Source organism: Nocardia suismassiliense (assembly GCF_900269665.1).
In the GTDB taxonomy this organism is placed as follows: Bacteria; Actinomycetota; Actinomycetes; order Mycobacteriales; family Mycobacteriaceae; genus Nocardia; species Nocardia suismassiliense.
The window spans coordinates 5,344,539-5,401,871 of the sequence record NZ_LT985361.1; the positions used below are offsets into that span (position 1 = coordinate 5,344,539).

Annotated in this window: 53 protein-coding genes (2 of these 53 running past the window's edge); 26 read left to right on the top strand and 27 right to left on the bottom strand. The window is 67.4% G+C overall.

The annotated features are described in order from the left end of the window. Positions 1–986, top strand: partial view of a catalase gene (locus DBO33_RS23740; protein WP_107657024.1) — the end only. Its footprint begins 1,189 nt before the window's first position; the window shows 986 of its 2,175 coding nt (coding positions 1,190–2,175); the start codon falls outside the window, past its left edge; its stop codon occupies positions 984–986. A 52-nt stretch (positions 987–1,038) separates the two neighbouring features. Here DBO33_RS23740 and DBO33_RS23745 read toward each other — a convergent pair whose 3' ends face one another. Together DBO33_RS23745 and DBO33_RS23750 are read right to left on the bottom strand one after the other, a co-directional pair. After that, on the bottom strand, positions 1,039–2,115 hold the full coding sequence (locus tag DBO33_RS23745) for a cytochrome d ubiquinol oxidase subunit II (protein ID WP_107657025.1): 1,077 nt from the start codon (positions 2,113–2,115) through the stop codon (positions 1,039–1,041). A 4-nt stretch (positions 2,116–2,119) separates the two neighbouring features. Next, positions 2,120–3,529 carry a cytochrome ubiquinol oxidase subunit I gene (locus DBO33_RS23750; RefSeq protein ID WP_107657026.1) on the bottom strand — a complete coding sequence of 470 codons (1,410 nt, stop codon included), beginning with the start codon at positions 3,527–3,529 and terminating at the stop codon, positions 2,120–2,122. 127 nt (positions 3,530–3,656) lie between these two features. Here DBO33_RS23750 and DBO33_RS23755 point away from each other — a divergent pair, with 127 nt between their 5' ends. After that, complete coding sequence (locus DBO33_RS23755) at positions 3,657–5,777, top strand: amylo-alpha-1,6-glucosidase (protein WP_107657027.1); 2,121 nt, start codon at positions 3,657–3,659, stop codon at positions 5,775–5,777. Positions 5,778–5,878: 101 nt separating this feature from the next. Here the strand turns inward: DBO33_RS23755 and DBO33_RS23760 are convergent, their stop codons facing one another. Then, on the bottom strand, positions 5,879–6,790 hold the full coding sequence (locus DBO33_RS23760) for a manganese catalase family protein (RefSeq protein ID WP_107657028.1): 912 nt from the start codon (positions 6,788–6,790) through the stop codon (positions 5,879–5,881). Between the two features lie 176 nt (positions 6,791–6,966). On the opposite strand from DBO33_RS23760, the gene DBO33_RS23765 reads away from it, so the two are divergent. Continuing rightward, positions 6,967–7,584 carry a hypothetical protein gene (locus tag DBO33_RS23765; protein ID WP_107657029.1) on the top strand — a complete coding sequence of 206 codons (618 nt, stop codon included), beginning with the start codon at positions 6,967–6,969 and terminating at the stop codon, positions 7,582–7,584. Beyond that, entirely contained in the window at positions 7,581–8,633 is a 1,053-nt protein-coding gene (locus DBO33_RS23770; RefSeq protein ID WP_107657030.1) for an NAD-dependent epimerase/dehydratase family protein, read from the top strand. The genes DBO33_RS23765 and DBO33_RS23770 overlap by 4 nt, the downstream gene beginning before the upstream one ends. Here the strand turns inward: DBO33_RS23770 and DBO33_RS23775 are convergent. From DBO33_RS23775 to DBO33_RS23790, 4 genes are read right to left on the bottom strand one after another with little or no spacing between them, the layout of a single operon-like run. Beyond that, positions 8,630–9,103, bottom strand: a complete 474-nt coding sequence (locus tag DBO33_RS23775; protein ID WP_107657031.1) for a DUF1360 domain-containing protein — start codon at positions 9,101–9,103, stop codon at positions 8,630–8,632. The two genes, DBO33_RS23770 and DBO33_RS23775, sit on opposite strands and share 4 nt — an antisense overlap. Beyond that, positions 9,100–10,269, bottom strand: coding sequence for a zinc-dependent alcohol dehydrogenase (locus DBO33_RS23780; protein WP_107657032.1), 1,170 nt, complete (start codon positions 10,267–10,269; stop codon positions 9,100–9,102). The genes DBO33_RS23775 and DBO33_RS23780 overlap by 4 nt, the downstream gene beginning before the upstream one ends. 15 nt (positions 10,270–10,284) lie before the next feature. Beyond that, positions 10,285–10,803, bottom strand: coding sequence for an SRPBCC family protein (locus DBO33_RS23785; RefSeq protein ID WP_107657033.1), 519 nt, complete (start codon positions 10,801–10,803; stop codon positions 10,285–10,287). Between the two features lie 28 nt (positions 10,804–10,831). Beyond that, on the bottom strand, positions 10,832–11,539 hold the full coding sequence (locus DBO33_RS23790) for a hemerythrin domain-containing protein (RefSeq protein ID WP_107657034.1): 708 nt from the start codon (positions 11,537–11,539) through the stop codon (positions 10,832–10,834). Positions 11,540–11,762: 223 nt separating this feature from the next. Between DBO33_RS23790 and DBO33_RS23795 the strand changes: the two genes are divergently transcribed. Further along, a complete protein-coding gene (locus DBO33_RS23795) occupies positions 11,763–12,317 on the top strand; it encodes a DUF4142 domain-containing protein (RefSeq protein WP_159080449.1) in 555 nt (184 codons plus the stop codon). 63 nt (positions 12,318–12,380) lie between these two features. Here the strand turns inward: DBO33_RS23795 and DBO33_RS23800 are convergent, their stop codons facing one another. Both DBO33_RS23800 and DBO33_RS23805 read right to left on the bottom strand, forming a co-directional pair. Further along, entirely contained in the window at positions 12,381–12,722 is a 342-nt protein-coding gene (locus tag DBO33_RS23800; RefSeq protein ID WP_107657036.1) for a hypothetical protein, read from the bottom strand. Further along, entirely contained in the window at positions 12,709–13,458 is a 750-nt protein-coding gene (locus DBO33_RS23805) for a GAF and ANTAR domain-containing protein (protein WP_107660535.1), read from the bottom strand. The genes DBO33_RS23800 and DBO33_RS23805 overlap by 14 nt, the downstream gene beginning before the upstream one ends. 267 nt (positions 13,459–13,725) lie before the next feature. Here DBO33_RS23805 and DBO33_RS23810 point away from each other — a divergent pair, with 267 nt between their 5' ends. From DBO33_RS23810 to DBO33_RS23820, 3 genes are read left to right on the top strand one after another with little or no spacing between them, the layout of a single operon-like run. Then, entirely contained in the window at positions 13,726–14,727 is a 1,002-nt protein-coding gene (locus DBO33_RS23810) for an iron-containing redox enzyme family protein (RefSeq protein WP_107660536.1), read from the top strand. Positions 14,728–14,758: 31 nt separating this feature from the next. Next, positions 14,759–15,412, top strand: a complete 654-nt coding sequence (locus DBO33_RS23815; RefSeq protein ID WP_107660537.1) for a HemK2/MTQ2 family protein methyltransferase — start codon at positions 14,759–14,761, stop codon at positions 15,410–15,412. Then, entirely contained in the window at positions 15,390–15,599 is a 210-nt protein-coding gene (locus DBO33_RS23820) for a CDGSH iron-sulfur domain-containing protein (RefSeq protein ID WP_107657037.1), read from the top strand. Before DBO33_RS23815 ends, DBO33_RS23820 begins: the two co-directional genes overlap by 23 nt. Before the next feature lie 81 nt (positions 15,600–15,680). Here DBO33_RS23820 and DBO33_RS23825 read toward each other — a convergent pair whose 3' ends face one another. After that, positions 15,681–16,994 (bottom strand): APC family permease, encoded by a 1,314-nt coding sequence (locus tag DBO33_RS23825; protein WP_107657038.1) that lies wholly within the window; start codon positions 16,992–16,994, stop codon positions 15,681–15,683. A 296-nt stretch (positions 16,995–17,290) separates the two neighbouring features. Continuing rightward, entirely contained in the window at positions 17,291–18,151 is an 861-nt protein-coding gene (locus DBO33_RS23830; RefSeq protein ID WP_199856731.1) for a helix-turn-helix transcriptional regulator, read from the bottom strand. Between the two features lie 103 nt (positions 18,152–18,254). On the opposite strand from DBO33_RS23830, the gene DBO33_RS23835 reads away from it, so the two are divergent. The 6 genes from DBO33_RS23835 to DBO33_RS23860 all read left to right on the top strand — a co-directional run bounded on the left by DBO33_RS23835 (position 18,255) and on the right by DBO33_RS23860 (position 25,303). After that, positions 18,255–20,096, top strand: a complete 1,842-nt coding sequence (locus DBO33_RS23835; RefSeq protein ID WP_107657039.1) for an AMP-dependent synthetase/ligase — start codon at positions 18,255–18,257, stop codon at positions 20,094–20,096. Positions 20,097–20,139: 43 nt separating this feature from the next. Beyond that, complete coding sequence (locus DBO33_RS23840; RefSeq protein ID WP_107657040.1) at positions 20,140–20,568, top strand: acyl-CoA thioesterase; 429 nt, start codon at positions 20,140–20,142, stop codon at positions 20,566–20,568. Positions 20,569–20,725: 157 nt separating this feature from the next. Further along, positions 20,726–21,520 carry a tryptophan 2,3-dioxygenase family protein gene (locus tag DBO33_RS23845; RefSeq protein ID WP_107660539.1) on the top strand — a complete coding sequence of 265 codons (795 nt, stop codon included), beginning with the start codon at positions 20,726–20,728 and terminating at the stop codon, positions 21,518–21,520. After that, the gene (locus DBO33_RS23850; RefSeq protein ID WP_107657041.1) at positions 21,517–22,647 is read left to right on the top strand and encodes an aminotransferase class V-fold PLP-dependent enzyme; all 1,131 of its coding nucleotides are present in this window, start codon (positions 21,517–21,519) and stop codon (positions 22,645–22,647) included. The genes DBO33_RS23845 and DBO33_RS23850 overlap by 4 nt, the downstream gene beginning before the upstream one ends. Beyond that, the gene (locus tag DBO33_RS23855; protein WP_107657042.1) at positions 22,644–23,693 is read left to right on the top strand and encodes a methyltransferase; all 1,050 of its coding nucleotides are present in this window, start codon (positions 22,644–22,646) and stop codon (positions 23,691–23,693) included. Before DBO33_RS23850 ends, DBO33_RS23855 begins: the two co-directional genes overlap by 4 nt. Positions 23,694–23,737: 44 nt before the next feature. Continuing rightward, complete coding sequence (locus tag DBO33_RS23860) at positions 23,738–25,303, top strand: phytoene desaturase family protein (protein ID WP_107657043.1); 1,566 nt, start codon at positions 23,738–23,740, stop codon at positions 25,301–25,303. 7 nt (positions 25,304–25,310) lie between these two features. Here DBO33_RS23860 and DBO33_RS23865 read toward each other — a convergent pair whose 3' ends face one another. The 4 genes from DBO33_RS23865 to DBO33_RS23880 all read right to left on the bottom strand — a co-directional run bounded on the left by DBO33_RS23865 (position 25,311) and on the right by DBO33_RS23880 (position 29,166). Beyond that, positions 25,311–26,528, bottom strand: coding sequence for a metallophosphoesterase (locus DBO33_RS23865; protein ID WP_107657044.1), 1,218 nt, complete (start codon positions 26,526–26,528; stop codon positions 25,311–25,313). 123 nt (positions 26,529–26,651) lie between these two features. Continuing rightward, positions 26,652–27,281: a LysE family translocator gene (locus DBO33_RS23870; RefSeq protein ID WP_107657045.1), complete on the bottom strand. Its 630-nt coding sequence runs from the start codon at positions 27,279–27,281 to the stop codon at positions 26,652–26,654. 70 nt (positions 27,282–27,351) lie between these two features. Then, positions 27,352–28,254 (bottom strand): serine hydrolase, encoded by a 903-nt coding sequence (locus tag DBO33_RS23875; protein WP_107657046.1) that lies wholly within the window; start codon positions 28,252–28,254, stop codon positions 27,352–27,354. A 30-nt stretch (positions 28,255–28,284) separates the two neighbouring features. After that, entirely contained in the window at positions 28,285–29,166 is an 882-nt protein-coding gene (locus DBO33_RS23880) for a LysR family transcriptional regulator (protein WP_107657047.1), read from the bottom strand. Positions 29,167–29,290: 124 nt separating this feature from the next. Between DBO33_RS23880 and bla the strand changes: the two genes are divergently transcribed. Beyond that, positions 29,291–30,211 (top strand): class A beta-lactamase, encoded by a 921-nt coding sequence (bla, locus tag DBO33_RS23885; RefSeq protein WP_107657048.1) that lies wholly within the window; start codon positions 29,291–29,293, stop codon positions 30,209–30,211. Between the two features lie 23 nt (positions 30,212–30,234). Continuing rightward, complete coding sequence (locus DBO33_RS23890) at positions 30,235–30,711, top strand: DUF2599 domain-containing protein (protein ID WP_234391002.1); 477 nt, start codon at positions 30,235–30,237, stop codon at positions 30,709–30,711. 157 nt (positions 30,712–30,868) lie between these two features. Here DBO33_RS23890 and DBO33_RS42965 read toward each other — a convergent pair whose 3' ends face one another. The 3 genes from DBO33_RS42965 to DBO33_RS23905 form a co-directional block, all read right to left on the bottom strand. Beyond that, on the bottom strand, positions 30,869–31,087 hold the full coding sequence (locus DBO33_RS42965) for a hypothetical protein (protein WP_159080450.1): 219 nt from the start codon (positions 31,085–31,087) through the stop codon (positions 30,869–30,871). 135 nt (positions 31,088–31,222) lie between these two features. Then, a complete protein-coding gene (locus DBO33_RS23900; protein WP_107657051.1) occupies positions 31,223–33,568 on the bottom strand; it encodes a glycoside hydrolase family 65 protein in 2,346 nt (781 codons plus the stop codon). A gap of 4 nt (positions 33,569–33,572) precedes the next feature. Then, positions 33,573–34,337: a beta-phosphoglucomutase family hydrolase gene (locus tag DBO33_RS23905; RefSeq protein ID WP_107657052.1), complete on the bottom strand. Its 765-nt coding sequence runs from the start codon at positions 34,335–34,337 to the stop codon at positions 33,573–33,575. Positions 34,338–36,443: 2,106 nt separating this feature from the next. Between DBO33_RS23905 and DBO33_RS44730 the strand changes: the two genes are divergently transcribed. From DBO33_RS44730 to DBO33_RS23930, 6 genes are all read left to right on the top strand, one after another. Next, the gene (locus DBO33_RS44730; protein WP_407670625.1) at positions 36,444–39,068 is read left to right on the top strand and encodes a cation-translocating P-type ATPase; all 2,625 of its coding nucleotides are present in this window, start codon (positions 36,444–36,446) and stop codon (positions 39,066–39,068) included. A 28-nt stretch (positions 39,069–39,096) separates the two neighbouring features. Then, positions 39,097–39,660, top strand: coding sequence for a nucleotidyltransferase family protein (locus tag DBO33_RS23915; protein ID WP_199856734.1), 564 nt, complete (start codon positions 39,097–39,099; stop codon positions 39,658–39,660). Beyond that, the gene (locus DBO33_RS43625; protein WP_199856735.1) at positions 39,661–39,930 is read left to right on the top strand and encodes a BON domain-containing protein; all 270 of its coding nucleotides are present in this window, start codon (positions 39,661–39,663) and stop codon (positions 39,928–39,930) included. It begins immediately after the preceding gene. A gap of 5 nt (positions 39,931–39,935) precedes the next feature. Next, entirely contained in the window at positions 39,936–40,691 is a 756-nt protein-coding gene (locus DBO33_RS23920) for a metallophosphoesterase family protein (RefSeq protein ID WP_107657054.1), read from the top strand. 167 nt (positions 40,692–40,858) lie between these two features. Next, on the top strand, positions 40,859–41,785 hold the full coding sequence (locus DBO33_RS23925; RefSeq protein ID WP_234391003.1) for a Ppx/GppA phosphatase family protein: 927 nt from the start codon (positions 40,859–40,861) through the stop codon (positions 41,783–41,785). Positions 41,786–41,994: 209 nt separating this feature from the next. Further along, positions 41,995–42,414: an STAS domain-containing protein gene (locus DBO33_RS23930; protein ID WP_107657056.1), complete on the top strand. Its 420-nt coding sequence runs from the start codon at positions 41,995–41,997 to the stop codon at positions 42,412–42,414. A 106-nt stretch (positions 42,415–42,520) separates the two neighbouring features. Here DBO33_RS23930 and DBO33_RS23935 read toward each other — a convergent pair whose 3' ends face one another. The 3 genes from DBO33_RS23935 to DBO33_RS23945 form a co-directional block, all read right to left on the bottom strand. Then, on the bottom strand, positions 42,521–42,721 hold the full coding sequence (locus DBO33_RS23935) for a hypothetical protein (protein ID WP_107657057.1): 201 nt from the start codon (positions 42,719–42,721) through the stop codon (positions 42,521–42,523). A gap of 215 nt (positions 42,722–42,936) precedes the next feature. After that, positions 42,937–44,745, bottom strand: a complete 1,809-nt coding sequence (locus DBO33_RS23940; RefSeq protein ID WP_107657058.1) for a thiamine pyrophosphate-requiring protein — start codon at positions 44,743–44,745, stop codon at positions 42,937–42,939. Positions 44,746–44,788: 43 nt separating this feature from the next. Then, complete coding sequence (locus DBO33_RS23945; RefSeq protein ID WP_107657059.1) at positions 44,789–45,616, bottom strand: SDR family oxidoreductase; 828 nt, start codon at positions 45,614–45,616, stop codon at positions 44,789–44,791. 321 nt (positions 45,617–45,937) lie between these two features. Here DBO33_RS23945 and DBO33_RS23950 point away from each other — a divergent pair, with 321 nt between their 5' ends. Both DBO33_RS23950 and DBO33_RS23955 read left to right on the top strand, forming a co-directional pair. Next, complete coding sequence (locus DBO33_RS23950) at positions 45,938–47,287, top strand: cytochrome P450 (RefSeq protein WP_107657060.1); 1,350 nt, start codon at positions 45,938–45,940, stop codon at positions 47,285–47,287. Between the two features lie 9 nt (positions 47,288–47,296). Further along, a complete protein-coding gene (locus DBO33_RS23955; RefSeq protein ID WP_107657061.1) occupies positions 47,297–48,109 on the top strand; it encodes an SDR family NAD(P)-dependent oxidoreductase in 813 nt (270 codons plus the stop codon). Between the two features lie 12 nt (positions 48,110–48,121). Here DBO33_RS23955 and DBO33_RS23960 read toward each other — a convergent pair whose 3' ends face one another. Further along, complete coding sequence (locus DBO33_RS23960; protein WP_107657062.1) at positions 48,122–48,910, bottom strand: PAS and ANTAR domain-containing protein; 789 nt, start codon at positions 48,908–48,910, stop codon at positions 48,122–48,124. 422 nt (positions 48,911–49,332) lie between these two features. Here DBO33_RS23960 and DBO33_RS23965 point away from each other — a divergent pair, with 422 nt between their 5' ends. After that, positions 49,333–49,806 (top strand): hypothetical protein, encoded by a 474-nt coding sequence (locus DBO33_RS23965; RefSeq protein ID WP_107657063.1) that lies wholly within the window; start codon positions 49,333–49,335, stop codon positions 49,804–49,806. Positions 49,807–49,816: 10 nt separating this feature from the next. Here DBO33_RS23965 and DBO33_RS23970 read toward each other — a convergent pair whose 3' ends face one another. From DBO33_RS23970 to DBO33_RS23990, 5 genes are all read right to left on the bottom strand, one after another. Further along, positions 49,817–51,928: an LGFP repeat-containing protein gene (locus tag DBO33_RS23970; RefSeq protein WP_234391004.1), complete on the bottom strand. Its 2,112-nt coding sequence runs from the start codon at positions 51,926–51,928 to the stop codon at positions 49,817–49,819. A gap of 460 nt (positions 51,929–52,388) precedes the next feature. Then, positions 52,389–53,459: a quercetin 2,3-dioxygenase gene (locus DBO33_RS23975; protein ID WP_107657065.1), complete on the bottom strand. Its 1,071-nt coding sequence runs from the start codon at positions 53,457–53,459 to the stop codon at positions 52,389–52,391. Positions 53,460–53,611: 152 nt separating this feature from the next. Further along, positions 53,612–54,550, bottom strand: a complete 939-nt coding sequence (locus DBO33_RS23980; RefSeq protein ID WP_107657066.1) for a hypothetical protein — start codon at positions 54,548–54,550, stop codon at positions 53,612–53,614. Then, entirely contained in the window at positions 54,531–55,109 is a 579-nt protein-coding gene (locus tag DBO33_RS23985; RefSeq protein ID WP_159080452.1) for a hypothetical protein, read from the bottom strand. Before DBO33_RS23985 ends, DBO33_RS23980 begins: the two co-directional genes overlap by 20 nt. Before the next feature lie 176 nt (positions 55,110–55,285). Continuing rightward, positions 55,286–56,755, bottom strand: a complete 1,470-nt coding sequence (locus DBO33_RS23990; protein WP_107657068.1) for a cytochrome P450 — start codon at positions 56,753–56,755, stop codon at positions 55,286–55,288. A 424-nt stretch (positions 56,756–57,179) separates the two neighbouring features. On the opposite strand from DBO33_RS23990, the gene DBO33_RS23995 reads away from it, so the two are divergent. Further along, positions 57,180–57,333: the 5' end (the start) of a glutamine synthetase family protein gene (locus DBO33_RS23995; protein WP_107657069.1), read on the top strand. 1,151 nt of this gene lie beyond the right edge of the window; 154 of the gene's 1,305 nt are visible here — the first part of the coding sequence; the start codon lies at positions 57,180–57,182; its stop codon lies beyond the right edge, outside the window.

Here is a 57,333-nt window from a genome sequence, read left to right on the forward strand (position 1 = left end):
TGTTGCAGGGCCGCCTGTTCTCCTACCTCGATACCCAGATCTCGCGCCTCGGCGGACCCAACTTCGCGCAGCTGCCGATCAACCGGCCGCACGTCGGCACCAACGATATGTTCCGCGACGGAATGCACCAGACCGCAGTACATTCCGGCGTCGCGCCCTACCGGCCGAACAGCCTCGACGGCGGTTGCCCGTTCCTGGCCGGGAACAAGGACGCCGCGCTGATCGAGTACCCGGAGGCGGTCGCGGGCAAGAAGGTGCGCGAGGCGCCGAAGAGTTTCGATGACCACTTCAGCTCGGCCCGGCTCTTCTACGCCAGCCTCTCGCCGGTCGAGCAGGCGCACGTCGCCAAGGCTTACACCTTCGAGCTCGGCAAGTGCTACGAGAAAGCGATCAAACTGCGCGCCGTGACGGTGCTGCGGCAGATCGACGAGCGGCTCGCCCAGACCGTCGCCGCGGGGCTCGGCTTGCCGCTTCCGGCAGGCAAGGCGAACAAGAAGGTCAAGGTGGCGGTGTCGCCCGCACTCTCTCAGCTCGGCGGCAAGTGGCCCACCGACGGCCGGATCATCGGCATCTTCGCCGACGAGTCCACCGACCTGAAGGACCTGGCCGCCACCGTCGCCACCATCTCGGGGCAGTCGATGACCCCGCTGGTGATCGCGCCGCACGGCGGCGAACTGGAAAGGGGCGGAACCCAAGTGACGGTGTCGCGCACCCTCGACACCGTCCGCTCCATCGAACTCGACGCCCTCGTCATCGCGAGCACCGCGGACGACGTCCGACTCACCCTGCTCCTCCAGGAGGCGCACCGCCACCTCAAGGGGATCGCCTACACCCCCGACGGGGCGGATGCCCTTCGCGCCGCCGGTATCCCGGACAGCTCGGCCGGTGTCGCGGCGACCAAGACCGTCGCCGCGGCGTTCGATGCGATCGCCGCGTTGCTGCCGGAGCACCGCGTGTGGGCCAGGGGTGCTGAGTACAGCGTCTGACGGCGCGACACCACCGCTGCGGCTACTGAACTGGCTCGCCGCAGCGGTGGTATCAGTCCGACCGACCCTGAGGTGCCGGTGAGCGGGCAGGGTCCCCGGACTGCTCACCGGGACCGCGGTGGATGGTTTCGTCACGGACCCACGCGTCGGTCTGGGTCAGCCAGAACAGATAAACGAGCGCGGGAACGACCGTGACCGCGGCGAGAGCGACGACGATCAGCAGCGCCTGCAGCGTCGCCCGCGCTCCCGCAGCCTCGGCGATCAGCATCTGGTCCACCAGGATCCACGGTGTTTGTGCCACGGCCCATCCGATGACGATCGCCGCGACCGCGACCACCGCGGCGATGCGGGCCGGACGGTAGCGGCGGCGGTACACCAGAACGAGCGTGAGCACCCCGGCGGCCGCCGACACCACGATCAGCGGAAAAGCCCGGCCGAGTAGACCGGCACCGAGCGTCGGTGCGTCATGGCGGATCGGCACGATCGCGGCGATCGCGATCGCTCCGGTGAGCGCGCTGACCGTCAGCACGCGTGGGCGCAGGTACGCCGCCAGCGCCGGGTCGCCGGAGCGCGCGGCGTCGGCGGTAAGGAATACCCCGGCGAGGAACGCGGAGGTGCCCACCGCGAGCAGGCCGCCAAGTAGCGAGGTGGGGTTGAGCCACGAGGTCAGCTGGTCGCCATATCCTTCGGCCGGCACCCGCCCCGACGCGATCGCACCCGCGACCGTGCCGAGGAAGAACGGAGCGATCAGTGACGCCCCCGCGAACAAGGCGCCGAACAGCCGGGCTTGGCTCATCGTCGCCGAGTACTTGCGGAACGCGAAGTTGGCTCCGCGCAATACGATTCCGAGCAAGGCCAGACTCAACGGGATGAACAGCGTGGTCGTGATCGCGGCGAACACCGTGGGGTAGGCCGTCCACAGGAACACCAGAATGTAGATCAGCCACACATGATTGGCCTCCCACACCGGGCCGATGCTGTGGTCGATCAGCACCCGCAGCCGGCCCCCGCGACGGGCCCCGCCCGCGGTCAGGTCCCAGAACCCGGATCCGAAATCCGCGCCACCGAACAACCCGTACAGCACCACCCCGGTAAACATCGCGGTCGCCACCACATCCGACAGTTCCATCGCCTCACCGCTTTCCGGCGCGCTGCGCCTGATCGATCGGTGCGGCTCCGGGACCGTATGGGGCGGAGATGGTTTCGGCGCCCGCGCGCCAGCGCCGGGTCATCGAACGCAATACGACGATCGCGCCCACCGTCATGCCGAGATACACCACGAGCACTCCGATATAGCTCCACCACAGGCCGGTGCTCGTGCCCGCGGCGTCGGTGGTGCGCAGCGTGTGCCACACCGTCCACGGCTGTCGGCCGACCTCGGTTGCCACCCAGCCGCATTCGAGCGCCAGCACGGCGAGCGGTCCGGAGGCGACGGTGGCGCGCAGGAACCAGCGGGCACCGAGCAGATCAAGCCGACGCCAGCGCAGCAGCCAGAATACGACGACCATCGCCGCGAGCAACGTGCCGATGCCAACCATGGTCTGGAACGCGAGGTGGGTGACGTTGACCGGCGGATGTTCGTCGGCGGGAACCGAATCCAGGCCGGGGATGGGCGCGGTCAGCGAGTTGCGGGCGATGATCGAACCGAGTCGTGGGATCTCCACCGCGCCACGGACTTCCCCGTCCACCAGCACGCCGCCGAGCCGCAGCGGGGCCGGGCCTTCAGTGGTCGTCGCCAATTCGAAGGCGGCCAGCTTCGCGGGTTGAGTGTCGTGCACGCGCATCCCGAGCACATGCCCGATCACCGGTTGCAGCAGCGCGGCGACGGTCGCGAAGACGAACGGCACCGTGAATCCGAGCCGGTGGTGCTCGTCGCGGCGCCCCCGCAGCAGGCCGGCGGCGTACACCCCGGCCACCACGAAACCCACCACCATGAACGCGCCGACCCACATGTGCGCGAACTGCAGGACGGCCCCGTCGTTGAACATCGCCCGCCACGGGTCCACGTCGGTGACCTGGCCGTCGACCAGCCGGAACCCGGTCGGGTTGTTCATCCACGCGTTGACGCTGACGACACAGAATGTGCCGACCACCCCCGCCGCCGCCATCGGGATGAGCATCGCGAGGTGCCGCCGCGGCGGCATCCGACCCCAGCCGTACAGGTAGATACCGAGAAAGATGGCCTCGATGAAGAACGAAAGCCCTTCGAAGGCAAAGGGTAAGCCGAGCACGTCGCCGTAGCGGCCCATCAGTCCCGGCCACAGCAGGCCCATCTCGAAGCTGAGGACCGTGCCCGATACCGCGCCGATGGCGAACAGGATCGCCGACACCGTCGCCCACCGCTTGGCGAGACCAAGCGCGACCGGATCGTCGCGCGTGATTCCCCGGCGGTGCATCACATAGATCATGGCGGGAAAGGCGACGCCGAAGCACGCCAGCACGATGTGCCAGCCCAGCGAGAACGCCATCTGCTGGCGAGCGGGCAACAGTCCCGGCGGCCCATCCCCTGCCGCATAGAACGCGGCCAGTACGTTCGACACCATCACAGCCCCTTCCCGCGAAACCGGCACCCGCCCACGGGGCGCACCACCTCCTCCGGCCGGGGGTATCCCCTTTTCGCCACGCCTAACCGGCGCACCGCGTTTGCTGGATGATGGCTGGGGTAGGCGCATGCGTATGAGCAGCTCGGACCCGAAGATCCTCGGCATGGGGTCACCCGTGGCCGTCGACTCCGGTCTCGGCACGGTGACGCTGGTCGAGGGCAGCACGTTCTGCGTCTCCAACAGCCTCGGCGACATCCGGCCGGGCACGGCGCACGGCATGTTCTACCGGGACGCACGGGTGCTGTCGCGCTGGGAGCTCCTGGTCGACGATCAGCCGCTCGAACAGCTGGCCGTACGCAGCCACGAACCGTTCAAAGCGCGCTTCGTGCTGCGGAAGCCGCCGCAGGCCGGGCTGGCCGACAGCACCGTGCTCGTCGAGCGGCGCCGACTCGTCGGGGACGGGCTGGCCGAGGTACTGACCGTCTGGAACCTCGGGCAGGAGGACACCGCGCTGAGCCTGACACTGCGGGTAGCAGCCGACTTCGTCGATCTCTTCGCGGTGAAGGAAGGACGCTGGGGACCCTCAGCGAGCGAAGCGGCGGTAGCCGGGGGCGACCTGCTACTCACCGACCGGGATGAACCAGGACGCGGTCTCGCGGTCAACGCCACCGCACACCCTGTCGTCCAAGTGGACGGATTGCGCTGGCAAGTCGTCATCGGCGCCAGAAGCCAGTGGCAAGCACAAATATTCGCCCAGCCGATCCACGACCATCACCGCGCTCCGCCGATCACCCGCGACGCCGAAGACAGCCCGACCAATCGAATCCGGGCCTGGCGAGCAACCGCGACCCGGTTGACCGCCACCTCCGCGATGCTGAGACAGGTCCTGCAGCGGACCGAGACCGATCTCGGTTCGCTGCGCATCGATGAGGTCGCCGACGACTCCCCCGCGTACGTGGCCGCGGGCGCGCCGTGGTTCATGACACTGTTCGGCCGCGACAGCCTGCTGACCTCGTGGATGGCCTTGCCACTGGACAGCGAGCTGGCCGTGGGCACCCTGCGCGAACTCGCCAAAACGCAAGGCACGAAGACCGATCCGCGCACCGAGGAACAGCCGGGGCGCATCATGCACGAGACGCGGCGCGGTCCGGTCGGCGGCCCGACGCCCGGCGGGAACGTCTACTACGGAACGGTCGATGCGACCCCGCTGTTCGTCATGCTGCTGGCCGAATGCTGGAAGTGGGGCGCCGAGCAGACGCGCGTCGAAGAACTACTACCCGCCGCCGATGCCGCGCTGGCCTGGATCGATGAGTACGGCGACCTGGACGGCGACGGGTTCGTCGAATATCGGCGCAAGACCGATCGAGGGCTGGCGAACCAGGGCTGGAAAGACAGCTACGACGCGATCAACGACGCGGACGGGAACCTCGCCGCGCCCGCGATCGCGCTCGCCGAGGTCCAAGGGTATGTCTACGCGGCCCGTGTCGCCCGCGCCGAAATCGCCGACGCCCTAGGCGATCCCGAGACGGCCGCCCGGCTGCGCCAGGCGGCCGAAGAGCTCAGAGAACGCTTCGACGCGGCGTTCTGGGACCCGAAGAACGGCTGCTACGCCATCGCGTTGGACGACCGGAAACACCGCGTCGACGCGGTGACCAGCAATGCCGCCCAATGTCTTTGGACCGGCATCGTCCAGGAGCGGCGCGCGGGCCAGCTGATCGAGCAACTCGGCGGACCCGCCATGGACAGCGGTTTCGGGTTGCGCACGCTGGCCGAGCACATGGGTGCGTACAACCCGATGAGCTACCACAACGGATCGGTCTGGCCCCATGACACCGCCATCGCCGTGGCCGGACTACTGCGGTACCGGCACGTGCCCGGTGCTCGAGCGCTGGCCCATCGTCTGGCGACCGGACTGCTCGATGCCGCCGCCGAGTTCGGCGGCCGGCTACCGGAGCTGTTCTGTGGCTTCTCGCGCAACCGCTTCCGGTTTCCGGTGCCGTATCCGACGTCCTGTGCCCCACAGGCGTGGGCCAGTGCCGCACCGCTGCTGCTCGTCCGCTCAGCCCTCGGATTGCACCCGCACGTGCCCCAGCGCATCCTGAACCTGACACCCCGGATACCGGCTGCCTGGGGCACCGTGGAACTGACGGATCTGCGGTTGGGGCCTGCGACGGTCACCATTGTCGCCGAGGGCAATACGGCCCGCGTGCACAGTCTCCCGCACGACTGGCAGCTATACATCCACTGATGCGACGGTTACCGCTGGGGCGGGATACCGCGCTGTCGATGATCCGGGGGCACCGGCGCGGCGTGCGGGCCGGTGCCCCCGTCGGTGAAAACGGTTGCCGCTCAGGGCTTGTTGGGATCCAACGTGTCCTTGATCTTGCCGACCAGACCTGCCTGGGTGCCCATCTCGGTCGAGCGCGGCTTGCCCTGGGAGCCGTCGTAGGTGACGTAGAGCTGCGGGTCCGGCGGCGGCGGAGCGGCCTTGTCTCCCAACGGAACCGGGTCCGGGATGAAGCCGTTCTTGTGCACGCCGTCCGGTGCCGTGCCGTGGGCCCACATGCCCTGATCGGCGGCGACGCCGTCGGACAGATGCCAGAGGCTGGTCGCGTGCTCGGCGTGTTCCTCGTCGAACAGCGCGTTCGGGGTGATCGTGTCCTCGATGCCGTCCGCCTTGAGCTGCGCGATCGCCGACAACCAGAGATTCTGGTGGTAGGTGTCGCGGGCCAGGTTGAACTTCAACATGTCCTTCACGCCCGGGTCATCGGTCATGTGGTACAGCCGGGCGGTCTGGATACGGCCCTGAGATTCGGCGGTGACGTTGGCCCGGAAATCGGCGAGCAGGTTACCGCTGGCCACGATGTAGCGGCCGTTCCACGGCACACCGTTGCTGTCCGCCAGCACCGGACCGCCACCGGACACGATGGCCTGCTGCGGATCCATGCCGCCGAGCACCGCGGCGACCACCGGATCGCCCATCGCCGCCTGGGTGGCATGGGTCGCGGGCGCACCCTCGAGCAGCCGGGCCACCATGGTCGCGATCATCTCCACGTGACCGATCTCCTCGGTCGCCACGTCCATGATCATGTCCTTGTACTTGCCGGGCATCCGGCAGTTCCAGCCCTGGAACAGGTACTGCATGGTCACGGTCATCTCACCGAAGGCACCGCCGATCAGCTCCTGGAGCTTGCGCGCGTACACCGGGTCCGGCTTCTCCGGCTTGACGTCGAATTGCAAATGGTCGGTATGACGAAACATGTCGGGCCTCCAGCCATCAAAGTGATCCCCTTCTCGACGCGTCTACCGCTGAACCCATTGCGTAAACACGGTTTTCGCGACTTGTTCGGCGACTTCCGGCCGCAGGCCCGCAACAGATACCCGAGCTTCGGCATATCCGTCGCAAACGGGGTATACGGGTCCCGAAAGGGGTACACATGAGCAACCAATTCGCGGTCGCGGACGACCGGCCGGCCTCGCCGGTCCAGTCGCGTATGGCGTTCGCCGACAACGTGTTACGGGTGGCGACTCGGCCGGAACACATCGCCGGGGTCATCGCGCAGATCATCGGCGACCACATCGAAACCGGCCCGATCGCCCTGGGCCCTGGCGGGATCGTCGCCGCGACAGCAGCGGGCCGGGCCGAGGGCGTCCAGGTCGTGCCGTCGGAGACGGACTGCTGCGAGATGTCGGTGCTCGTCCCGGTCGCGTTCCGCATTCAGGCAAGCCTGGGCGGGATCGCGGCGCAGTACTTGGCCGCGGCCTGTGTGCGGACACGGGTCACGCTCGTGCCCGACGCACCCTGCGCCCTGCTCATCCAGCATCAACGGATCTCCCGGCAGGACGTGGTCACCAAGGTGCGCGGACAGAACACGCTCGCGCGCCTGACCGAGCCCTTCGCCCGCCTGAATTCCCTGGTCGCCGATCAGGTCGTCGCCTACGTCAACGCCCTGGTGACCAGCCCGCGGGTGCAGGCGTTGAGCCGCATCGACGTCGCCGAACTCATCGACCGCGCCTTCGACACCGGCGCGATGACGGGCCGCGGGTACCCGTGAAGGTTGTTGTCACCGGGGCCAGCGGCAATATCGGTACGGCACTGCTGCGTGCGGCGCAGGCCGAGAAGTGGGACGTGGTGGGTATCGCCCGCCGTCCGCCACTGCCGGAGCGCGCGCCATACGCGGGCGTGCGCTGGATCCACTGCGACATCGGCGACTCGGCGGCCATACCGACGCTGACCAATGCGTTCACCGAGGCGGACGCAGTTGTCCATCTGGCGTGGGCGATCAATCCGCGCACCGAAGAACCGCCCATGGAGCGCACGAACCGGATCGGCACCGCGAACGTGCTGCGCGCCGTGGCCGCCTCGGGGGTCGCCCACCTGACGTGTGTCTCCTCGGTGGCGGCCTACACCCCGGCCGCGCGATGGCGACGAGTCGACGAGCAATGGCCGCTGACCGGAATCGAAACCAGCGCCTACAGCAGGAGCAAGGTCACGCTCGAGGAACAGCTCGACGTGTTCGCCCGCGCGCAGCCCTCGACCCGCATCGCTCGGGTGCGTCCGTGCGCTGTGGCGCAGGGTGCCGCCGCCGCAGAGGTGGCCGACTGGGTACTGGGACCGTGGCTGCCGCGCTCCCTGGCCGGGCACCGCCGGCTGCCGGTACCGCTGTGGCGGGACCTCCGGTTGCAGTTCGTGCATGCCGAGGATGTCGCCGCGGCGATCCGGCTGATCCTCCTCGAACAAGCAACCGGCGCATACAATCTCGCCGCCGAACCGGTTGTCGCGGCGCCCGCGCTCGCCGCAATGCTCGGCGGATTCCGGCTGCCGGTGCCACGGCGGGTGCTGACCGCGGCCGCGTGGGCCGGTTGGCGCCTCGGCCTGGCACCACTGCACCCGGGCTGGCTGGAGCTGGCCGACCGGGCGAGCCTCGTCGATACCGGCAAGGCCCGCCGAGAACTGGGTTGGTCGCCGAAATATGACGCCACCGCCGTGGTCCATGAACTCGTCACCGGACTACGCACGCACCGGCGCGGCGACAGCCCGGTGCTCGCCCCACCGCGAGCACCGTTCCGGTTCGGCGCGCCGACCCACCAGAGCCAGCACTAACCTTCGGCCAGCTGTTGCGCTTTGGCGTAAGCGAGGTGCAGGAAGTCGGCGCCGGCCAAGGCCGTCATCCCGTCGGCCACCAGGCGGGTCGCCCGGGGCGCGAAGACGTGTCCGATGGTGAGAGCGGTGACGGCCCAGACGTCGAAACAGAAAGGACAACTGAGTAATTCGCCGAAGCTGTGCTGTAGGCCCGCGTCGTCCTTCGGCTGCTCCATTACTTCACCGGGACCACCGGCGTCGTCGGTCTCCTCGGTGAACGGGGCACGCACGGGTCTGGTGACGGCGGCCTTGGTCACCGTGCGGGAAAGTTTGTGTGCGGCAGCGGCGGTGGTGATCAGATCCCGCGCCGACATGCCGCGCGGGAGTTGCCGATCGGTCACCCTGCCCAACAGTGCGACCGCGGCGACGATGATCGCGTAGAGCGTCATCGTCGCCGCGTAACCGCCCAGGCGGCGCTGATTCTCGGTCATGGGCGGAAGACCGCCCGGATGCAACCTTCCCGCTTGTTCTTGAAGATGTCGTAGCCGCGCACCGCGTCCTCGAGCGGCAGGTCATGCGTGATGAGGTAGGACGGATCGAGATCGCCCTGCTGGATGTAGTCGAACATCCGCGGCACGTAGCGCTGCCCGTGCTGCTGCGAGGACCGGATCGTCAGACCCTTGTTGGTCACCACGCCCATCGGGAACTTGTCCGTCAGGCCGTAGACGCCCAGCACCGACACGACGCCACCCTTGCGGCAGGCGATGATCGCCTCGCGCAACGGCGTCGCGCGGTCGGTCTCCAGCCGCAGCAATTGTTTTGCGCGGTCATAGATCTGCTGCAAGCCGGTGCCGTGCGCTTCCATGCCGACGGCCTCGATGCAGGCGTCCGGGCCGCGGCCGCCGGTCATTTCCCGGATCGCCTCCGGCACACTGTCCACCGCGGTGTAGTCGATGGTCTCGGCGCCGAACTGCTTGCGCGCCAACGCCAGTCGTTCCGGGTACCGATCGACGACGATGACCTGGCCCGCGCCGAGCAGGCGGGCGGTGTGCCCGGCCATGAGGCCGACACCACCGCTGCCCCACACCGCGACGGTGTCACCGGGTGCGATGTCGCAGAAGTCCGCGCCCATCAGTCCGGTCGGCACGGCGTCGGAGAGGAACAGGGCCTGCTCGTCGGTGATGCCTTCGGGGATGGTGAAGCAGTTGACGTCGCCGAACGGCACGCGCACATACTGCGCGTGGGATCCCTGATAGCCGCCGAACGGATGGGTGTAGCCATAGATTCCGCCGGTCGGGTACCCCAGAATCGGCTGTTGCAGTTCGGCATTCGGGTTCGTGGTGTCGCATGACGACCACAGTTCGTGCTCGCAGAACCAGCACGATCCGCAGCCGATGAACGACGGAACCACCACGCGGTCACCGACTTTGCGCGCGGTGACCTCACTGCCCACTTCGACGATCTCGCCCATGAACTCGTGGCCGAACACGTCGCCTTCGCGCATGCCGGGCAGATAACCGTCGATGAAATGCAGGTCCGAACCACAGGTCGTGGTCAGCCCGACCCGCACGATGACGTCGTGCGGATTGAGTAATGACGGATCGTCGACGGTCTCCACCGCCAGATCGTTGACGCCGTTCCAACAGAGTGCACGCATTTGTCGTCTCCCAGGTCAGTGCGCGGCCGCACGCGCGCTCGGATTGTGGGCAAGGGTGGGCAGCTCGCCGGTCTGCATCAGTGCGCGGGCCCGGTAGAGTGCCTTGAATGTTGCTGCGCCGGTGAGCAAGTCGGGTATCGGCGACTTCACCCGCAGGGTCACCTCGGTGCCGAGATCGCGCGGCGCGTCCCGGAACGTCACCCGGATCTCCGCAGCCTCAGACGGGTCGCCGTTACCGGTGGTACGCACGAAACGCAGGCCGCCCTCCTCCGGCTCCAGCCTGGTATCCCAGGTGATCGACTCCTCGTCCGGGCGGTGCAGGATCCATTCGTAGCTCGTCGGTCCCGTCGCACGGACCTCGGCGAGGTCGCCGAGTACCCGCGACAACTTGTCGGGATCACGCCAGAACTGTTCGACCTCGGCCCGCGGGCGGCTGATGGTGACCGTCTGCGTGCCGCCGCTGCTACTGCCGGAGTCGATGACCTTGCCCACCAGATCCGTCAGCTGTTCCTTGGCTTTATCGATGTAACTCATCTGGACTCCTTCGTGGTCCGTCGGTGAATCAGGTTCTGGTGCTCGGATGTTCGCCGCGGCGCAGCGGCGGCAGGTGTTCGACGGCACCGGCCACCGTGGCCAGGCTGCGGCTGGCGCCACGACACCCGGCCGCCAGCGGTGCCGGTGCGCGTCGCGACAGCTGGTCGAGCCGATCTCGCGACCGGTCCAGCCCGGTGAGCGGCAGCGCGGCGAGCGCGTTACCCGGTGGTCGGCGCGCGACGGTCGGGTGCGGACGGGTGGGCGCGGTGTATCGGACCGCCAGCCACAGCACCCCGGCACGGCGCAACGCACGGGGATCCAGCGCTTCCTGCAATTTCGGCAGCAAGACGTCTTCCTCATCCCGCGCGTCCTGCCGGAGCAGCTCGGCGATGCGCCCGAACAGCTGCAGATGCTGAAGACTTCCTGGATCCGTCTGCTCCAGGTCGGTGAACAGCTCGTTGATCTCCTGGTGCTCCTGTTCGACCCGCAACGTCAGTGCCTCCCCGTCGGGCAGCGTCCGGCGAACCAGCGGCCACAGCACCGCCTCCTCCGCGAACGCGTGCGGGAAGACGAGGCGGCACAGCGCGGTCAGCGCGTCCTGCCGCTCGCCGCCGGTGGTGTTCGCGACGCGCTCCAAGAGCAGGTCCAGTCGCTGATGATCGCGGCGTTGCAGCGTCAGAACGCTCAGTGCGCCACCGAGTTCCGTTTCGGTTTGCACGGAAAGCGAGCGTGGCATCGGTCCTCCTCGGGGAACGCGGTATGCGAGTCGTCGAACGCCTACCCGGCCGCCGAGGCGGCAAACCACATCCGCGTATTCACGCGGCGTCTCCGTGCCGGGCGCGGCAGCCGGGCACATGTGCTGGGGATTCGCCCCGCTCCGACCCGGCGACGCCGTCGCATATCTCGGTCCCGAGCGGGCACCCGAGCCGCAAGAAGCTCGTCGATCAAGGAGAAGAACAATGAGATCTCTGCACCGCGCGCTCCGGGCCACCGCCGTGGCCGCAGTCGTCGGACTCGGCACGGCCACAGTAGGATTCGGCGTCGCCGGGGTCGGCTCCGCGCAACCCGCCGACCAAGTGGCGCTGCCGTATCAGGACAGCACCTACCTGATGGTTTCGCATCAGTCACACATGGCGGAGATGATCTCCGGGAGCCGCGCCACGCTGGCGGGCGAGTGTCCGGCGGTGCGCGCGCTCGGCGCCATGCTGGTCGCCGACCACACCCGCCTCGACGCCATGGGCGCGGCGGTCGCGCTACCCAACGGCGTGCCGCTGCCCGTGACGCCGAATGCCGAGCAGTCCCAGCAGATGTGGGATACCGGGATGCGATTCGGACGTGACTTCGACCTGTCCTGGCTGCGCATGCAGGAGCGTTTCCATGTCCAGTCGCTGCAGGCCGGAGCCCGCCAAATGGAGCTGGGCACCGACGAGCGGGTGACCGGGCTGGCGCGCGACGCCGCGCCGGCCATTCAGCATCACCTCATGATGGTCCGGGATGCGATGACCACCTGCTGATCCCGGCCACCGCGGCGGGATCGACGAAGCTTCCGCCGTCGCCGCGCAAGGCCGTACGGAGCGCTAATTCTCGGTGTCCGGCTCGGCGGGAGGGTGCCGCGCAGTGAAGGGGTTCGCGTCGGGTCCGCCGGTTTCCTGATTGACGGTTTCCGGTAGTTCGACGGGCAGGTAAGGGGCTCGGGCCGGGGCGATCTCGTCCAGACGTTCGTTGATCGCGAGTGCGAGCATGTCGTGTTGCAATGACGGCAGCTCCATCAATCCGCTCAGATATGCCTCCATCTCCATCCGGCCGATGATGCCGCCGAGGGCGAAGTAGCGCAGCCACAACTCGTTGACGGTCAGCTCGCTGGCTCGGTATGCCGCGGCCAACCGATCCCGGTAGCCGTTCGCATCAGGAAGATCCATGACCGGCCTCTGCCTTACGGGCGGTCGACGCGACGATCTCGGCAGCGACCGCGCGGATCGACCTCCGCCGCTGACCGGCCAGCTCGATCAGGCGCAGGTAGGCCCGGTCGGCGTCGACTTGCTCGCGCACCATCAGGATGCCGCGGGCGAACGCGATGGTTTCGCGTGACTGGAGCGCGTCTTTGAGATCGTCGCTGAATTGCTGGGCGGACTGCGCGGTCTGCAGCTGCAGCAACAGGATGCTGATCAGCTCGGCGAACCGGCGCAGCAGATCCTCGCTGACCTCGGTGTAGGCGTGCGGCCTGCTGGAGTAGACCTTCAACGCACCGAGGGTGTCGCCGTCGGCCACCAGCGGCGCGGACAGTACCGATGCTATGCCCAATTCGGTTGCGCGCGAAGCCCATTGCGGCCAGCGCTGGTCGCGGGCCACGTTGTCCACGCGGATCAGCAGGTGGTCGTTCCAGGCCGTCAGGCAGGGTCCTTGTTCGAGCCCGTATTGCAATGCGTCGGCGGCCTCCACCAACGAGTCGGTAGCCGCGGACGTGGTGCGCTGACCCGCACTGTCGAGCAAACTGATGCCGGACCCGGAGCTTGCCGGAATCACATCGGCGGCCAACGAGGTGATCCGCGCGAGCGCTTCGGCCACGGCTTGCTCGGACCACAACAAGCCGGACGCGTGGGCGTAAGCCGCCGACAGTTGCTCGGCGACGTTCTCGGGGGAACCCCCGTCGGTCATCACAGCACCTCGATCCTGACAACGGAACAATTCGGCCTGCGGTGCGGTCATTATCGTCCGCTCACGCCCCCGGCGGCAGTCCGATTCATGCACGCACCCCGAGCTCATAAGCACTACCGGTATGCCCATCGTCGGTCCCCGCAAACGAGCCCGGACCGGGGGCGGCCCGCTGGTTCGGCAGACGCCGTGGTGTGGTGTGTGACGAGGTCGATGTCGCCGGTGCGCGAAGTTGCGCGTCGAGTGCTGGATGAGGGGTATCTGGAGATCATGACTACCTCTCACCACACCGAGGTCGGCGCCTTGCCCGCGCCGCGCGGCGAGCTGTCCGCCGGGATCGTCGATGTGCTCTCGGGCGCCCCCGGCAGTGCCGTCCCGACGTTGCCCGAGGTCGACCCGTACGGCGAGGATTTCCAGCTCGCCCTGCATACCTGCTACGAACTGCATTACTACGGTTACCGGGCGGTCGACGACGGCTGGGAGTGGGATCCGGGGCTGCTCGCCCTGCGCGCGACCATGGAGCAGCACTATCTGCGGGCGTTGCGGGCGGACGTGCCCGGCGGGACCGATCTGGACGCCGAACTCGAGCAGTTGCTGGTGACTCCGGTGGAGGAGTCGGGGGTCAGCGCGTTTCTGCGGGACGAGGGTGAACCGTGGCAGTTGCGCGAGTACTTCGTGCACCGCTCGATCTACCACCACAAAGAGGCCGATCCGTACGCGTGGGTGATTCCGCGGCTGCGCGGCCAGGCCAAGGCGTCGCTGGTCGCGGTCGAGTTCGACGAGTTCGGCGGCGGGCGCGGTGAACGCGTGCACGCCAAGCTCTACGCCGACCTGCTGGCCGGTGCCGGATTGAATCCGGACTATCTGCATTACCTCGACATCGTGCCCGCGCCGATGCTCGCGCTGGTCGACATGATGTCGCTGTTCGGCCTGCATCGCGCCTGGCGTGGCGCGCTCGTCGGGCATTTCGCGACGGTGGAGATCACCTCCCCGCCGGGTTCTCGCCGGATGGCGCAGGCGCTGGGACGCTGGGACTCCGATCCGGCCTGTGCGCTGTTCTACAACGAACACGTCGAGGCCGACGCGGTACACGAGCAGGTGATGCGCGAGGCGATCACCGATCTGCTCGACCGGGAACCCGAGTTGCGCGAGTCCGTGGTGCTGGGCATCCAGGTGACCAACATGCTGGAGGACCGCTTCGGCGACCACGTGCTCGGGTGCTGGCGCGCGGACCGCACTTCGCTGCGCGAACCCCTAGATGATCGTGATTGATCTCGCCGCGGACGGGCATTGCTCGAAGGTGATGTTGATACGCACCCCTGGTGTTTACCGACCGCAGACAGACACATGGTTGCTGGCCGCCGCTCTGGCCGATGCCGCACTCCCCCGTGGCGGGCGTGTGGTCGACATCTGTAGCGGAACCGGCGCGCTGGCCGTCCACGCGGGCCTGGCGGGAGCCGCCTCCGTCACCGCGGTCGACATCTCCCGCCGGGCGAGCGCGTCCACCTGGCTCAACTGCCGACTGCGCGGCATCGACGTCGAGGTGCTGCGCGGCGATTTCGAAACGATGCTGCGGCATCGCCAATTCGATGTGCTGCTTGCCAATCCCCCGTATGTGCCGGCCCGGCCTGGACCGCCGCCGCGGGGCCGAGCGCGGGCCTGGAATGCCGGGCAGGACGGCCGGTCGTTTCTGGACCGGCTCTGTGCGGCAACCCCGCACCTGCTAGCCCCCAACGGCACCGCGTTGATCGTGCACTCGATGGTCGCCGATCCGGACCTGACCATCACGCAGCTGCGGCGCGGCGGATTGAAGGCCGCGGCGGTCGCGCGCACGACGATTCCGTTCGGACCCGTGATGCGACAATGCAGCGATCATCTCGTCGACGAGGGACTGATCCAACCGGGACAGCAGGACGAGGAATTGGTGGTGATCCGTGCCGACAGGACCCGAAAGTGACCGGCGGCGAATAACTTTCACCGAGGACGGGCCGGCGCTGATCGAAGGGCCGGTGGAGATCGTCACCGCCGACGGCAAGCGGATCGACTGTGATCGATTCCAGGTGGCGTTGTGTCTGTGCAAGCGGTCGAAGAATTACCCGCTGTGCGATACCAGTCATCGCAAGCGCAGTCGTCGCGCTAGTTGAGCCGTTCGCTCGCAGTCCCCTGCCTGTTGTCCGGCACGGCTCCAATCTCGGATCGCGCACTGCCCGTATCAAATCAGGGGCCTAGCTGTCCTGACCTTGCCGCACCAGATCGCCCCGGCGTGCACGGGCCGCGTTGACGGCGGCGAGCAGTACGCCGACACCGACCAGGATCAGACCGCGGACCCAGACCTCGCCCTCGATCCGGGTGAACAGGAACAGGCACGACGCCAGCGCCAGCCACGGGACGACGGTCGGAATCCGGAAGTGATCCGCCTCGCCCTCGGTGTTCCGTAGTACCAGCACCGCCGCGTTGACCGCGGAGAAGACGATCAGGAGCAGCAGCACCAATGTCGCTGCGAGCGAATCGACTTCACCGGTCAAGGCGAGAATCAGCGACACGGCGGTCGTCGCCAGAATCGCGACCCATGGGGTGCGGCGGCCTGCCAGGATCCGGCTCAGCACCGGCGGCAGCAAACCATCGCGGGCCATGCCGAAGGCCAACCGGGACGACATGATGCCGGTGAGCAGCGCACCGTTGGCGACCGCGACCAGTGCGATCAGGCTGAACACCCAGTCCGGTATGTCACCGGCTGCGCGGACGACCTCCAGCAGCGGTCCGCTGGACTGGCTCAGTTGCTCCGTCGGCACGCTCGCGCTGGCGACGATGCCGATCAGCACGTACACCACGCCCGCGGTGAGCAACGCCGCGAATAGTGCTGTGGGATAGGACTTTCGCGGATTCTGGACTTCTTCGGCCAGATTCACCGAGGTCTCGAATCCGACGAACGAGTAGTACGCCAGCACCGTGCCCGCCAGCACCGCACCCACCGCACCGTGCTCGGCGGTTCCGACCTGGGTGAGCCGATCCAGGTCGGCGTCGCCACGCGCGATGATCCAGGCACCGAGGCCGATGATCAGCACCAGACCACTGAGCTCGATCAGCGTCGCCGCCACGTTGGCGCGCAAAGACTCCTTGATCCCGCGAATATTGAGTGCGGCGAGCGCGGCCAGGAACACCACCACGACCGCCATCGACGGCAGCGAGATCAGAGCTTGCAGATAGTCCCCGGCGAACGCCCTGGCCAGCGCGCCCACTGAGACCAGCCCGGCGGCGAGCATGCAGAACCCGACGAACGATCCGGCGGCGGGCCCGAAAGCGGTGGTCACGTAGTGCGCCGAACCACCCGCGCGCGGAAATTTGGTAACCAGCTCGGCATAGGAGCCGGCGGTGAGGGTGGCGAGCACGAGCGCGGTGAGCAACGGCAGCCAGATCGCACCGCCCGATTCGCCGGCCACCGCACCGACCAGCACGTAGACGCCGGCCCCCAGGATGTCGCCGAGAATGAAGAAGTACAGCAGCGGTGTGCTCACCGCCCGTTTCAGTGCGAGGGCCATCTTCGTCCAATACCCAGATGATCTCTGTTGACGCTCGGGCCGTGCGCGGATCCGGTGTGTGGCCCGCCCGGCTGGAACTCGCGCTCCGGCCGGGCGGGCCACTTCCCCGTTCACCCAGGGACGCCGCCACGTCCGCATGGGCACCCCCCCCCTAACCGCTCCGGACGCCCGCAGTGCGCACGCCACTCGGATACCACCCAGGTTCCCCGTGGATCCCGCACCCTCTCTCGGGATACGCACCGACTTCGGGGCCCGTAACCAGTGCGGATCCCAAGAGAGGGTGCAGCGTTGGGGGTTCAGTGTGTGTGGTCGACCGAGGGGGCGTCGGGGTGTGCGAGCAGCCAGTCCATTCGGTGTTTGCTCGCCTCGTCGGCCGGTGTCCAGACGGTGATGAGGGTTTCGGGGGTTGCGGTGAGGTCGAGGCGGGTCAGGGAGAAGGAGAGGTCGCCGATGGCGGCGTGCCGGTAGGTCATGATCGCGCTGGGTGGTGTCGCGACGTCGTGGGTGGCCCACAGTTGCGCGAACTCGGGGCTGGCTGCCGCGAGCCTGCGGATCAGTTCGGTCCAGGACGGGTCTTCGAGGTGCTGGCCGAACGCGGCGCGGAACGAGGCCACCATGTGCGGCAAGCCGGTATCCCGGTTCACGAAGCGGCGGCAGCATTCCGGGGTGGTGAACAGCTCCCACAAAACGTTGCGGGAGCTGTCCGGCGCGGTCAGCCGCGGCCACAACGCCGCACACGGGGTGTTCCAGCCGAGCAGATCCCAGCGGCTGTTGAGCGCCGCGGCCGGGAACCCGGACATGCTGTCGAGAATTGCCTGCACGGTGGGGGTGATGCGGGCGGCGCTGGTCGCGACCGCGGCGATCGGCACGTCGGCCAGGTGATACAGGTGGTCGCGCTCGGGGTCGCTGAGCTGGAGGGTGTCGGCGATGGCGTCGAGCACCCGGCCGCTGACGTTGATCGGCCTGCCCTGTTCCAGCCAGGTGTACCAAGTGACGCCGATCCCGGAGAGCAGGGCGACCTCTTCCCGCCGCAAACCCGGTGTCCGGCGCCGCAATCCGGGCGGCATGCCGACATCGGCGGGCGTGACGCGGTCCCTGCGGCTACGCAGGAAGGCCGCGAGCTCGGTACGGCGGGCGGAAGGGGCGGTCACAGGCACCGGCCCATGATCCATCATCGGTCGATCGGTTGCCAGGTGTTGCCAACACCAGTGTCGCGAGACTCTTGGTATCCCTCTCGTGGGCTGCGCAGGGTTCTCACTCATGAAGTTGTTGAGTAGTCCGGTGGTCGGCGGCGCACAGGCGGCGACGGAACGGGCGGAGTTCGAGCGAGCCATCGCGGGCCGGACGATCTGCGATGCCCTCGCCGACACGGCACGCCACCATGCCGAGTTGCCCGCGTTCACCCAGCACGGTTCGACCATCACGTGGGGCGAGACGCGGCAGCGGGTACTGGAGGTTGCCGCCGCGTTTGCCGAGTTGGGTATGGCGCCCGATGACGTGGTTGTCCTGGCGATGAGTAACCGCACCGAGCACGTCCTCGCCGACCTCGGTGCGGTGCACGCCGGTGCGGTACCGAGCACCGTTCACGATGGCCTCGCCGCCGATCAGATCGCCTATGTCGCAAGGGATTGCGGCGCGAAGTACGCCGTCCTCGATGGTCAGGAACAGCTGGACCGCTGGCTGCCGGTGCTGGCCGACCTGCCCGGGCTGCGCAAGGTGATCGTGGTCGATGCGGCGGCCTGTCCACCTGGTGGTCAATTCCTCAGCTGGACTGAACTTTTGCGCATCGGGCAGCAGCGGCTGGCGGCCGCACCGATCGACCAGCGTTGGCAGGCACTGACTCCCGACAGCACGCTCACCCTGCTCTACACCTCGGGCACCACCGGTAATCCGAAGGGCGTGATCATCACCCACCGGATGGCGCTCTACCAGGAGGCCGTCTCGTCGGCGGCCGCGTCCGCCGCGCGCAGCACCGAGGTGTCCCATATTCCGTTCACGGCCGTGTCCACCCGAATGTTCAACCTGTACATGCCAGTGGTGCGCGGTTCACACACCCATTTCTGCGCCGACCTCGCCCAGTTGCCCGCCGTGTTGCGGGCGGCCCGCCCGCACATCTTCCGTGGCGTGCCCCGGGATTGGGAACAGATGATGGCCGTCGTCCAGGCACAGCTCGCACGGGAGGGCGAGACCGCCACGATCGCCGAGGCGATGCGGGCCGGGCGGGCCTACGTGGAGAGTCGCCAGTTCGGACGGTCGCCGACCACGGCGACGGCCGAGAAGTTCGCGGCGGCCGACGCTTCGGTGCTCGCTGGTCTGCGTGAACAGCTCGGGCTCGACCGGGTGCTGTACACGATGAGCGCCGGTGCCCCACTGCCGGTGGAGGTTTCGCGTTTCTTCGCGGGGCTCGGACTGCTCATCCTCGACGTCTACGGAATGACGGAAATGACCGGCGCGGTCACCGGCAACAACCCGGTCGCCTTCAAGCTGGGGACGGTCGGTCGCGCGTTGCCGGGAATCGAATTACGACTCGCCGCCGACGGCGAGATCCAGGTCCGCGGCGCGGCGCGCACCCCTGGCTACTTCGGATTACCCACGGAGACAGCCGAACTGGTGAACAGCGACGGCTGGCTGCACACCGGTGACCTCGGCGTGCTGGATTCCGACGGCTTCCTGTCGCTGGTCGGCCGGAAGAAGGAAATCATCATCACCACCAACGGCAAGAACATCGCGCCGGCCGCGGTGGAGAACCTGCTCAAGGAACACCCGATCATCGGGCAGGCTTTGGTCTTCGGCGATCGGCGACCGCATCTGGTCGCCGTGTTCACCCTCGCAAGCGAAGTCGTTCAGGCGTGGGCGGCGGCGCGCGGCCTCGCCGGCGGCCCGGCCGAACTGGCCGAGCATCCGGTGGTGCTGGCGGAGGTGCGGTCGGCGGTCGCGGCGGCCAATGCCCGGCTCGCCGCATTCCAGCAGGTCAAGGCGTGGCGGGTGCTGCCGACGCCGTGGACCGACCAGAGCGGCGAGCTGACGTCGACCGGCAAGGTCAAACGTCCGGTCGTGCACGCCGAGCAGGCCGAGCTCATCGCCGCCATGTACGCCGCTTGACCACAGCACCAGTCCTATCCATCGCAATGCCGAGGAGGCACCCATGACCACCGAACCGTTCACCATCCGATTCGCCGTCCGCAGTTACGAACTCGACACCCAGCATCATGTCGCCCACACCGTCTACATGCAGTACGCGGATCAATCCCGCTTCGCCTGCGCACAGGCGGCCGGGCTCTCCCCCGACAAGCTCCTTGCCGACGGGCTCGGCCCGATCAATCTCGAAACCACCCTGCGGTATCACCACGAACTGCGCGGTGACGACGAGGTCGATGTGTCGTGTGCCTTCGTCTGGGGCACGAGCAAGACGCACCGGGTCGAACATGTCCTGCGCAAGCCGGACGGGACGCTCGTCGCCGAGATCAGCAGTGTCAGCGCACTGCTCGACCTGCGCACCCGGCGGCTGGTCGACGACCCGGCCGCGAGCCTGCGTACCCGGGCGAGCAAACCCGAGCTGCTCGGTCTCAGCTGATCCGCTGGCCGGACCGAAACGATGCTTCCGCCGACGCCGGTATGCCACGGTGGCCCCGACTATTTCGGTTGGCGGTCGCCGGCTACCGGCGTTGGGGTGACAACCGTTGCGAACAATCGACGGCGCTGAGTCGCCAGGAGGCAACGCCTTGTCCACGATGCAGGGAAACACCGCGGCGGACCAGCTGCGTGAAACGCTGTCGAAGCCGATCTTCAATACGGTCTTGAAGGCCTGGGTCGGCGATGGCACCACCGACTACGAGGTCTATCTGCGCACGCCGGAGTTGTTGTCGTTGCAGACGGCGGTCGACGAGCTCACCGACTCCGACGAGCTCATGTTTCAGATCGTGCATCAAGCCCAAGAGGTATGGCTCAAGCTGTTGTCGCACGAGCTCGCCGGGGTCGTCGAGGAGGTGGACCGGGACGCGCTGTGGGCGGCGGCCGCGCGGCTGGACCGGGCGAATCGCATCGCCGAATGCCTGGCGCGGGAGATACGGGTGCTCGAGACCATGACGCCCGATACCTATCAGGTCATCCGGCGCAGTCTCGGTAAGGGCAGCGGCCAGGAGTCGCCCGGTTACAACGCGGTGCTCATCGCCGCGGAACATGTTGCGGCAGTGTTGGATCGGCTGCTGGATCGTCGCGGGGTCGAGCTCGCGGAGGTGTACGCTGGCGGGTCGCAGCCAGATCTCAAACGCCTCTGCGAGTTGCTGGTCGACTTCGATGAGCGGTTCCAGCTGTGGCTGGTCTCCCACTTCATGTTGGTGCGCCGGACGATCGGCGTCGGACAAGGGGTGAATGCCCTGGATGGGGTACCGACCAGGGTGCTGACGGGCCGGATGACCAAACCGCTGTTCCGCGCGCTGTGGCAGGTGCGGGGCGAGCTGACCGAGAGTTGGCGTCGCGAAGGCGGTTACGCGCCGGGTGCGGCGCGGAGGTCGACGGCCCGATGAACGAGGAATCGCGGATCACCACACTGCGCGCGGAATTCCCGGTGCTCGAGACCTGCGTCTACCTGAACAGCAACTCGACCGGCGCGCTGCCACGCGGCGTGGAGCAGGTGCTCGGTCGCTACTGGGAGACGATGCGCACTTGGCGTGACGACGCATGGGGCGGCTGGCTGGACGAACTGGATGGATATCTGCGCGCATTGTCCGAATTCCTCGGTGCCCCACCAGGAACGGTGGTCACCGACACGAACCTGACCACATTGCTCGGCAGGCTCGCCACCTGTTTCGACTTCCGCGGCGAACGCAACAGAGTGGTCACCACCGACCGCGAATTCCCCACCGTGCCGTTCCTCTGGCAGGGCTTCGCCAGGTACGGCGCCGAACGGGTGGCGGTCGATTTCGACACCGATGCGGTCTTATCGGCGATCGACGAGCGGACTTTGCTGGTCTGTGTTGCGCACGGCAGCTACACCACCGGGGCTGTCCTCGATCTCGAACGTATTGTGGCGCAGGCACATCGGATGGGCGCGCTCGTCATCGCGGACGCCTTCCAGACAGTGGGGGTTGTTCCGCTGAACCTGCGGGCGCTCGAGATCGATTTCGTCCTCGGTGGTGCGGGGAAATGGCTGTGCGGGGCGCATACGGCATTTCTCTACGCGCGGGAGGACCTGCTGCCGACACTGCGCCCGGCAGCCACCGGTTGGTTCGCTGGTCGCGATCCGCTGACTTTCCGCCCTGCGGAAGACTGGGCCCCGGACGCACGGCGGCTCGCCGGTGGTACGCCGATTCCGTTGACTGCCATGATGTCTCGGGTCGGCCTCGATCTGCTCGCGGAGGTCGGTGCGCCGGCGATCCGCGCGCATTCGCTGCGATGTACCGATCGCATCATGGCGCAGGCGGTGGACGCGGGTATCCCGATGCGCACGCCCTACCCGACCGATCAGCGCGGTGGAGTTGTCTGCCTGCACTTTCCCGGTGACGAAATGGTGAAGAAGCGGCTGGCCGAGCGCGGCATGGTGTGCAGCTGGCGCGAGGGGCTGCGGGTGGCGCCGCACATCTACAACACGATCGACGAGGTGGACGCCTTCATGGACGCGCTCATTGCCGAACGAAAGGCCTTGCGCGGATGAGCGAGATCGCCTTCTCGCCCCGCGCGCTGATGAGTCTGCTGTTCAACGGCGACAAGGCCATCGATGCGGTGCGCACCGCGTGGGAGATGGGCATCCTCGACGCGCTGGTCGCCAGCCCTGTCCGCCTCGGTGAACTCAGCGACCGATTCGGGCTGGTGCCGGTGCGCCTGTACAAACTGCTCGACTGTCTCGAATGTCTCGGACTCGTGACACGAATGTCGTCGGATGTACTGCGCGACACCGAGTATCGCGCCGTCGAAGGAGCACACGACGCGGTAGCCGATGTGCTCGGCCCGGACTCGCTCGAACAGGATCGGGACAGTTATCCGTGGCGCACGCTCTACGGCAAACTCCCCGACGTGCTCCGCGGTGAGCTCAGCGTGCCGCCGGACGCCTTCAGCTGGCCGCCCAGCAGCGCCGAGCAGATCGCAGGCTTCGAACACAGCATGGCGGCCGGGATCGGCCCCATCGCGGAAACATTTCGAATGCACGCCGAATTGTGGAGTGCTGGACGGCGATTGCTGGATGTGGGCGGCGGTGACGGCACGCTGGCCGCGCGCCTGCTGCGGGACAACCCGACACTGCGGGCAGACGTCTACAACCTGCCCGCGGTGCGCTCCCTGGTGGACCGAACGCGCGCGGATTCGGGCTGCGGCGACCGTCTCGGGTTCGTCGGCGGCGACTTCCTAGCCGAACCGCTGCCCACCGGATACGACATGCTGTCCTTCGTCCGGGTGCTGCACGACTGGCAGCGACCGCAGGCGCGGGCCCTCTTGGCGAAGGCGTATCAGGCGCTCCCGCCGGGCGGGCGGGTGCTCATCTGCGAGGAATTCCGCGATGCCGAGCGGCTCGCCCGGCAGTTCTTCTGGTCGTATTTCCTGATCGGCGTGGACAGTTGCACCAGCATGCTGCGCGAGGCGGCCGACTACCGGGGCATGCTCGGTGAGCTCGGTTTCCGCGACGTCGAGGTGCTGCGCGGACCGTTCGAGATCGTGGTCGCCACCAAGCCGCCCGCCGGTACCGGAAAGTCCCGGTCCGTTCAGTGACAAGAGATATCGACGCCGCCGCGGTGGGCTGGTCGACTGACCGCATGCAGAATTTCGACCACATTTTCATCGGCGGCGGCCACAACGCGCTGGTCGCGGCGGCCTATCTGAGCCGAGCCGGACACGAGGTCCTCGTCATCGATCGCAACGATCGAGTCGGCGGGTTCGTCCGCAGCGCCGAGTTGGCGCCGGGGGTGATCTACGATCCGTTCTCGTCCGCGGTGCCCCTCTTCACGAGTGGTCCCGCGTGGCGCGACCTCGGCCCGGATCTGCAGAAGCAAGGTCTGGAGATCCTGCAACCCGAGTTTCCGACCGGGGTTTCGCTGGAGGACGGCACCACCGCGGTGTTCCCGCGCGACCCCGTGGCGCTGGCCGAGGAGGCCGACCGGCTGCATCCGGGCGACAGTTCGGCGGTCGCCGAGATCATCTCGGCGTTGGGACCGTCGACGGGTGCGGCGTTCGGTCTGATGGGTCAGGATCTGACCTCCGACGCGGCCCGTGCCACGCTGGCCCAGTTGGTGAGCGACGGCAAAGGCTGGTCCGAGGTGGCCGAACTGGCGCTGGACAGTGCGCGCTCAGCGGTGTCGGAGATCGAATCTCCCGCCATGCGCAGCCTTTTCGGCTCGTGGCCCGCGCACGTGAGCCATGGGCCCGATGATGCGGGCGGCGCGTTCTGGACCACCATCTTCCCGCTCGGTTTCACCGGTGGCGGCATGCCGATTCCGCAGGGGGGCATCGGCAAACTGGCCGAGGCGCTTGCCGGCATCGTCACCGAGCACGGCGGTGTCATCCAGACCGGCGCCACCGTCACCCGGATCCGGGTGGCCGACGGGCGCGCGGTGGGGGTCCAATTGTCCGACGGTAGCGCGTATCGGGCCAGGAACAGCGTCGTCGCCTCGGTGAACCCGGACCAGCTCTACGAGTGGCTGCTGGCGGAAACGCAAGTACCCGAGCACATTCTGGCGCAGGCCCGGCGCTACCGGTACGGCACCGGGCTTTTCCAGCTGCATCTCGCCACCTCCGCGCCGATTCCCTGGGCGGACAGACGTTTCGAGCGGATCGGGCAGCCGTTCCTCACCGATTCGCTCGACGGGCTGTCGTTGCATGTCGCCCAGGCGCGGGCCGGGCTGTTGCCCGCGTGGCCGACGATGACCATCGATTCACCGACCGCGCATGATGCGACGCGGGCGCCCGCGGGTACCAGCGTGCTGCGCATCCAGGTGACCGATGTGCCGACCCGGCCGCGCGGTGACGCGGCGGGGCTGATCGCCACCGACGGCACCTGGAACGACGAGGTGGTGGACCGTTACGCCGACCGGGTGCTGGAGGTGGTCGAACGCCACATCCCGGGACTGACCGCTACGATCCTCACCCGGACGGTGGTCACCCCGGCTACCTTGGCCGCGTTCAACCCGAACAGCGGCCCTGGTGACCCCTACGGCGGTGCGCAGGACCTCGCGCAGAGCTTTGCGTTGCGGCCCATCGCGGCGGCGCCGGGCCATCGCACCTTCGTGCCTAATCTGTACGTGCTCGGCGCTGGAACCTGGCCCGGTGCAGGCGTTTCCGGCAACTCCGGTTATATCGTCGCCCAGTATCTGCTCGACTCCTGACGCAGGATCAGGCCTGTTTCGAAGCGAGCTCCACGACGGTGATATCGGAGGGCGCGCCCACCCGGACCGGCGGTCCCCACGCGCCCGCCCCACGGGTGACGTAGAGCTGCGTGTCGCCGTAGCGCTCCAGTCCGGCAACGGTCGGATTGGCCAGTTCCGCAAGGAAATTGCCCGGCCAGACCTGCCCGCCGTGGGTGTGGCCGGACAGTTGCAGATCGACGCCGAACTCGACGGCGTCGTGGATCTGCACCGGCTGATGCGCGAGCAGCACCGCGGTGCGCGCGAGATCGCGATTGCCCAGGGCCGCAGTGAAATCCGGGCCCTGTCCGATGCGTTTGCCCTGAATGTCGTTGACACCGGCCAGATCGAAGTACGGCAGCTCCGTGCGACTGTTCGCCAGCAGATGCAGTCCGAGTTCCTGCACGTGCTCCATCCACTGCTCGGCGCCGGAGAAGTATTCGTGGTTGCCGGTGACGAAATAGGCGCCGTGCCGCGCGCGTAACCGGGCCAGTGGTTCCACTGCCGAGCGCAGATGTTCGACGCTGCCGTCGACCAGATCACCCACGATGGCAATGAGATCCGGCTGGGTGCCGTTGATCGTCTCGACCACCCGCTCTGCGAACCCGCGACCGAGAATCGGCCCGAGATGGATATCGCTGACCACGGCGATCCGGAAACCGTGCGCGGCGCGCGGCAGATTCGCGAGCGGGATCGTCAGGCGTTTCACCTGCGGGCCCGACAGCACGCTGTGCGTGCCGTAACCGACGGTGCTCACCGCCGCCAGCGCCGCCGCACCGCCCACCGCGCGAGAAACGAACAGCCGCCGCGAAACCGGCGCTTCCGGTTCATCGCGGGGTGCGGTGTCGGCTCCCCCGGTCGCGGGGATCAGCACATCCTCCGGCGCTTTGTCCGAGCGGGTGATCCAGCGCCGGACGAACGGCCGGACCAGTTCACCCACCAGGAGCCACAAGACGAGATAGATGAACAGCGCACCCCACATGTACCCGGGCCAGGCGATGATCTGGATGAGCAGGAACGGAATCCCCGCCGACTCCGCCACGAACGCACCGATCAGCAGCACCGGCCCCGCGATGAGCACCCCCGTGCCCACCCGGCGCGCAATCGACCCGCGCACCGTCGTATCCCGCACGAGCCGCCGCCACAAATACCAGTGCAGCCCGCCGAAAACCCCCAGCGCGACGACGACACCCACAACAACAGCCACCGCATCACTCTATGCGGAGCCCCCACCCCCACATACCCGCACCTTCTCTCGGGGGACGCACCCACTACGGGCCCCCGAAAGTCGGTGCGGATCCCGAGAGAAGGTGCGGCAGTTGAGAGGCCGCTAGACCTCGCTGACGGCGAGGCGGACGCCGAGGGCTACCAGCACGGTGCCGGTGATGCGCTCCAGCCACTGGCGCACTCGGGTTTCGGCGAAGAACGCGCGGGCGCGGCCGACGAAGACGGCGACGGTGATGAACCAGGTGGCGTCGATGACGAGGTGCAGCAGGCCGAGCAGCAGGGTGGTGGCGAGGATATTCGCCTCCGGCGCAACGAATTGCGGGTAGAACGCGAAGGCGAACACCGCCACCTTGGGGTTGGTCAGGTTGGTCAGCATGCCGATGCCGGCGGCCCGCCAGGGCTTCGCACCCACCGCAGCCTCGTCGACCAGCGCCTCGCCGGACGGATTGCGCGCCGCCCGCCACGCCTGCACGCCGAGGTAGATCAGCACGGCCGCGCCGACGACCCGAATCACCACATACGCCACGTCGCTGGCCGCTACCAGCGCGGAAAGCCCGAACGCCGAAGCCGCGATCCACGCATACAGCCCGACCTGCATGCCGCCGATGATCGGCACCGCAGCCCGCGCGCCACCCAGCGCGCTCCGCCGAATGACCAGCGCGGTAGTGGGACCGGGCACCATCGCCGCAAGTGCCACCGCAAGAACGAAACCACCGAGAACCGACCACGTCATGATCCGAGCATCGCACGAAACTCTCACGGTCGTCTCACTTCTCACCGCCACTGCCGGCGGTCCGCGGGTGCTACCTCCGTCGTAGTTCGTCGCGGAGCTGCCTGGCGACGCCGGCCATCACTGCTTCGGCGGCGGGCTGGGTGGCGGCGGGCACGGTGGATTCGGTGAGGGCGGCGGCGGCGAAGGTTTGGCCGTCGGCGTGTTCGACGACGCCGATTTCGTGGCGGAGATTGATCAAGGTGCCGGTCTTCGATGACCATCGGGAGGCGTCGGAGCCGAAGTCGGGGGCCAGTCGGTTGCGCAGCATGTTCTCGCCCATCAGTCGGCGGATCTGCGCCGCGGCCTCGGGGTGGATGCTGCTGGGGCGCCAGATCTGCTGCAGCAGTTCGACGAAGGCGCGGGCTGAGCCGGTGTTGGCTCGGCTGATGTCGAGTTGCGGCACCGGGTGTCCGTGGCCGGCCGTGGCGGCGGTGATCGCGAGGGTGTGGGCGAGGTGGGCGTGGGCGGGGTCGAGCATTTCGGTGGGCGTGCGGGTGAGTTCGTGCAGTAGGTGACGCACGGAGATGCCCTCGATGCCGAGCCGAGCCAGTTCGGCGGTCACGGCCTCGGGTGGCGTGAGCCCGAACAGTGCGTCGGCGGCGGCGTTGTCGCTGATCGACAGGGTGAGGTACAGCAGGTCTGCCAGCGCGATGGTGGCGGGATGCCGAAATTTGGTGATGCCGACCGGGCCGGGCGCCGTCACACGGCCCGGCTGCACCACGATCGGCGTGGTCGGATCGAGTTCGCCGCGGGCGACGCGTTCGAGTGTGGCGACCGCGAGTGGCACTTTGACCAGGGACGCGGACGGGTACTCGGTGTCGGGGTCGAGGCCGAGTTCGTCGCCGTTGTCGAGGTCGCGCACCAAGAAGGAACCGCGTAACCCCGCGCTATCCAGCTCGTCGCGCGCCGCCCGCAGAATCTCCGCTACTCCCACGTCACCATCCTGTCGGTTGGATCAACAGCCTCAGCCATCGGTATCCGGTTGGCCGAGGCAGTGACCGATCTCGGCGGCGGGCAGCAACTGGGTTCGCTGTGTGTCCTCACTCAGCCCGGTGACGAGCCGGTAGCCCCGCGCCAGCTGGGCGAGTTCGCCGATCGGCTGCCAATGCAGGCCCAGTTCGCCGGCTTGACTCGCCGAGCAGAGCAGCAGATCGGTCGAGGCGAGCGCGTCCGCCGCCGCCGCAGCGAACGAGTTCGCCACCAGCACCTGCGCGGGCTGCAAGCCCACCGCGGCGCCGAGCCGGGTGAGCGGGTCACGAATGTGCGGGACATCGTCTTCGGGTTGCACCCAGATGCGGCGCCGGCGGGCGTCCCGGTCGGCGCGGCTCGGCCGCAGCGACTCCACATACAGTGCCCGGCTCTTTCGCGCGCCGCCACCGGCCAGGCCCAGCGGCACCCGCCAACTGCCCTCGCCGGGCGGGATCGCAACCAAGGCCGCCCGCACCTCCATCGTGCGCAGCAACTCCGCGCGCTCTCCGGGATCGGCCGCGTGCAGGTCCAGATTCAGCCCGTTGCGCCGCCCGGCGGCGATCAACCGGGCCAGGTGCAGCGGGCTGCATATCGTGGGCACCGCCATTCGAAAGGGGCGCAGTTTGGCGCGTTCGGCGTTGTGGTCCAGGGTGTCGGCGAGTTCGACCAGGCGTTTGGCCGAGGGCAGCACCTCACGGCCGAACGAGGTCAAGGTGACCGCACGGGTGGACCGGTTGAACAGTCGAGCGCCGAAACGCCGCTCCAAGGCCGCGACGCGTCTGCTGGCCACCGACTGCGGGATACGCGCGACGGCGGCGCCGTCGGTGAAACTGCCGTACTCGCCGACCGCCACGAACGCTCGGCAGGCTTCGACCATATCCACGACGAGCCAGTATGCCAGTTCGGCATGAATCAGCGTCTCGCAGGCTTGGACTGCATCAATGAGCGAGTGCCATGCTCCGTCGCGCCCCGCTTGTCCGCCATTTCAGAGGAGAGCAGTCATGACAGCCAAATCCAGAATCGGTGTTCTGACAGTCGCGATCACGGCAGCCGCGCTCGTCGGCGCGTGCTCGGTGTCGCAATCCGAGACCGAACCCACCCGGGTGCCCGACGCCGCAACGGCGACCGCTCGGGTGAGCGAGCTCGAGTCCGCACACCACGCCCGAGTCGGTGTCTTCGCGGTCGATACGAAGACGGGCGTCTTTCTGGGTTACCGGGAGAACGAGCGGTTTCCGATCGGCTCGACCTTCAAGACGCTGGCAGTAGCCGCGCTGCTCCGCGAGCATCCACTGGCCGACGGCTATTTCGACACCGTCATCCATTTCACCGCCGACGATCTGGTGAAGTATTCGCCGGTGACCGAGACGCGCGTCGACACCGGCATGACGGTGCGTGAGCTGGCCGCCGCGGCCATCGAGAAGAGCGACAACACCGCGACCAACGAGCTGCTGAAACTGCTCGGCGGCCCCACCTCGATCACGAAATTCGTTCGCACGCTGGGCGATACGGCCACCAGCCTCGACGACTGGGAGCCGCTGAGCAACAGCGGAGACACCAACCCCGAGCACAACTCCACCACCCCCGCCGCACTCGCCGCGGACTACCGCGCGCTGATCTCCGGCGACGCGCTGCCCGCACCGGAGCGCGCGCAACTGACCGAATGGCTCCTGCGCAGCACCACCGGCCTGAACCGGATCCGCGCCGGACTGCCGCAGGACTGGAAGACCGGCGACAAAACCGGCGGCGGCGACTACGGCCTCACCAACGACGCCGCCGTGACCTGGCCGCCCAACAGCGACTCGCCGATCGTGATCACCGTACTGTCGATCAACACCGAGGAACACGCCCCCGCCGACGACCCCCTCGTCGCCCAATCCGCCAAAGCAGTCGTCGAGGCCCTGCACCCGGCCGCCCACGGATGACTCGACACGAAAGACACACTGCGATGCGAAGATCAGCGATTCTCACCACCGGCACCGCCGCCATGCTGGTGGCCCTCACCACGTCCGCCGGATCTGCGGGAGCCACCCCGGTGTTCTTCGCCGAAACCCCGCCCGCTGCACCCATTTCGACGGGATCCAGCGAGGCGAACCTCGATCCGTTCATCGATCGCCCGCTCATCGACCATGTCGTCTGGACCGACGGCGCCGACAGCACCCGGCTGATGATCTACCCCACCGTTGCCGGCCGCCAGGATCCCTTCCCGCCGGCCGCGGGACGCGCCTGGCAGGAAGTCCTTCGCCAGGCCGGTGACGCCGACACCCCCGGCATGCGCGACCAGTTCCTGTGCCACTGGGACTGGGCCCGAATCACCATGCCGGACAAGCCGAGCTGGAACCTCGAGCCGTGGCGCCCCGCCGTCGGCTATCCGGAAACCGTCGCAGCACTGTGCAATCCGGGAGCCCCTGAACACGAACTCTGACATCAGCCGTCGCGGCGTCGGCGGCGTAGAGCTTCCGCGATATTACCGATCTGGGACCGCACAGCCGCGGAGGGCAGTGCGGCGCCTGGATCGGGTACGGGAAGGCGAGATGGGCGTCCCGTACCCGATCGACCTGGTATTTCAAACCGGGTGGCGTTCAGTATGTATATAGATCCCAGGAGCCATTGTCACGCTGTTCGCACTCCCATTGGCTCCCCCCGGTCTTCGGGGACTCGCCATCGGCTTGGCAGGCTTCCACCGTGTTGTAATTGGCTATGAATTTGGCGTCGGGCGGTCGCGCCGCTTGGGAGATCGGGGCAGCGGCAATCATTGCGCTCACCGCGAGGATTACGGCGGCCATGGTGGTCTTGAACATGATCACGAGCTCCTTTCGCTTCCGCGTGACAATTCACGCGGGTCTGGAAAAACGAGCTGATCTGCCGTTCATAGTCGGCCACCGGTCACAATATGTCCAGTGACGGTATTTCACAATTTAATGCAGGCAGGACCTTTAATCCCGGCGGTATGGTGCCCGTCCGGCCGGTGGTTCGGGCTTGGAGACATTCGGCAGGTCCGGTATGCCCAGTTCCAGGGGTGTCCCGGCCAGCGTGTGGGGCTGGCCGTGGTGGCGGAAGGTGAAGGGGTCGCCGGACAGCAGGGAGTAGGTTGCCGCGTCGCGGGTGATGTCGACCGATATTCGGCTGCCGCGCCACAGGATTCGGAAAGCGAGGCGGTCGAGGTTTTCGGGGAGGCGTGGGGCGAAACGCACTTCGCCGTTGCATTCGCGCATGCCGCCGAAGCCAGCAACGCAGCAGCTCCACGTTCCGGCCAGTGAGGCGATATGCAATCCGGTCGCCACGTTGTGGTGCAGGTCGTGCAGATCGGTCAGCGCCGATTCGACGAAGTAGTCGAAGGCCAGCGACAGGTGACCGACTTCCGCCGCCATGATCGCCTGAGCGCAGGCGGAGAGTGAGGAGTCGCGGACCGTCAGTGCCTCGTAATAGTCGAAGTTCCGTAGCTTCTGCTCCGGCGTGAACTCGTCGGGGCACAGGTACATCGCGAGGGTCAGGTCGGCTTGTTTGACCACCTGCTTACGGTTCAGATCGAAGTACGGATAGTGCAGCAGCAGTGGATAACGCTCAGCGGGGGTATCGGCGAAATTCCAGCGCATGTAGTGGGTGAAATTCTCCGACTGCTCGTGCACCTCGAGTTGGTCGTTGTACGGCATGGCGGCCTTCTCGGCACAGTCCCGCCAGCGGCCCATCTCGCTCTCGGTGACCCCGAGCCGCTGCGCCACCTCGGGCTGCCGCTCGCACGCGGCCACCGCACCGCGCAGATTTTTTTGCGCCATCAAATTCGTATAGATGTTGTTGTCGGCCAGCGCGGAGTATTCGTCGGGCCCGGTGACACCGTCGATCCGAAAGTTCCCGGCCGAATCCCGATGCCCGAGAACGGCCCACAACCTGGCGGTCTCCACCAAAAGCTCTACCCCGCAGTCCCGTTCGAACTGCTCGTCCCCGGTCGCCGCCAGATAGCGAATGGTCGCGTCGGCGATATCGGCGTTGACGTGCACCGCCGCGGTGCCGGTCGGCCAATAGCCGGAGCCCTCTTCACCATTGATCGATCGCCAGGGGAACATCGCCCCCGACTGACCGAGTTCGCGGGCCCGCTGCCGCGCCAGCTCCAGGGTCGAATGCCGCCAGCGCAGCGCGTCACCCGCCGCGGCGGGCACCGTATGGGTAAGCACGGGAAGTACGAAAGTCTCTGTGTCCCAGAACGAATGCCCGTCGTAGCCGGGGCCGGTCAACCCTTTCGCCGGTATCGCGCGCGTCTCACCGCGAGCCCCCGCCTGCAACACATGGAACAGCGCGAAGCGAACGGCCTGCTGCATCTCCGGATCGCCGTCGATCTCGATATCCGCGCTCGCCCAGAAATCGTCGAGATAGGCGCGCTGCCGGGCCAGCAGGTCGTCCCAGCCGGTCTCCAGCCCCGCCGCCAACGCCGCTTCGACCTGGGCGCGCAGCGCAGGGGTCGAACGCTGACTGGACCAGCCGTAGGCGAAATACTTTGTCACGCACACCGTCTCGCCCCGCGCGACATCGACCGCGATCGTCAGCCGGGCCAGATCGTCCTCGGTATGCACCGAGCACCGTGGCGTGGCGTGCACCGCCAGCTCGTGATCCATCCCCGCGGCCATCCGCAGCCCGGAATGCCTGGTGTGGTGGGCGAGCACCGCATGGAAATCCCGCGCGGCCGCGAAGTCGGCCACCAGCGGGCGATCCAGGGCCGCCGCGAACCGGGGATCACCCTGGCGCGCCACCACCGGCTCGTTGGCGAGCAGATCCGATTGGATCACCAGATCCAGATCCTCGTCGAGCGGCTCGACCTCATAACGGATGGCGGCCAGCGCCCGCTCGGTGAACGAGACGAGGCGCTCCGAACGGATTCGCACGGATTGACCGGTGGGCGAGGTCCATACGGTGCTGCGTCGCAGTGTTCCGGAGCGGAAATCCAGTACCCGCTCATGCTCCCGGGCGTGGCCGTAGCGCATGTCCATCGGCTCGTCGCCGACGAGCAGCCGGATGATCTTTCCGTCGGTGACGTTCACCACCGTCTGCCCCTGCTGCGGGTATCCGTAACCCACTTCGGCATAAGGCAATTCACGCTTCTCGTAGAAGCCGTTGAGGTAGGTGCCCGGCTCGCCGACCGGCTCCCCCTCCTCCAGCGTGCCGCGCAAACCGAGGTGACCGTTCGACAACGCGAAGATTGATTCCGTCCGCCGCAGTGCGTCCACATCCATTCCGCACCACCGCAATTGCCATGGGTCGACCTCGAAACCGCGACAGTCCGCAGCCATTTCGCTACTCCTTCAGCTCCGCCAGATCCTGGACGACGACATCGGCGCCCGCCGCCGTCAACTCCGGCCCGTGCCTGCCGTCGCCGACGCGGTCGACCCCGACGACGAACCCGAAGCCGCCTGCGTGGCCTGCCGCTACCCCGGCGACCGCGTCCTCGAAAACCGCTGCCTGCTCAGGCTTTACGTTCAGCCGCGCGGCGGCTTCGAGGAATCCGTCGGGTGCGGGCTTCCCACGCAGTCCGAGCCTGGTGACGTCGTTGCCGTCGACCCGCTCGTCGACGCTGCGGGCGATGCCCGTAACCTCCAGCACCGCAATGGCATTGGCGGACGCGGTCACCACGGCTACCTTCAGCCCGGCCGCCCGGACAGCGGTCACATAGTCGACCGAACTGGGGTAAACCTTGACGCCTTCGTGCTCGATCAGCGAAAGCAACACGCTGTTCTTACGATTGCCGAGCGCGTGCACCGTCGCATCCCCCGGCTCGTCCGCCGGGTCGCCCTCCGGCAGGGTGATATCCCGGGACCGCAGGAACTCACGGACGCCGTCGGCGCGCGGGCGGCCGTCCACATAACGCAGATAGTCGTCCTCGCTGAACGGCACGAAGTCCGGCCCGCAGCGCTGCCCGAGGTACTCGTCGAACACCGTGGTCCACGCCCGCCGGTGCACCGACGCGGTATCGGTGAGGACCCCGTCGAGATCGAACAGCGCCACCGAGATCGTGTCCGGCAAACCCAGCCGGGTAATCCGGCCGTCACTCGATGAGGTCATGCCCCGGCGTTACCCCGTATGCCGACCGAGAAACGGTGCCGCACACGAGCGCAGGCGCTGCCACCGAACCCGTTCTCCCCGAGCGCAACTCCGACCTTGTTTACCTGGCTACCTGCGGGGTAGCTGCCCGTTATGGGCCTATCGACACGTCATCTACGACCCGCCTGGTGGATCGAGGCGCCCGCGGCAGCGGTGACCGGAGCCGTCCGCCGCGGCGGATTACTGGCCATCGGCGCGGCCACCCAATTCGCCGCAGCGCCATTGCAGGCCATCGAGACGGTCGCCGGGAAAGCGGCCGAGGCCGGGCACCTCCTCGATGTGCCCGAGCCGGGTCAGTTGCGCGACGACGTGGCGGCCTTGGTCGACCCGCACCTGAAGCGCACCCGGCGACGCGTCGCCATGCACGGCAGGCGCGCGACCATCGAGGTCCGCGGCTTGGCGGGCGGTAGCAGCGCCACCGTCGCCCGGGCGCTGGAGCGGCGGCTGGAAAGCCTCGGCGGCGTGCGCTGGTGGCAGGTGAACGCGGTGACCGGACGGGTGGTCGCCACCCTGGCCCGCGGCGCGGCGGATCTGCCGGAGCTGCTCGCCACGGTGGACCGGATCGAGCACGACACCGAGGTCGACGAGCAGGACTGGGACAGCGAGGTCGACTACCCGGGTGACCGAGAACCGGTGATAGCGGCGGCAATTCAGGTCGCCGGCGATCTGTGCGCCGTCGCGATCTCCTTGGCCGGGGTCGCGCCCCCCATGCGTCCGCCGTTGCGCGCGGCGCGGGCACTCGCCTCGATCGCCGAGACGCAGCCGCGAGTCCGCGACCAACTCGAGCAACGGCTGGGGCGATCGCGCACCGATCTCGTACTGACCCTCGTCTCGGCTCTCGGCACCGCGCTCGGCGAGAACGCGACCGACGGGATCCCCACACTGCTACTCGACGCGGCGCAGCGATCCCTGCTGCTGACCGAGGCGGTCGCGCGCCGGGTCAGCTGGCGCGGTTGGGAACCGCAGCTGCTGCACCACGACAACCCCGGCGTCGCGGAGCCGCTGCCGCGCTACACCCGTCCGGCCGAACTGCCGCCCGGCCCGCTGGAGCGCGTCGCCGACGAGACGGGATCGGCGATGGTGGTGGGTGCCACCGCCATTGCCACCCTCGGCAATGCCGGTGACGCCGTCAACGCGCTCGCCCTCGGTGCGCCCAAGGCCGCCCGCGCCTGCCGCGAGGCCTATGCCGCGACCCTCACCACGCTGCTGGCCGGCGCGGGCGTGCTGACGCTGGACCCCACCGCGTGGCGGCGACTCGATCGGCTCACCGCACTCGTCGTCGACGGCGAAGCCTTGCTCACGCCGCGCCGGGTAGTGCTCGATGCCGAGTCCACCGATGCCGACTGGTCCACCGCCGACGTCTGGAGTGCGGCCCAGCGGCTGCTCTGGTCACCCCCGGATTCCTCGGCTGAACCCGCCGCGTCCGGACGGAACGGCGCAGCGCGCAAGAACGAGCTGCGACTGGTGCTCCCCGACAGCGGAAAACCGGATCGGGGCGCCACGATCCGGCCGGCCCGGCGGGAACTGCGCGCGGGCGACCGCGCGGTGGGCCGGGTCCTCATCGGCCGTGAACTCGACCCGCGCGCCCACTCGCTGCTGACCACGGCACGCAAGGCGGGCCTGCGCGTCACCCTCGCCGCGAGCGCCGACGCCGGGGAATTGCGTTCCCGCGTAGACGAATTCGTCTCCCCCGCGACCTCGTTGAGCAAACTCGTGCACGACCTGCAGCACGACGGCCACGTGGTCGCCACGGTGAGCGCCCACGCCTACAAGGCACTGGCCTGGTCCGATGTGGCCATCGGACTGCTCGGCACCGGGCACAACCGCAAACGGGCGCCGTGGACCGCGGACGCGCTGTGCCGCGAGCTCAGCCAGGTCGAACGAATACTGGCGGCGATCGAGCCGGCCCGCCACGTCAGCGCGCAGGGCCGGTCCCTCGCGCTCTCCGCGGCCGCGCTCGGCGGATTGCTGCTCGCCGTATCACCGTCCCGGCGGGCCCAGATATCGCCGATGGCCGCAGCCCATCTCGCGGGCCTGCTGAACGGCTCGCTGGCCGGGATCCGCACGATGCGCGCTCCGGCGCCGCCCTCGCCGTCGGTGCTGTTGCCGTGGCACGCACTGCAACCCGAGGAGGTGCTCGCTCGACTACCGCAGCCGCCCGCCTCGACAGAGCGTGCCACGTCGGCCCCCTCCGAGCAGGACACCTGGCTCGGCGGATTGACGCGCACCACCTCGTTCCTGCGCCATCTGCGCACCGAACTGGCCGACCCGTTGACCCCGATCCTGGGCGTCGGCGCCGCCGCGACCGCCATTCTCGGCTCCCCGTCCGATGCGATCCTGCTCTCCTCGGTCCTCACGGTGAACGCGGTCGTCTCGGCCAGGCAGCGGCAGCGCGCCGAATCGGCCCTGCACACGCTGCTGGACCGGGAGAGCCTCACCGCGCAGGTCATCGACCGGGCCGACGTGGACAAGCCCGACGCCGGTGAAACAACCTTGCCGGCCAGCCTGCTCGCGATCGGCGACGTCATCGCCGTCCGCCCCGGTGAGGTGGTGCCCGCCGACGCGCGGCTGGTCGACGTCGACGATCTGGAGCTGGACGAGTCCGGGCTGACCGGTGAGTCGGTCACGGTGGAGAAGCAGCTGTCGGCCACGCCCGGTGCCGGTCCGAGTGACCGCGCCTGCATGATCTACGAGGGCAGCACCGTCGTGAACGGCCGCGGGCGAGCCGTCGTGGTCGCGGTCGGCGCCGACACCCAGGTCGGGCGGGCCACCGCCGGTGCGGTGCCGCCCGAAAAGGGCGGCGTACAAGCACAATTGCGCCAACTCACCGACCGGGCGTTGCCGCTGACGCTGACCGGCGGCGCGATCGTCAGCGTGCTGGGTGGCCTGCGCGGCCGGGAGCTGCGCGCCGCCATCGCCGACGGTGTCGCGGTCGCGGTCGCGGCGGTGCCGGAGGGGCTACCGCTGGTCGCCACGGTCGCGCAGCTCGCGGCCACGCGACGGCTGTCCCGCTACGGCGTGCTGGTCCGGGCCAGCCGCACGGTAGAGGCGCTCGGCCGGGTCGACACGCTGTGTTTCGACAAGACCGGCACCCTCACCGAAGGCCGGCTGCGGTTGACCAAACTCGCCGACCTGCATCAGCAATGGGAGCCCGACGCCGAAGCCGAGGAGGCGCGCAGGCTGTTGCGCTCGGCCGCGCGAGCCTGCCCAGACCCGAACGAGGGACCGGTCACCCATGCCACCGACCGCGCGGTGCTCGAAGCCGCCGAGATCCTCGACGACGGGCGCTGGCACCCTATCGAAGCGATCCCCTTCGACTCGAATCGCGGGTACGCCGCCGCGCTGGGCAATACCGCGCGCAGGCTGCGGTTGGTCGTCAAGGGTGCCCCCGAGATCGTGCTGCCGCGCTGCACGAAGGTCCGCAACGGCGACACCATTGCCCTGTCCGAGGAGTTGCGCGAGCGCGCCGAGGCGACCGTGCGCGATCTGGCAGAACAAGGCCTGCGGGTGCTGGCCGTGGCCCGCCGCGATCTCACGACCGAGCCCGACGATGTGGCGGGCGCGGTCGGCGAACTCACGCTGCTCGGCTTCCTCGGCATCGCCGACACCCCGCGCCCGCAGACGTTGCCGCTGATCACCGCCCTGCAGGACAACGAGATCAGTGTCCGGATGATCACCGGCGACCATCCGGTGACCGCCGCCGCGGCGGCGCGCCAGCTGGGCATCGCCGTCGATACCGTCGTCACCGGCGCCGATCTGGATCGCTGCGACGACCGCGAGCAAGCGGAGTTGATCGAGCGCAGCACGGTGTTCGCCCGGGTGAATCCGGAGCAGAAGGTGCGCATCGTCACCGCGCTGCGCCGCAACGGCCATGTCGTCGGCATGACCGGCGACGGCGGCAACGACGCCGCCGCGATCCGCAGCGCCGACATCGGAATCGGTTTGGCCGCACAGGGATCCACTGCCGCGCGCAACGCCGCCGACCTGGTGCTGACCGATCCGGATCCGATCGCGATCCTGCACGCGCTGGTCGAGGGTCGCGGCATGTGGCGGCGGATCACCGATGCGGTCGGCGTACTGGTCGGTGGTAATGCGGGCGAGGTCGCGTTCACCCTGTTCGGCACCGCCGTCGGCGGGCGCGGGCCACTCGGCACCCGCCAGTTCCTCCTGGTGAACATGCTCACCGATATGTTCCCGGCACTGGCCTTGGCGCTGTCGCCGGACGATCGTGGCATCGATCCGGACGACAGCGCCGCGGCGGTCCGCGAGCGCTCCGCGCAACTCACCGAGATTCCGCGTGCCGAGCTCGGCAACGACCTGACCCGGACCATCGCCACCCGCGGCGTCGCCACGGCCACCGGCGCCTCCGTCGCCTGGACGCTCGGCCGCTACACCGGCACCGAACGCCGGGCCGCGACCATCGGGCTGGTCGCGTTGATCGGCACCCAGCTGGGGCAGACCCTGGTGTCCGGGTATCGCAGTCCCCTGGTGTGGGTGACCACCGCCGCGAGCGCGGGTGTGCTCGGCGCGGTGGTCATGACACCCGGGCTGTGCACCTACTTCGGTTGCACGCCGTTGGGGCCGTTCGGCTGGACGATCGCGACCGGGTCGGCCGTCGCGGCCACCGCGGGTGCGACGCTGCTGCCCGGCCTGTTGTCCGGCGAAACGCGCGCGCTCGATTCCGCCGAATAGTCGACTGGTAACCGGGTATTGCCCGATCATGGTCGCCACGATCGATCAATTGCTGCACTCGTTGACCCGTGCCGTCAATGCGCTGGCCGAGGCGGACATCAAGTTCGCCGTGGCCGGCGGTTGCGCGGTGTACGCACGCGGCGGGCCCGCCTCGCAGCACGATGTCGATATCTTCGTCAAACCCGAGGACTGCGCGAAAGCGGTGCGCACACTGGCCGAGGCCGGGTTACGGGTCTGCGATCCACCCGAGGACTGGCTGCGCAAGGTCTACGACGGCGACGTCCTGATCGACGTGATCTACCGACCCAATTACCGGGACGTCACCGACGAATTGCTCGACCGCGCAACGCCCATGCGCATCGGGCCGACCTCCGCGCCGGTGGTCAGCGGCACCGATCTCATGGTGGACAAGCTGCTGGTCTTCGACGCGCACCGCCTCGACTTCGCGCCGCTGCTGCACATCGCGCGCGACCTGCGCGAACAGGTCGACTGGGCGGAAACGCGGCGCCAGACCGAGGAATCACCTTATGCGCGCGCGTTTCTCGGACTGCTCGACGACCTCGGTATCACCGACACCGGAAAGGTGAAATAAATGGAGCAGCCGCAATACCTTGTCGCGCATCTGCGCCGAGCCCTGGCCGAGGATCCGCGTACCGCGGAACTCGGCATCGGGGTGACCATTCGCGGCGACGTGGTGGTCCTCGGCGGCGAGGTGAGCACCGAGGAACGCAAGCAACAGCTGGAAACGATAGTGCGCGAACAGCTTCCGCAGGCGCGGATCCACAACGACGTGCACGTCACCCGTCCCGGCGCGCCGGCCGACACCGAGGCGCTCGGTTCGACGGATAGTGGAAGGGGTTGAGCCGCATGCGAATAGCCGCCGTAGGCGATGTACATCTCGGTGCCGACTCCCACGGGCTGTGGCGGCCCACCCTGCGCGAGCTGCCTGAGCACGCCGACATCCTGCTGCTCGCAGGGGATTTGACGCGCCACGGGACGGTGGACGAGGCGAAGGTGGTCGCGGCCGAGTTCGCCGACCTCGGCGTGCCGGTGGTCGCGGTGCTCGGTAACCACGACTATCACAGCGAGGTCGAGGACGACATCACCGAGCTGCTGGTCGACCACGGCATCACCGTGCTCGAAGGGACCGCCACCACCTTCACCATCTCCGGCCGGACGCTCGGCATCGCCGGAACCAAGGGGTTCGGCGGCGGCTTCGCCGGCAAGTGCGCCAGCATCTTCGGCGAGCGCCAGATGCGCGACTTCTCCTGTCACACAGTGGCACTCGCGGATTCGCTCGCCGAAGCCCTGGCCGGGCTGTCCACCGATGTCACCATCGCGCTCACCCACTACTCCCCCGTCAGCGACACGCTGCACGGCGAACCGAGGGAGATCTACCCGTTCCTCGGTTCCTACCTGCTCGGCGAAGCGATCGACAACAACGGCGCCGATCTGGCGCTGCACGGCCACGCGCACGCGGGCTCCGAACGCGGGACCACACCGGGCGGTATCCGGGTGCGCAATGTCGCCCAGCCGGTCCTGCGCGCCGCCTACGCCATCTACGAATTGGACCCACCGAAGGCCGCTCCGGCAACTACCCCGCTAACCGAGGCTTCGAGATAGAACCGAGATCCGGGCCAGGTTTGCCGCTGAGCCATCCGGCTATGGCGACACCACCCGATCGGTTGGCGGGTTGCTAGGAGGTTGACATGGTCCGGCTCGGTGTGATGGATGTCGGTTCGAATTCGGCGCAGTTTCAAGTTGTAGACGCCTCTCCGGGTGCACCCCCGTTGCCGATTCGAGCGCTGAAGGAACCGGTACTGCTCGGCGAGGACATCGATGCCGCGGGCATGATCAGCGAGCCGGGGGTCGAGCGGGTGACCAACGCGATCACCCAGGTGCTCGCCGCGGCGCGCAGGTATGAGATCGACACGTTCTATGCGTTCGTCACGGCGGCGATCCGGGACGCCCCGAACCGGACGTACGTGCTCGATCGGATCGAGCAGGCCTCGGGGATTCGGCCGCAATTCCTCACCGGCGCCCAAGAAGCGCGGCTGACCTACCTGGCGGTACGCCGCTGGTACGGCTGGCGGGCCGGCACCGTGCTGCTGCTCGATATCGGCGGCGGCTCGATGGAATTGGCGCTGGGGCGCGACGCCGAACCGACTCTGGCCTTGTCGTTACCGCTCGGCGCCGGGCGGCTGACGCGGGCGTTCCTGACCGGCGACCCGCCTTCGCACTCCGAATTCAAGGCGCTGCGCAGGCATATTCGCGAATGCCTGAAGGAGGTCCGCGATCGGTTGCTGTGGGAGGGGCAGCCGCGCCGCACGATCGGTAGTTCGAAGACCTTCAAACAGCTCGCCCGGCTCTCGGGCGCCGCGCCGCAACGTGACGGGCCGTTCGTGCGCCGGTCGCTGCACCACGCCGACGTGCGGGCGAGCATGAACCGGCTGGCGCGGCTGCCCGCCGAGCGGCGCGCCGACCTGCGTGGGGTTTCCCGGCCGCGCGCCCGGCAGATCCTGGCCGGCGCGATGGTGGCCGAAGCGGCCATGTCGACGCTCGGCATCGACACCCTCGAGGTCAGCCCCTGGGCGCTGCGCGAAGGGGTGGTGCTGCACCATCTCTCCACGGTCGTCGCCGAAACGGCGATGCCGTTGGATCAGTTCACCTACGACGCCGTGCACACCGGCAACGACATCGAACCCGCCGTGTGGTGACAGCCGCTGGTGTGATGCGCCGCTCGGGATGTCGGGGGCGGTAGACAGCGGCGAGCAGGCGTGGTACACCAGAAGTGGTTGAACACCCAGCCGTAGCGCCCGACTCGCGGGTTGCCACCTCGCGGCAGTGTGTTCGTTCATCACCTGCCAGCGCGTACACCCGCTCGGGACGAGTCGTTAGTGCAAGCCTCGGACGCAAGGGGTTAGTGATGACAGAAACCATCGCCGAGCCGACAGCCGCCGCAGTAGTAGCCGACGCGATGCCGCTGCGCACCAGGACCGCCAATCGGCGCCGCGCCAGAAAGTCCGACACCGCTGTCGTCACCACACATGGGGATCTGGATGCCTCCCACATACCCGTGCTGCGCCAGCGAATTACCAGGGCGCTGGGGTCACTCGACGAAGGCTGCGTGATCGTCGATTTGCGGGATGTCGAGTTCCTCTCGCTCAGCGTCGCGTGCGAACTCGTCGAGATCAAACATCGCGCCGCGCCCCGCGGCCTGGATGTGCGGCTGGTTTTTCACCATCCCGCTGTGCAGCGGGCACTCGATGTGACCGGTGCGTTTCTGCTGTTCCCCGCTTACCCTTCGATCGAGGCGGCCGCCGAACGACGATTGCCACCCGCCTGACCTGCCCGGGCGCTGCATTGCCAGCTAGCCCATGACAGCAGCCAGCCCCTGCTGAGCCGTGCTCAGCAGGGGCTGCTGGCGTGTCAGCACAGGGGCTGTGTGCCGATCAGCGGTTCGCGCCGCTGTGCTGGCCGCCCTTGGCCTTGGCCTCGGTCGGCTGCGCCTCGGCGCCCTTCCTACCGGCGGCCGAAGGATCGGCGCTGTTCTTGTCGCCGAAGCTACCGGTGCTCGCCTGGCCGCCCTTGCTGGCCTGCTGCTCGGTATCCGCCCGGTTGCCGAACTGTCCCGGGTTGTTGGAGTCTGCCATTGCGTTTCTCCTTTCCGATCGACGTTCGAGCCTCAGGGTTGGCTCATCTGTCGGGTGCCCGGCGCCGCGTTGCTGAAACATCGCTGCGGCGAAATTTTTCCGAAAGATCTTGGTACGCAACACCGTACGGCTCGCCGGCGAAAGCCGGACAGTCCGGCTGACCACGGTGGATGCCGAGCTGATCCACTCGGGCCGCCCGTTCGCTGTGGCGGTGCTCACGCATCCGACTTACCCGTCGAACGCGGGATCAGTTCCTGTGCTTTGGTTTTGGCACCTTGAGCCAGCAGATGCCGTGCGTTCGGGTCACCGCGCACTACGGCTTCCGCAGTCGATTTCAGCTGCTCGAAGGTCGCATGCGGCGGGATCGGCGGCACCTCCGGATCGCAATGCACATCGAGCACTACGGGCCGATCCGCGCTCAATGCCGCCTTCCATGCCCCGGCGAGCTGGTCGGGATCGTCTACCGTCATGGACACCAGACCCATGCTGCGCGCGACCTCGGCATAAGAAACCTCCGGGAGCGTTTGTGATTCTTCGAATTTCGGTGCCCCGCCCATGGAGCGCAGTTCCCACGTGACCTGGTTGAGATCGTTGTTGTGGAACACGCACACCACCAGTCGCGGGTCGCGCCATCGTGGGTAATAACGGGCGATGGTGAGCAGCTCGGCGAGCCCGTTCATCTGCATGGCGCCATCGCCCACCAGCGCGATGGCGGGCCGGTCGGGATGGGCGAACTTGGCGCCGATCGCGTAGGGCACGCCGGCGCCCATCGTCGCCAAGGTGCCCGAGAGCGAGCCGCGCATGCCGTCGCGGAAACGCAGGCACCGCGCGTACCAGTTGGTCGACGACCCGGAATCCGCGGTGACGATCGCGTCGTCCGGAATCTGCTGGGACAGCTCCCACACCACGCGCATCGGGTTGACCGGCTTCGCCTGCAACATCGACTGGCGTTCGATGGTGTCCCACCAGCGGGCGACGTTCTTCTCGATCGTCTCCCGCCATGCGCGGTCGGACTTGCGGTGCAGCAACCCGTTGAGCTCGGTCAAGGTGGTCGCGGCGTCACCGACGAGGTTGACCTCGGTCGGATAACGCATGCCGATCATCGTGCCGTCGATATCGATCTGGACCGCGCGCGCCTGGCCGTAGTCCGGCAGGAACTGGGCATAGGGGAAGTTCGAGCCGACGATGACCAAGGTGTCGCAGTCGCGCATCATCTCGTAGCTCGGCCTGCTGCCGAGCAACCCGATCGACCCGGTGACGAACGGAAGATCATCGGGCACAACGTCTTTGCCCAGCAAGGCCTTGGCGATGCCCGCGCCGGTGAGCTCGGCGAGTTCGACGACCTCACGCAGTGCCGAACGAGCGCCCTGACCGACCAGGATCGCGACCCGTGATCCGGCGTCGATGAGTTCGGCGGCTCGTTGGATCTCCGCGCGTGCCGCGGTGATCGCCGTCGGCATCGCCAGGCCCGGTGCGCTGGATGGCACCTGTTTGAACTCGTGCGTCGGTGCCTCGTACGGCTCTTCTTGCAGGTCGGCGGGGATGATCACCGCGGTGGGTGCGCGGCGGGTCAGCGCGGTACGGAAGGCGCGGTCCAACGCGTTGGGCAGCTGACTGGCGACATTGACCTCCACCAGATAGTCGCTGGCCACATCCTTGAACAGGTTTTGCAGGTCGACCTCCTGCTGGTAGCTGCCGCCCATCGCACTGCGCGCGGTCTGGCCGACGATCGCCACTACCGGGACGTGGTCGAGTTTCGCGTCGTAGAGGCCGTTGAGCAGGTGGATCGCGCCCGGCCCCGAGGTTGCGGTGCAGACGCCGACCTGCCCGCTGAACTTGGCGTAACCGGTGGCCTGGAAGGCGGCCATCTCCTCGTGCCTGGCTTGCACGAAGCGCGGCTGATCGTCCGCGCGCCCGAACGCGGCGACGAGGCCGTTGATGCCGTCGCCCGGGTAGCCGAAGACTTGTTCGACACCCCATTCACGTAGTCGTTGTAGGACGTAGTCACCTACCTGTTGAGTCATGGGTACTCCTCGTCTCGGCTGACGGTCGCTGTGCCGGTTCGGTTTACGGCGACCGCCACTTCTCGTCGGTCAGGATGGTGCCCGCCTGCGGTCCCATCAGCAGCAGTCCGCCGTCGACCACATACGATGCGCCGGTGACATACCCGGCCGCGGGCGTCGCGAGGAAGGCCACCACGGCGGCTACTTCCTTCGCGTGGCCGGGACGGCTCAGCGGGATGCCCGGCCTTGATTCGGTGCGCGGGTCGATGTCCTCCTGGCCGGTCATCGGCGTGGAAATCTCGCCGGGGGCAACCGAATTCACGGTGATGTCGTGTTCGGCGAGTTCCAGGGCGAGCACCTTGGTCAGTGCGCCGAGGCCCGCCTTGGCGGCGCAGTACGGCGCGGCACCGACCCGGGGCGCATGCTCGTGCACGCTGGTGATGTTGATGATCCGGCCGCCCCGGCCCGCCTCGATCATGCGGCGGGCGGCGCGCTGCGAACAGAGGAACGCACCGTCGAGATCGACCGAGAGCACGTGGCGCCAGGTGTCGAAATCCATGTCCATGGCCCGTTGCGCGGTGCCGGTGCCCGCGCAGTTCACCAGCACATCGATGCCGCCCAGCTCCTCGGCCAGTTCATCGACCACCGCGGCCGCGGTGGGTAGATCGCTCAGGTCGAGACGCCGGACCGCCGCGGTGACGCCGAGCTCGCGCACCTCCGCCGCGGTGCGTTCGGCGCCCTGCTCGTCGGAGTGATACGTGATGCCGACATCGACGCCGCCGCCGGCCAGTGCGACCGCGATCGCCGCGCCGATGCCGGAGTCGGACCCGGTCACCACCGCGCGAAGCGGTGCGCCGGCACGGTCTTCGGGTAGCGGAGCGGGAGTTGTCATAATCCTCTTCCTATCTGTGGTCGGTGCCACCGACAGCGGTCGAGGCCGCCGTGGTGCGCTGTCGAGGGGGTCGACGGCGACACGCGTCGCATGCGCTCGGCGCGGTTCCCCCACTACCGCACATACCCGGTCGGTTCCGGGACACACACGCGGCTGCCCCGTCCTACTCAGCGACACGAGACCCCTACTCAGCCACAGGAGACCGCCCTCGATTCGAGCGAGCAACCGCCACGTTTAGGGCTCTCGACACGTGGAATTGCGCAGATAGATCGAATACTGCGGCAGTAGCGAGACGAGCATTCGGGAGCTCGAGGAGGTCACATGTCAGGTCACCGGCTGACCGGTTTTCGGGCGGCGTCGACGTTGGCGGATCTGGGGTTCGCCGGTGTCGCGGCTGGCGTGATCGCCCGGCGGCGGCGGGTCCTCGGGCTCTTGGAACGGGTTCAGGCCGACGCGCGCGTCGTGCGGCGGTTGCGGCGGTTGCGGCGTGAGTTCGGCTCGGGGCCGGTGGAATTGGTGGTGCCGGGGCGGCGAATGGTTGTCGTGGTCGACCCTGCGGACGTCGGCCGGGTGCTCGACGGATCGCCGTCGCCGTTCCATCCGGCGAACCTGGAGAAGCGGGCCGCGCTGCGCCAATTCCAGCCGCACGGCGTCCTCGTGTCCAGCGGGCACCTCCGCGACGAACGCAGAGCGGTGAACGAAGCGGCGTTGGAGACCGGTCGCCCGCTGCATCATCTGGCCGAGCCGTTCACCGAGGTCATCCGCGAAGAGGCGGCGCGACTGCGGGAAACCGCTGTGCGCGAGGGAAAACTCGATGCCGAGCAGTTCACCATCGGCTGGTGGCGGCTGGTCCGGCGCCTGGTGCTCGGGACGGCCGCGCGCGACGATGACGAGATCACCGACCGGCTGTGGCAGTTGCGTTCGGCGGCCAACTGGTCGTTCCTCGCTCCGCAGCGACGCAGGCTGCGCCGGAAATTCACCGACGAACTGCATCGCTACGCCGAATCCGCCGAGCCCGACAGCCTGCTGGGCGCGCTCGCCGCCACTCCGGCGTCCGGTGCGAGCGACCCCATCGGGCAGGTACCGCATTGGCTGTTCGCCTTCGACGCGGCAGGCATGGCGCTCACCCGGACCTTGGCCTTGCTCGCCACCCATCCGGAGCAGCGCGCCGCGGCGACGGCGGAAGCAGTGGACCGAGCAGGTTCGGCGGCGCTCCCCTACCTGCGCGGGTGCGTGCTCGAGTCGGTGCGCCTCTGGCCGACCACGCCGATGATCCTGCGGGACACCACCGAGGACACGATATGGCGCGACGGCGACGAGCAGTTCACTATCGATGGCGGCGCCGCGCTGCTCATCGCCGCGGTCGCTTTCCACCGGGACGAGCAGCTGCTGCCGTTCGCCCATGATTTCGTGCCCGAAATCTGGCTGGACGGTCGCGCACAGCAGTACCCGCAGCTGGTGCCGTTCAGTGCGGGGCCCGCGGCCTGCCCCGGACGCGATCTCGTGCTCTTCATCACCAGCACCCTGCTCGCGGAGATGCTGCGCAGCATGACATTCGAACTGCGCTCGACGCCCACGCTCGATCCGGCCGCACCACTACCGTTGACGTACAACAACTTCGGCGTGGAATTCGCGGTCACGCCCGTGCATGAAGCGAGCGAGGCCGGGTAGGCGCAGAGCATGACCGAACAACGCCCACTCGCGCTCGTCACCGGAGCCTCCAGCGGCATCGGCTTCGAAATCGCCAAGCAGTTGCAGTCCAGGGGCTTCGACCTGATCATCGCCGCTGAGGACAAGGTCATCGAGAACGCCGCCGAAACGATCGGCCGGGACGGTACCGAAGTGCGTGCTGTTCAAGTGGATCTGCGGACCGCCGAGGGAGTCGAGCGGTTGTACTCGGCCGTGACCGAGGGCGGTCGGGCGGTGGAAGTGGCAGCTTTGAACGCGGGCGTCGGCTGCGGCGGGCTCTTCACCGAGACGGACCTGACCGACGAACTCGACATCGTGGACCTCAACGTGCGGTCCACCGTCCACTTGGCGAAACTGGTGGCCCGCGACATGGCCGCACGTGGCACCGGCAAACTGCTGTTCACCGCGTCGATCGCCGCCACCATGCCCGGGCCGCGCCAGGCGGTGTACAACGCCTCCAAGTCGTTCGTGCTGTCTTTCGCCGAAGCCTTGCGAGAAGAGTTGCGCCCCAATGGAATCAGCGTGACCGCTCTCCTACCCGGGCCGACCGACACCGACTTCTTCCGCCGGGCCAAGATGCTGGCGACCCGGATCGGCCAGGGGCCGAAGGACGATCCCGCCGACGTCGCGCGCCAGGGCGTCGAGGCGTTGTTCGACAATGACCGGAAAGTCTTCGCCGCCTCGCTCGCGGTGAAAGCCGCCGGACTGATCAACACCGTGGTGCCGGACCCCGTGAAAGCGAAACTGAATCAGGTCATGTCCGCGCCGACCGGCCGCGCCACCGAGCCGACGCGGCATCGGTAGCACTGCCGCTCGTCAAAGATCCCGTCCGGTCGTGGAGGGTGCACATGGTTCCGGCATCCTGGGCGTTTCGTGGGCGGTCAGGAGGAGGTGGTCGATGCGTGAGCGCATGGCGGCCTCGGCAGCCGGCACGTCGTACAGTCCGGCGACCAGCCGTTCGGCGAGTACTCGCAGCTTCGTATTGGTCTCTTGGGAGCGCCACCGCAGCACTCGGAAGGCCTGTTCCGGGTTGATCCCGTAGATCACCATCAGCACGCCCTTGGCCTGCTCGATCGCGGCGCGCGCGGTGAGTAGCTCGGGCAACATCACATCGAAGGTCGGCCCTTGACCGTCGCCGGAATGATCGTTGCTGTGCACGTCCGATGCGGCAGCACTCTGTGGCGTCAGGTCATGGCCGTCGGCGAGCGTCTCGGTGATATCGACATAGAACCCGGTGGTGCCGATGGTTTCCCCGGCGTCGTCGTGCATCGGCTGCGACACCACGATCACCTGATGCCCCCCCCCGCCGGTGTCCACGATGCGATGACTGCTCGAAAACGGACTGTCGTCTTCGACGGAAGTCACCAGCACGGCCTCCACCCGATCCCGGTCGTCAGGGTGTTTGTGCGCTAGCAGCAACTCCGTCGTCGGCTCCACCTCCCCTGGCCGGTAACCGTGCATACGGGCCAGCTCATCCGACCATTCCCAGCGCCGATCGGCGAACCAGAACCGGAACCCACCGGTACCCAGCGGCGTGCCCGCACCCACGACTCGCTCCACCGCGTCGAGGTAGTCGCGAGACTCGGGCCCACCGCCGTTACTCATACCCCCATTAAACGCCTGGTCTGTCAAAACTCCGCAGAACCCGCGCCTTCGCGGTGCTCACCGGAGCCGAAGCGATCCGTGACGGGAACCACCGGGCTGTGCCGGCAATCCGATGTCGGCGGTGGCGCGTTGATCCAAGTAGTCAACCGAATTCGGAGTCGATCCACAGTGTTGGTTCGGGCGTGGTGGTTGGCCCCGGTGCAGGGTCGCTGCGATCACTCGAGCGGAGGAATAGGACGACCGCAATGACTCCGATCACCGCGCAGACACCGAGCGCTGCCGCCCACTTTCGTGTCATAGAGTCGCCTCCTCGCTTGATCTATTCGGCCGGATAGTGCGGATGGATCGATGCCGGCTCGGCTGAGTCCAGCGTAGTGTCGGCATTTCCATCCGGCGATGGTGGCGATCCGAGGAGACGACTGATGATCGATACCGGGCTCGACGTGATGTACGGTTCGTCGCTGCCGTTCCAACAAGTCGGATGTGCGTTTCCCGACCTTCCCTCTGCGGCCGAGGGGATGCTCGCCTGGGACGACGATCAGCGCCTTCTCGTCATCACCGCCGCAGTGGCACTCGGCGCTGTCGGATTCCGCGCCGAGGAGCATCCGAATGAACCTGCCTTGCTGTACCAGGGTTGGCAAATGCTGCAGGAGGTGTCGGTGCGGTTCGACGACGTAGTAAAACTCCGTGACCTCGAAGCCGACACCGACCTGCTCGAGGAACCTTTGCTCACCCGACCCGGCCGCTACCGTATGCGGCTGTATGCGACCGGGCGCGATTCCGGCGTGGAGTTGCAGGAATCCGGAGACGATCTCACTGAACGGTACTTGTTGCAGTTCTGGCCCGAAAGCCAGTGGCGCCCACCGACACCGATGCAACCAGTACCGTCCGCGTGAGCACATTCGCTCAGCCGTGGTACGCCTGCACGAAATAGCCGTCGGAGTCGTCGTCGCCGACATACAGGATCCGGTTCTCACGATGGAATGACGGTAGCAACCTGCCGCCATCGCCATTCTGTGTCGTGGGGATGAAGCATGCGCTGAACCCATTGGCGTTGTACACCCCGATAGGTAGTACCGTGATCGAACACCAGTCGAATGTTCTGCCGAGGTCCGGGTAACTCAAAGCACCCTGCGCGGTGACCGCGAACGGGTACTCATCGCACTGCCAATCCGCCCCAGGCCGGTTGTACCCGGCGCGACCGTTCGGGCACGCGGTGGCTCGATTCGATCGGTGTTGTTGGCTCTTGTAGACGATCCGCTGCAACGGACGCAACGTGGCCGAGGTCCCGATCCCCACCGGACTCCCTGGTAGCAACGAATTCTGTGCGTTGAGGACGTGGTCGTAGAGTTGAGGCGCCCACTGTTTGGTCGTGGTCAGGTCGAGCACTGGGCGGTTGTTGCTTCCGCTGCCTGGCGCGAGCACACACCCCGGCGCGGCTCCGATGTAGGAGTAACTGTCGCAGCGGGTCCGCGCGAACCGCAGTTCGTGCGTCAGTGGATTGCTCAGGCCGAGCGGAACGAGCGGGTCGGCAAAGATCACCTTGCCCATCAATGTGTCCCACTCCCACTTGTTGCTGGCCCCAGCCAGACGCGTGGTGGTGGTGAAGGTGAATTCCGGCTTGGGCGCAAGGGCTTTCGTTTGCCTCCCCGATGGATTGACAGTCCCGGTGCGGCTCGTGCTGCCTTCCACCGTGAGGTCGAGAGTCACCGTTGCCGCGCCCGCGGTTCCGTTGGCGACCTTACGGTCGAACTTGATGCGCTCAGTGGTGGCTTGGCTGCTCACTGCGGTTTTGGTTTCGCGGTAGGCGAAACCTTTCTCCCAGCCGACTTTGTAGGTCTTGCCTTCGTATCGCTGATAGTAAGTCAGTCGGTATCGGCTGGTGGCACACCCATAGAAGCGTTTGCCGACCGCTACGGCCATGTCTGCGTTGACACACCAATTGCCCACTTGGCCCTGCGCCCCGGTGAAAAACGCCGCCTCGGCAGCAAGGTCACGAGCGGGGTCAGGCGGTTCGATCGGCTCGGTGGGCGGCGCTTGTCGAACGGGAAAAGGACGAAACTGCGGAGCTGCCGGTGCCGGGCTCGCCGGTGCCGGACCGCTCGTCGTGGTCGCAGGAGCTGGCGATGTCTGAGCCGGAGCGTGTGAAGCGGGAGGCGTCGGCGCTGGCGACCCCGGAGCGGTCGCCGACGGCGAGGAAGGCGACGGAACGGTCGAGGACGGCGGTGCGCTTGGGATGGCAGACGTGGTGGTGGGCGCCGGTGTCTCGTTCGGGGTCGCAGAACGGCTGTCGGTCGAGCTGGGATCTGGGCCGGGCGCGGTGTTCTTACCGAAACCCATGCACACGTACTTGCCTGCCGCGTCGGCTGTAGAGCATCTGTCGCCACTGTCAGTGAGGCGTTCGACATAGCGGCTGGCGAACTTGTTGTACGGGTCGTCGGCGCCGATGATCGGGTCAGTCCCATTCGGATCATCGTCGGGCTCGGCACCGACGTTCCATTGCAGGACACCGCCTTCGAACAATTGTTCCGCGCCACCAGCGATGTCGTATTCATCGCTGATCGGATACCCCATCGGACCGTTCTCCCAGCCCTGGTTTGCCCACTGGTCGCGGATGGCGCCCCACACAGGATGGGCACCGGCGCTCGACTTCCAGTAGATCGACCCGCCCTCGAAATGACTACCGCGGCCGCCGTCCTTACCCGTGAATTCACTCTCTATCGGGTAACGAAGAGGCCCGTTCTCCCAACCGAATTGACCCCACTTGCCGCGAATCGCACCCTGAACGAGCTTCGCCCATCCGCCCGCGACCTGCGAATGCCAGTAGATCGAGGCACTGTTGGCGAACATCTGATACCGGCCGCCGCGCGCGGCGTCAGACTCCGGCATCGTGGGATTCCCCAGCACCGACGGCCCGCCCCGGGCCAGATACTCCTGTTCGATCCTTCCGCCCACTATGTAATCGCCGTACTGCCCATCAGCAGAAGCACTCACCGCGCTCGACAGCACGATTGTCACAACGGCAACCAACACCGTCGGCCACCGCCAACTCCGCCCGACGGCCTCACGATCGAATATTTCGAAACCCTGCCGGGCACACCTCAATTGGCCCATCTGAATCCTCCCCCTTCTGATTGCCAGTCAATTGCCAGCTATGCGATCAGGGTGTCACACATAGGCGTATCTGTCATCAGGAGGGAACTGGGGATTCAACTGGTCCTACGGCATGGGGATCTGACGGCTGCCAGAGTGAGGAGAATGAACATCCTCCGTTCTGGAACGACGAAGTGATCAGCAAAAGACCTCATACTCGTTCTACTGGTTGGGATTTGACGTTCGATGTGACCGTCGGCGGGTCGGGTGCATACGGAGTAACAGACGGTCCGACCGTCTCGGCGACCGTCGGCTGGGGTAGCGACTCGATTTAGATGGCGACCGGATCGAACGGAATAGCCAGCTCGACGCTGGACCGGCCGGATCACTCGACCGCACCGCGTACCGGTGGCGGGCCGACCACCTCGAGATCCAGCTCCGCCCGTGCTTTCGCGAAACCCGCCGCGGGAAATGGCATGTCCCCGCCTTCGGTGTGTACGTACGCCGAGGTCGGTTCGTTCATGTACTCGAAGAACTTCTCGAATATTCCGGTGGTCAGTAGGCCGAGCATTTGGGTGTGGTGGGTGTCGAAGGCGAAGCTGTGCACGGTTCCCGCGGGTGCGTGCACGAAGTCGCCCTTGGTCAGCAGCAGCTCTTTCCCATTCACGTGCAACAGGATTCGTCCCTCGACGCAGAGGAAGTTCTCGGTGTGCGCGCGGTGGAAGTGGCGCGGGATGTAGGGACTTTTTCCGCCGGTGGTGTGCATTGCGAAATAGGTGCCACCGGTGTTGGCGGACCGGGCCAGATAGGTGTTGAGCTGGCCCATGCCGGCCCAGCGGTCGCCCTCCCCTACGTCCAGGACATACGGTGATTCGCCGACAGGTAGTGAAGTACCGGTGACCGGCGGTAGCTGATGTTTCTCCAGGTCGTGGATCCGTACGCCGAACTGATCGGCGAGTTCGGACTGCTGTCCTGTCGAGATCGGCCGGTCCCCGGTGACGTCGACGACGTGTGATGCGGTCTCGCGACCGATTGCTTGCGCCCAGCGATGCCCGTCGCCCACGGTGAGCCAACTGAGGAACCGCGTGCGGTGCGCGAGCATGCGGTAGGCGTAGGGCGTCCCGGGCGGCACGGCGACCGACGCTCCGGGAACGAGGACGTGAGTTTCGTCCGGCAGCCATATTTGAAGCTGTCCGTCGGTGATGTACAGGAAGCGATGCTCCTGTTCGTGCGACATGAACGGTGTCTCGATCCCCTTGCCGCCGTACACATATGCGGCACCGAACTGCCCGCCGGTGTCCTGCGGGCGGGCGATCACCGTGATCAGCTGACCGCCGAGTTCATGTCGTTCACCTTCACCGGCGGCCAGGTAGTACGGGGCGCAGCGGCCGGGCAACGTGTCGATGCTCGGGTCGAGCGTGTGAACCTCATCGATATTCGGAATGTCGAAAGTCACTGGTACGGACCAACCTACAGAATCCGGGGCCCGGGTTACCGCACAGACGGTTGTAAAGCCCCTCGTCAGATTCTGTCCGGTCCGGATGGTAGCAAGCGAAACTCGTTGCTGCCGAATGGGACTACGGAGGTACTGCGGATGCCCTGCTCGGCTCAGCAGGTCGGGGATGGGGAATCACCGGCAAGGCGGAACTCGAAGCGGATCGCTCCCGGGGGCGAGGCGGGCAGGACGATGGCGGCGCCGTTGCCGGGGGTCCAGGTTCGCGGGACCAGGACGTAGTGGTCGCCGATGCGGGTCAGCGGGACCAGGCCGTCGTAGCGGAATCGGTAGGCGGAGCCGGCGGTCGGATCGGTGTCACAACGTGCCTTCTGGACGTCCGAGTGGGAAAGGTGCAGGTCCTTTTCGCTGTAGATGACGACTTGGGAGCTGGTCGGTAGTTGGGCGGCCCACTCGCTGGCTCGCGACTGGGCGACCGCGATGGAGTAGTCGGCAGCGATCCAGAACAAATTGATACCGATCACGGCGAACAGGATGGCCCATTCCGTCACCGCCGCTGCCTGCGATCGCGGCAGCGGCGCTGTCTCCGGCAACTGAGCACGTAACCTGTTGCGGCGCTGCACTATCAGAGCCCACAGCACCAGCACCGCGATGATGATCGAGACCGGTGCGACACAGAGCCCGTCATTCAGCGCAGTAACCACGAACACACGTGACACCCCGTTCAGTAGAACCGCCACCGCGAGCACCGCGATCACGGCGGTGATCCACCAAGCGGGCCGGCGTTCGCGCACCGAGTTCGGCAGGGCGGTATAGCCCCACAGCACGGCCATGCAGAGGAGACCGACCACGATCAGCGGCACGAACAGTGCGTCGACTGTACGCATCAGGTACTCGCGGATGCTCGGATCAAGGGTGGTGGAGTCGACGCCGAAGTAGTAGAAGAACCGGTAGACGTGGTGCCAGCCGAAGAAGAACAGCAGGGCCGTCAGCAGCGTCGTCGGTGCGACCACCTGTCCGACGGACTTCGCGACCTGCGTGAATCCATCGAACGCCGACCCGGTCGTCGGTTGCTCAGCCGGTGGGTGAGACACGGGATGTGCTGGTCGGGCGGGTAGTCGGCGTGGTCCCGGTGGTCGGGTCGGGGTCGTCGGTCACCGACGTCTTCGGCAGGTATCCCTCGGTGCCGCAAGGCAGTTTCTGCGGGGCGCTCGGACCGGTGATCAACGTCAGGGTCGAGCCCCGAGTGAGGATCACCGACCCGTTCGGCGACTCTTCGTTCGGCGTCGGATCCGCTTGCCCGCCACGGAAGTAGACGTACTGGCACACGCTGTACTGAGTGGCGGTGCTGTCCACGGCGGTAGCGATGCGCACGCAGTCATCGCATTCTTCGGCGATCCTCGTCTCGGCCAAGTCGCGGACCGTGACGAGCGGACTTCCTTGGAGTTCGGTGAAGGCCGGAATGCGAATGGGCGCGCCCGGCACTTTCCCGGCGTCGGTCTTTTCCGGTCGTCCGGGCGCTCCGGGGACCGCCGGTCTCTCCGACGTCCGCTGTGTCGTCGTATTGCCCGGCTCTCGATCGGGTATCGACGTACTGCACGCCGTCAATGCGACCGCCGCCGCGGCCAGAATTATGGTTCGCCGAATGTCCATGGCGCAGTCCTTGCCTGCCGAAACACAGTCACCATCGGTGAGATTTCTCGGCAGCTTTCAGCATGCTCCGGTCTGCGGACGCGCACATGAGTAGTGCGCTACCTCAATAGCTGAGGTAGCGCACTACCGGTTCGCACCGTCGACGCACCTGCGAGGGGGCAAGCGCGATGATCGGCCTACACCGTCTCTGTGCGGGTCCTACGCCGCAAAACCATGGGAAGCCCGTCGCGCGGCCGCAACGTCAGTGTGTGCTCGGGGACGATGCGCGCACCTGCCGCGAGGTCGAAGGTGTAGCTCTGGGTGAGCATGGCAAGGATGAGTTTGGCTTGAATGCGCGCGAAACCCAGTCCGATGCATTGGCGGTGGCCCGCACCGAAGGGCAGGTACGCATAACGGGAGCGGGGTTGCGGGCTCCCCGCGCCGGTGACGGGGTAGACAAACTGCTTGTTCTCCGGCAGGAACCGGCGCGGGTCGAACCCTTCCGGGTTGGGCCAGGACTTCGGGTCGTGGTGCAGCAGGTAGGACGCCACGTACACGGTCGCCCCGGCGGGGATGGTGTAGCCGCCGAGCACATCGTCGGCGGCGGCTTGCCGTTCGATCAGCCAGGACGGCGGATATAGCCGCATCGCCTCTTCGATGACGGCCGAGGTCCACGGCAACTGGTCGAGGTCGGCGGGGGGGGGGCGGCGGTCGCCGAGCACGGTGTCGACCTCGGCGATGAGCCGTTCGCGCGCCTCGGGATTGTTGGACAGCAGCATCAAGGTCCAGGCCAGCGAGTAGGCCGTGGTGTCGTGCCCGACCAGCAAGAACGTCACCAGCTCGTCGCGGACCTGGCGCGGGCTCATCGCCGCCGCACCCTTCTCGTCGCGCGCGTCGAGCAGCAGGCCGAGCAGATCGTGCCGGTCGTCCTGCGGGTTCGCCTGTCGTTCCCGGATGAGCCGCGCGACAACGTCGTCGAGCACGGCGACCGCGGCGTCCAGCTTGCGCCAGCGCGGGGCCTGCAACCGCAGCGCCATATCGGGGGTGACGCCGGGCAGCCGGGCGGGCAACCAGGTGAGCAGCGAGGTCATGGCTTTGCCGACGCAGCGCAGGATTTCGACGAGCGCCTCGTGCACGTGCGCGGCGTCCTCGGACAGGTCGCTACCGAACAGCGCGGGTGCGGTCACGTCGAGCGTCAAGGCGTTCATGGCGACAGAGACGTCGAGCTGATCCCCGTCGGGACGAGTCTCCCATCGCTGCAACGAACGTTCCGCCGCGCTGATCATGTACTCCGCGAAACGATCCAGCTGCCGCCGGGCGAACAGCGGTTGCATGATCCGGCGCTGCCGGGTCCAGGAGTCGCCCTCGTTGGTCAGCAGCCCGTTGCCCAATGCCATTGCCGCCACTTTGGCATTGAGGGTTTTGACGTAGTTGCTCTGGCGTCCCACGAAGACAGTTTCGACCAGCTCGGGATCGTTGACGATAAAGAATTGCCCGCCCGAGATGTCTATTCGGACGACATCGCCGTACTGTTCGACGAGGCTCTGGAAGGCCAGACAGGGATCGTTGCGGATTTGCGCCATTGCCCGGAACGCGTCCAAGCCGGTGGGCCCGGGCGCGCGCATCGGGTCGGCGACGGTGCCGACACGGGTTGAAACTTCAGTCACGGTTTTCGCTTCCCATATTTCCCACACGAAATGGGTGACTTTTGGGGAGATCTGGATGCTATCTCGTTTTCTCCAAGATCAGGGGTGGCCGCCCGGATTTCAACCCCCCATCCGGGGCATGCCGGATCTCGGGAGGCTCTGCCAGACTGAGCCGATGCGCGACGATGCCGGTCGAAACCTGACGCTGGAACGGGTCGCGCGCCCGCGGGGGCCGCACGAGATGTGGAAGCGGTGTCGTCGGGATACGTTGCGCGCTAAGCTGGTTCCGGGTCAGCCAGTGCGACGGGGTGCTGCGCGCCACGTGCTTTGCGTGTCCGCCGGGGAGGTGCCGGGGTCCCGGGCAGATCCGATCACCGAGGTCACCTGAGCCCACGTTTGTGAAGTGGTCAGGGGGGTCGCGCCGCCGGGGGGTGAGAGGATCGATATGGAAGCGGTAGAGCAATTCCTGAAAGAGCATTCGATCACGATGGTCGAGCTCGCCACGCCGGATATGGCAGGCGCTATCCGCGGGAAAAGGATCCCGGTCGAAACGTTTTTGACGAGTGGGCTTTCGGGTGGGGTCGGTTTGTCCTCGGCGG

Coding starts and splice junctions, on each gene's coding strand:
- DBO33_RS23890 (WP_234391002.1), top strand. CDS start 30,235: ATGCGAAGATCAGCGATTCTCACCACCGGCACCGCCGCCATGCTGGTG.
- DBO33_RS23920 (WP_107657054.1), top strand. CDS start 39,936: ATGCGAATAGCCGCCGTAGGCGATGTACATCTCGGTGCCGACTCCCAC.
- DBO33_RS23940 (WP_107657058.1), bottom strand. CDS start 44,745: ATGACTCAACAGGTAGGTGACTACGTCCTACAACGACTACGTGAATGG.
- DBO33_RS23880 (WP_107657047.1), bottom strand. CDS start 29,166: ATGGTCGAAGCCTGCCGAGCGTTCGTGGCGGTCGGCGAGTACGGCAGT.
- DBO33_RS23805 (WP_107660535.1), bottom strand. CDS start 13,458: ATGACCGACGGGGGTTCCCCCGAGAACGTCGCCGAGCAACTGTCGGCG.
- DBO33_RS44730 (WP_407670625.1), top strand. CDS start 36,444: ATGCGCGCTCCGGCGCCGCCCTCGCCGTCGGTGCTGTTGCCGTGGCAC.
- DBO33_RS23765 (WP_107657029.1), top strand. CDS start 6,967: ATGAGCAACCAATTCGCGGTCGCGGACGACCGGCCGGCCTCGCCGGTC.
- DBO33_RS23750 (WP_107657026.1), bottom strand. CDS start 3,529: ATGGTGTCGAACGTACTGGCCGCGTTCTATGCGGCAGGGGATGGGCCG.
- DBO33_RS23835 (WP_107657039.1), top strand. CDS start 18,255: ATGAAGTTGTTGAGTAGTCCGGTGGTCGGCGGCGCACAGGCGGCGACG.
- DBO33_RS23905 (WP_107657052.1), bottom strand. CDS start 34,337: ATGACCTCATCGAGTGACGGCCGGATTACCCGGCTGGGTTTGCCGGAC.
- DBO33_RS23825 (WP_107657038.1), bottom strand. CDS start 16,994: ATGGCCCTCGCACTGAAACGGGCGGTGAGCACACCGCTGCTGTACTTC.
- DBO33_RS23755 (WP_107657027.1), top strand. CDS start 3,657: ATGCGTATGAGCAGCTCGGACCCGAAGATCCTCGGCATGGGGTCACCC.
- DBO33_RS43625 (WP_199856735.1), top strand. CDS start 39,661: ATGGAGCAGCCGCAATACCTTGTCGCGCATCTGCGCCGAGCCCTGGCC.
- DBO33_RS23795 (WP_159080449.1), top strand. CDS start 11,763: ATGAGATCTCTGCACCGCGCGCTCCGGGCCACCGCCGTGGCCGCAGTC.
- DBO33_RS23950 (WP_107657060.1), top strand. CDS start 45,938: ATGTCAGGTCACCGGCTGACCGGTTTTCGGGCGGCGTCGACGTTGGCG.
- DBO33_RS23850 (WP_107657041.1), top strand. CDS start 21,517: ATGAACGAGGAATCGCGGATCACCACACTGCGCGCGGAATTCCCGGTG.
- DBO33_RS23780 (WP_107657032.1), bottom strand. CDS start 10,269: ATGCGTGCACTCTGTTGGAACGGCGTCAACGATCTGGCGGTGGAGACC.
- bla (WP_107657048.1), top strand. CDS start 29,291: ATGACAGCCAAATCCAGAATCGGTGTTCTGACAGTCGCGATCACGGCA.
- DBO33_RS23965 (WP_107657063.1), top strand. CDS start 49,333: ATGATCGATACCGGGCTCGACGTGATGTACGGTTCGTCGCTGCCGTTC.
- DBO33_RS23760 (WP_107657028.1), bottom strand. CDS start 6,790: ATGTTTCGTCATACCGACCATTTGCAATTCGACGTCAAGCCGGAGAAG.
- DBO33_RS42965 (WP_159080450.1), bottom strand. CDS start 31,087: ATGTTCAAGACCACCATGGCCGCCGTAATCCTCGCGGTGAGCGCAATG.
- DBO33_RS23955 (WP_107657061.1), top strand. CDS start 47,297: ATGACCGAACAACGCCCACTCGCGCTCGTCACCGGAGCCTCCAGCGGC.
- DBO33_RS23800 (WP_107657036.1), bottom strand. CDS start 12,722: ATGGATCTTCCTGATGCGAACGGCTACCGGGATCGGTTGGCCGCGGCA.
- DBO33_RS23930 (WP_107657056.1), top strand. CDS start 41,995: ATGACAGAAACCATCGCCGAGCCGACAGCCGCCGCAGTAGTAGCCGAC.
- DBO33_RS23785 (WP_107657033.1), bottom strand. CDS start 10,803: ATGAGTTACATCGATAAAGCCAAGGAACAGCTGACGGATCTGGTGGGC.
- DBO33_RS23915 (WP_199856734.1), top strand. CDS start 39,097: ATGGTCGCCACGATCGATCAATTGCTGCACTCGTTGACCCGTGCCGTC.
- DBO33_RS23745 (WP_107657025.1), bottom strand. CDS start 2,115: ATGGAACTGTCGGATGTGGTGGCGACCGCGATGTTTACCGGGGTGGTG.
- DBO33_RS23860 (WP_107657043.1), top strand. CDS start 23,738: ATGCAGAATTTCGACCACATTTTCATCGGCGGCGGCCACAACGCGCTG.
- DBO33_RS23985 (WP_159080452.1), bottom strand. CDS start 55,109: ATGGACATTCGGCGAACCATAATTCTGGCCGCGGCGGCGGTCGCATTG.
- DBO33_RS23810 (WP_107660536.1), top strand. CDS start 13,726: ATGACTACCTCTCACCACACCGAGGTCGGCGCCTTGCCCGCGCCGCGC.
- DBO33_RS23960 (WP_107657062.1), bottom strand. CDS start 48,910: ATGAGTAACGGCGGTGGGCCCGAGTCTCGCGACTACCTCGACGCGGTG.
- DBO33_RS23815 (WP_107660537.1), top strand. CDS start 14,759: ATGTTGATACGCACCCCTGGTGTTTACCGACCGCAGACAGACACATGG.
- DBO33_RS23855 (WP_107657042.1), top strand. CDS start 22,644: ATGAGCGAGATCGCCTTCTCGCCCCGCGCGCTGATGAGTCTGCTGTTC.
- DBO33_RS23790 (WP_107657034.1), bottom strand. CDS start 11,539: ATGCCACGCTCGCTTTCCGTGCAAACCGAAACGGAACTCGGTGGCGCA.
- DBO33_RS23870 (WP_107657045.1), bottom strand. CDS start 27,281: ATGACGTGGTCGGTTCTCGGTGGTTTCGTTCTTGCGGTGGCACTTGCG.
- DBO33_RS23935 (WP_107657057.1), bottom strand. CDS start 42,721: ATGGCAGACTCCAACAACCCGGGACAGTTCGGCAACCGGGCGGATACC.
- DBO33_RS23840 (WP_107657040.1), top strand. CDS start 20,140: ATGACCACCGAACCGTTCACCATCCGATTCGCCGTCCGCAGTTACGAA.
- DBO33_RS23945 (WP_107657059.1), bottom strand. CDS start 45,616: ATGACAACTCCCGCTCCGCTACCCGAAGACCGTGCCGGCGCACCGCTT.
- DBO33_RS23775 (WP_107657031.1), bottom strand. CDS start 9,103: ATGACCGAGAATCAGCGCCGCCTGGGCGGTTACGCGGCGACGATGACG.
- DBO33_RS23900 (WP_107657051.1), bottom strand. CDS start 33,568: ATGGCTGCGGACTGTCGCGGTTTCGAGGTCGACCCATGGCAATTGCGG.
- DBO33_RS23845 (WP_107660539.1), top strand. CDS start 20,726: ATGCAGGGAAACACCGCGGCGGACCAGCTGCGTGAAACGCTGTCGAAG.